The 56677-nt window shown below is 66.3% G+C and carries 52 protein-coding genes (2 of these 52 only partly in view); 33 read left to right on the forward strand and 19 right to left on the reverse strand.

Features of this window, described 5'->3' with window-relative positions; all coding sequences use genetic code 11:
• On the reverse strand, window positions 1-147 hold the beginning of the coding sequence (locus IB255_RS18750; protein ID WP_081519833.1) for an undecaprenyl-diphosphate phosphatase. It extends 684 nt beyond the left edge of the window; only the first 147 of its 831 coding nucleotides appear in the window; its start codon is at window positions 145-147; the stop codon falls past the left edge of the window.
• 628 nt (window positions 148-775) lie between these two features.
• On the opposite strand from IB255_RS18750, the gene IB255_RS18755 reads away from it, so the two are divergent.
• From IB255_RS18755 to IB255_RS18780, 6 genes are all read left to right on the forward strand, one after another.
• A complete protein-coding gene (locus IB255_RS18755) occupies window positions 776-1228 on the forward strand; it encodes a hypothetical protein (protein WP_081519832.1) in 453 nt (150 codons plus the stop codon).
• Between the two features lies 1 nt (window position 1229).
• Entirely contained in the window at window positions 1230-1808 is a 579-nt protein-coding gene (locus IB255_RS18760) for an adhesin (RefSeq protein WP_081519831.1), read from the forward strand.
• A gap of 55 nt (window positions 1809-1863) precedes the next feature.
• Window positions 1864-2868 (forward strand): heme utilization protein, encoded by a 1005-nt coding sequence (locus IB255_RS18765; RefSeq protein ID WP_151187039.1) that lies wholly within the window; start codon window positions 1864-1866, stop codon window positions 2866-2868.
• Between the two features lie 75 nt (window positions 2869-2943).
• Complete coding sequence (locus IB255_RS18770) at window positions 2944-3624, forward strand: C39 family peptidase (protein WP_045217496.1); 681 nt, start codon at window positions 2944-2946, stop codon at window positions 3622-3624.
• Between the two features lie 46 nt (window positions 3625-3670).
• The gene (locus tag IB255_RS18775; protein ID WP_081519829.1) at window positions 3671-4411 is read left to right on the forward strand and encodes a hypothetical protein; all 741 of its coding nucleotides are present in this window, start codon (window positions 3671-3673) and stop codon (window positions 4409-4411) included.
• A 52-nt stretch (window positions 4412-4463) separates the two neighbouring features.
• On the forward strand, window positions 4464-5738 hold the full coding sequence (locus IB255_RS18780; RefSeq protein ID WP_192210669.1) for a hypothetical protein: 1275 nt from the start codon (window positions 4464-4466) through the stop codon (window positions 5736-5738).
• A gap of 303 nt (window positions 5739-6041) precedes the next feature.
• Here the strand turns inward: IB255_RS18780 and IB255_RS18785 are convergent, their stop codons facing one another.
• Entirely contained in the window at window positions 6042-7376 is a 1335-nt protein-coding gene (locus IB255_RS18785; protein WP_081519827.1) for a sigma-54 dependent transcriptional regulator, read from the reverse strand.
• A 131-nt stretch (window positions 7377-7507) separates the two neighbouring features.
• Window positions 7508-8998, reverse strand: coding sequence for a RimK family protein (locus IB255_RS18790; protein WP_138215605.1), 1491 nt, complete (start codon window positions 8996-8998; stop codon window positions 7508-7510).
• 142 nt (window positions 8999-9140) lie between these two features.
• On the opposite strand from IB255_RS18790, the gene IB255_RS18795 reads away from it, so the two are divergent.
• Window positions 9141-10235, forward strand: coding sequence for a GNAT family N-acetyltransferase/peptidase C39 family protein (locus tag IB255_RS18795; protein ID WP_192210670.1), 1095 nt, complete (start codon window positions 9141-9143; stop codon window positions 10233-10235).
• A 10-nt stretch (window positions 10236-10245) separates the two neighbouring features.
• Here IB255_RS18795 and IB255_RS18800 read toward each other — a convergent pair whose 3' ends face one another.
• Window positions 10246-10404, reverse strand: a complete 159-nt coding sequence (locus IB255_RS18800; RefSeq protein WP_192210671.1) for a hypothetical protein — start codon at window positions 10402-10404, stop codon at window positions 10246-10248.
• Between the two features lie 160 nt (window positions 10405-10564).
• Between IB255_RS18800 and IB255_RS18805 the strand changes: the two genes are divergently transcribed.
• The 7 genes from IB255_RS18805 (at window position 10565) to IB255_RS18835 (ending at window position 16641) form a co-directional block, all read left to right on the forward strand.
• Complete coding sequence (locus IB255_RS18805; RefSeq protein ID WP_192210672.1) at window positions 10565-11767, forward strand: ABC transporter substrate-binding protein; 1203 nt, start codon at window positions 10565-10567, stop codon at window positions 11765-11767.
• A gap of 11 nt (window positions 11768-11778) precedes the next feature.
• Window positions 11779-12762 (forward strand): YVTN family beta-propeller repeat protein, encoded by a 984-nt coding sequence (locus IB255_RS18810; RefSeq protein ID WP_192210673.1) that lies wholly within the window; start codon window positions 11779-11781, stop codon window positions 12760-12762.
• A gap of 26 nt (window positions 12763-12788) precedes the next feature.
• Complete coding sequence (locus IB255_RS18815) at window positions 12789-13520, forward strand: ABC transporter ATP-binding protein (protein WP_192210801.1); 732 nt, start codon at window positions 12789-12791, stop codon at window positions 13518-13520.
• On the forward strand, window positions 13517-14335 hold the full coding sequence (locus IB255_RS18820; protein WP_081519821.1) for an ABC transporter permease: 819 nt from the start codon (window positions 13517-13519) through the stop codon (window positions 14333-14335). The genes IB255_RS18815 and IB255_RS18820 overlap by 4 nt, the downstream gene beginning before the upstream one ends.
• 105 nt (window positions 14336-14440) lie before the next feature.
• Entirely contained in the window at window positions 14441-15016 is a 576-nt protein-coding gene (locus IB255_RS18825; RefSeq protein ID WP_192382399.1) for a PQQ-dependent catabolism-associated CXXCW motif protein, read from the forward strand.
• A gap of 42 nt (window positions 15017-15058) precedes the next feature.
• On the forward strand, window positions 15059-15724 hold the full coding sequence (gene agmR / locus IB255_RS18830; RefSeq protein ID WP_024764454.1) for a response regulator AgmR: 666 nt from the start codon (window positions 15059-15061) through the stop codon (window positions 15722-15724).
• 56 nt (window positions 15725-15780) lie between these two features.
• Window positions 15781-16641, forward strand: a complete 861-nt coding sequence (locus tag IB255_RS18835; protein WP_081519819.1) for a DMT family transporter — start codon at window positions 15781-15783, stop codon at window positions 16639-16641.
• Window positions 16642-16934: 293 nt separating this feature from the next.
• Here IB255_RS18835 and nahK read toward each other — a convergent pair whose 3' ends face one another.
• The 5 genes from nahK to pqqF all read right to left on the reverse strand — a co-directional run bounded on the left by nahK (window position 16935) and on the right by pqqF (window position 25089).
• Window positions 16935-19562, reverse strand: a complete 2628-nt coding sequence (gene nahK, locus IB255_RS18840) for a hybrid sensor histidine kinase/response regulator NahK/ErcS' (protein WP_192210674.1) — start codon at window positions 19560-19562, stop codon at window positions 16935-16937.
• The gene (gene nosP / locus IB255_RS18845; protein WP_081519817.1) at window positions 19492-20649 is read right to left on the reverse strand and encodes a nitric oxide-sensing protein NosP; all 1158 of its coding nucleotides are present in this window, start codon (window positions 20647-20649) and stop codon (window positions 19492-19494) included. The genes nahK and nosP overlap by 71 nt, the downstream gene beginning before the upstream one ends.
• 180 nt (window positions 20650-20829) lie before the next feature.
• On the reverse strand, window positions 20830-21222 hold the full coding sequence (locus IB255_RS18850; protein WP_192210675.1) for a hypothetical protein: 393 nt from the start codon (window positions 21220-21222) through the stop codon (window positions 20830-20832).
• Window positions 21223-21305: 83 nt separating this feature from the next.
• Window positions 21306-22508: a porin gene (locus IB255_RS18855; protein WP_081519815.1), complete on the reverse strand. Its 1203-nt coding sequence runs from the start codon at window positions 22506-22508 to the stop codon at window positions 21306-21308.
• Window positions 22509-22797: 289 nt separating this feature from the next.
• Window positions 22798-25089, reverse strand: a complete 2292-nt coding sequence (gene pqqF, locus IB255_RS18860) for a pyrroloquinoline quinone biosynthesis protein PqqF (RefSeq protein WP_192210676.1) — start codon at window positions 25087-25089, stop codon at window positions 22798-22800.
• A 165-nt stretch (window positions 25090-25254) separates the two neighbouring features.
• On the opposite strand from pqqF, the gene IB255_RS18865 reads away from it, so the two are divergent.
• Window positions 25255-25782, forward strand: a complete 528-nt coding sequence (locus IB255_RS18865) for a cysteine hydrolase family protein (RefSeq protein ID WP_192210677.1) — start codon at window positions 25255-25257, stop codon at window positions 25780-25782.
• A gap of 19 nt (window positions 25783-25801) precedes the next feature.
• Entirely contained in the window at window positions 25802-26722 is a 921-nt protein-coding gene (locus IB255_RS18870) for a LysR family transcriptional regulator (RefSeq protein ID WP_151187027.1), read from the forward strand.
• Between the two features lie 72 nt (window positions 26723-26794).
• On the opposite strand, the gene IB255_RS18875 is transcribed toward IB255_RS18870, so the two are convergent.
• The 4 genes from IB255_RS18875 to IB255_RS18890 all read right to left on the reverse strand — a co-directional run bounded on the left by IB255_RS18875 (window position 26795) and on the right by IB255_RS18890 (window position 31131).
• Complete coding sequence (locus IB255_RS18875; RefSeq protein WP_192210678.1) at window positions 26795-28234, reverse strand: short-chain fatty acid transporter; 1440 nt, start codon at window positions 28232-28234, stop codon at window positions 26795-26797.
• Window positions 28235-28485: 251 nt separating this feature from the next.
• Complete coding sequence (locus IB255_RS18880) at window positions 28486-29667, reverse strand: acetyl-CoA C-acetyltransferase (RefSeq protein ID WP_081519811.1); 1182 nt, start codon at window positions 29665-29667, stop codon at window positions 28486-28488.
• Window positions 29668-29749: 82 nt separating this feature from the next.
• A complete protein-coding gene (locus tag IB255_RS18885; RefSeq protein WP_081519810.1) occupies window positions 29750-30406 on the reverse strand; it encodes a CoA transferase subunit B in 657 nt (218 codons plus the stop codon).
• A 26-nt stretch (window positions 30407-30432) separates the two neighbouring features.
• Window positions 30433-31131 carry a CoA transferase subunit A gene (locus tag IB255_RS18890; RefSeq protein ID WP_081519809.1) on the reverse strand — a complete coding sequence of 233 codons (699 nt, stop codon included), beginning with the start codon at window positions 31129-31131 and terminating at the stop codon, window positions 30433-30435.
• Between the two features lie 125 nt (window positions 31132-31256).
• Between IB255_RS18890 and IB255_RS18895 the strand changes: the two genes are divergently transcribed.
• Window positions 31257-32150, forward strand: coding sequence for a LysR family transcriptional regulator (locus IB255_RS18895; RefSeq protein WP_192210679.1), 894 nt, complete (start codon window positions 31257-31259; stop codon window positions 32148-32150).
• Between the two features lie 201 nt (window positions 32151-32351).
• Here the strand turns inward: IB255_RS18895 and IB255_RS18900 are convergent, their stop codons facing one another.
• Window positions 32352-33083, reverse strand: a complete 732-nt coding sequence (locus IB255_RS18900; protein ID WP_192210680.1) for an IclR family transcriptional regulator — start codon at window positions 33081-33083, stop codon at window positions 32352-32354.
• Between the two features lie 99 nt (window positions 33084-33182).
• Between IB255_RS18900 and hmgA the strand changes: the two genes are divergently transcribed.
• Window positions 33183-34475: a homogentisate 1,2-dioxygenase gene (gene hmgA, locus IB255_RS18905; RefSeq protein WP_192210681.1), complete on the forward strand. Its 1293-nt coding sequence runs from the start codon at window positions 33183-33185 to the stop codon at window positions 34473-34475.
• Between the two features lies 1 nt (window position 34476).
• Window positions 34477-35781: a fumarylacetoacetase gene (gene fahA / locus IB255_RS18910; protein WP_192210682.1), complete on the forward strand. Its 1305-nt coding sequence runs from the start codon at window positions 34477-34479 to the stop codon at window positions 35779-35781.
• Window positions 35782-36107: 326 nt separating this feature from the next.
• Here the strand turns inward: fahA and IB255_RS18915 are convergent, their stop codons facing one another.
• The 5 genes from IB255_RS18915 to paaY all read right to left on the reverse strand — a co-directional run bounded on the left by IB255_RS18915 (window position 36108) and on the right by paaY (window position 41049).
• Window positions 36108-37598: an aldehyde dehydrogenase family protein gene (locus IB255_RS18915; protein WP_081519804.1), complete on the reverse strand. Its 1491-nt coding sequence runs from the start codon at window positions 37596-37598 to the stop codon at window positions 36108-36110.
• Window positions 37599-37614: 16 nt separating this feature from the next.
• Entirely contained in the window at window positions 37615-38019 is a 405-nt protein-coding gene (locus IB255_RS18920; protein WP_081519803.1) for a c-type cytochrome, read from the reverse strand.
• A 334-nt stretch (window positions 38020-38353) separates the two neighbouring features.
• Window positions 38354-39271, reverse strand: coding sequence for a transcriptional regulator FeaR (gene feaR / locus IB255_RS18925; RefSeq protein WP_081519802.1), 918 nt, complete (start codon window positions 39269-39271; stop codon window positions 38354-38356).
• Between the two features lie 165 nt (window positions 39272-39436).
• Window positions 39437-40360 (reverse strand): phenylacetic acid degradation operon negative regulatory protein PaaX, encoded by a 924-nt coding sequence (gene paaX / locus IB255_RS18930; RefSeq protein ID WP_192210683.1) that lies wholly within the window; start codon window positions 40358-40360, stop codon window positions 39437-39439.
• Between the two features lie 77 nt (window positions 40361-40437).
• Entirely contained in the window at window positions 40438-41049 is a 612-nt protein-coding gene (gene paaY, locus IB255_RS18935; RefSeq protein WP_192210684.1) for a phenylacetic acid degradation protein PaaY, read from the reverse strand.
• A 376-nt stretch (window positions 41050-41425) separates the two neighbouring features.
• Here paaY and paaF point away from each other — a divergent pair, with 376 nt between their 5' ends.
• The 14 genes from paaF to IB255_RS19005 form a co-directional block, all read left to right on the forward strand.
• Window positions 41426-42199, forward strand: a complete 774-nt coding sequence (gene paaF / locus IB255_RS18940) for a 2,3-dehydroadipyl-CoA hydratase PaaF (protein ID WP_192210685.1) — start codon at window positions 41426-41428, stop codon at window positions 42197-42199.
• A gap of 55 nt (window positions 42200-42254) precedes the next feature.
• A complete protein-coding gene (gene paaG / locus IB255_RS18945) occupies window positions 42255-43046 on the forward strand; it encodes a 2-(1,2-epoxy-1,2-dihydrophenyl)acetyl-CoA isomerase PaaG (RefSeq protein ID WP_192210686.1) in 792 nt (263 codons plus the stop codon).
• Window positions 43047-43049: 3 nt separating this feature from the next.
• Window positions 43050-44567, forward strand: coding sequence for a 3-hydroxyacyl-CoA dehydrogenase PaaH (gene paaH / locus IB255_RS18950; protein WP_192210687.1), 1518 nt, complete (start codon window positions 43050-43052; stop codon window positions 44565-44567).
• Entirely contained in the window at window positions 44560-45000 is a 441-nt protein-coding gene (paaI, locus tag IB255_RS18955) for a hydroxyphenylacetyl-CoA thioesterase PaaI (RefSeq protein WP_225594927.1), read from the forward strand. The genes paaH and paaI overlap by 8 nt, the downstream gene beginning before the upstream one ends.
• Window positions 45001-45005: 5 nt before the next feature.
• Window positions 45006-46211 carry a 3-oxoadipyl-CoA thiolase gene (pcaF, locus tag IB255_RS18960; RefSeq protein ID WP_192210803.1) on the forward strand — a complete coding sequence of 402 codons (1206 nt, stop codon included), beginning with the start codon at window positions 45006-45008 and terminating at the stop codon, window positions 46209-46211.
• A 173-nt stretch (window positions 46212-46384) separates the two neighbouring features.
• Entirely contained in the window at window positions 46385-47704 is a 1320-nt protein-coding gene (paaK, locus tag IB255_RS18965; protein WP_081519795.1) for a phenylacetate--CoA ligase PaaK, read from the forward strand.
• A 361-nt stretch (window positions 47705-48065) separates the two neighbouring features.
• Window positions 48066-48419: a DUF1428 domain-containing protein gene (locus IB255_RS18970; protein WP_081519794.1), complete on the forward strand. Its 354-nt coding sequence runs from the start codon at window positions 48066-48068 to the stop codon at window positions 48417-48419.
• 425 nt (window positions 48420-48844) lie between these two features.
• Entirely contained in the window at window positions 48845-49837 is a 993-nt protein-coding gene (gene paaA / locus IB255_RS18975; protein WP_081519793.1) for a 1,2-phenylacetyl-CoA epoxidase subunit PaaA, read from the forward strand.
• A gap of 150 nt (window positions 49838-49987) precedes the next feature.
• A complete protein-coding gene (paaB, locus tag IB255_RS18980; protein WP_017520939.1) occupies window positions 49988-50269 on the forward strand; it encodes a 1,2-phenylacetyl-CoA epoxidase subunit PaaB in 282 nt (93 codons plus the stop codon).
• Between the two features lie 10 nt (window positions 50270-50279).
• Window positions 50280-51041 carry a 1,2-phenylacetyl-CoA epoxidase subunit PaaC gene (gene paaC, locus IB255_RS18985; protein ID WP_081519792.1) on the forward strand — a complete coding sequence of 254 codons (762 nt, stop codon included), beginning with the start codon at window positions 50280-50282 and terminating at the stop codon, window positions 51039-51041.
• Window positions 51028-51561 (forward strand): 1,2-phenylacetyl-CoA epoxidase subunit PaaD, encoded by a 534-nt coding sequence (gene paaD / locus IB255_RS18990; RefSeq protein ID WP_081519791.1) that lies wholly within the window; start codon window positions 51028-51030, stop codon window positions 51559-51561. Before paaC ends, paaD begins: the two co-directional genes overlap by 14 nt.
• 25 nt (window positions 51562-51586) lie before the next feature.
• The gene (paaE, locus tag IB255_RS18995) at window positions 51587-52663 is read left to right on the forward strand and encodes a 1,2-phenylacetyl-CoA epoxidase subunit PaaE (protein ID WP_192210688.1); all 1077 of its coding nucleotides are present in this window, start codon (window positions 51587-51589) and stop codon (window positions 52661-52663) included.
• 221 nt (window positions 52664-52884) lie between these two features.
• The gene (paaZ, locus tag IB255_RS19000; protein WP_081519789.1) at window positions 52885-54936 is read left to right on the forward strand and encodes a phenylacetic acid degradation bifunctional protein PaaZ; all 2052 of its coding nucleotides are present in this window, start codon (window positions 52885-52887) and stop codon (window positions 54934-54936) included.
• A 410-nt stretch (window positions 54937-55346) separates the two neighbouring features.
• Window positions 55347-56677: the 5' portion of an amino acid permease gene (locus IB255_RS19005; RefSeq protein ID WP_192210689.1), read on the forward strand. It continues 10 nt past the right edge of the window; the window shows 1331 of its 1341 coding nt (coding positions 1-1331); it begins with the start codon at window positions 55347-55349; its stop codon lies off the right edge, out of view.

Below are 56677 nucleotides of genomic sequence, written 5' to 3' on the forward strand. Positions count from 1 at the left end.
GATGTTGAAGGCTTCGGCACGCTCACCGCCAAATCCGATGAGGTCCGCCACGATGATCTGGTGGCCGGTACTGGAGATCGGCAGGAACTCGGTAAGCCCCTCGACCACGCCAAGAATGAAGGCCTGAAAGGCGCTCCACAGATCCATACTACTGTCCCCCGCGAGGCACGCTGGCTCGCACGTTTCTAATGGTTTTATCCCGCTGCCTGCTCCTGGCGCGTGAGCGCCGCAGCGGCGTCGGCATGCTAATGCATTGCCCGCAGATCGCTACGAAATTCACAAAAATTTCTCTTGCGCAGCGCGGGCAGAGGAAGCGTTGGCACTTCAGCAAGAATGAGCCGCCTTTCGTCGCCAGGAAGATGCAGACAACCGCAATCCGGACGGGTTCGCGCCATCATGCAAAATGCCTAATTCATTGAAAAGCCTGCTGTACTCAAGTACCAGAAAGTCTACAAGCGACCCGATTCTGTTAACGACGCGAAACACTCGACACGCCGCAAACGCTGACGGGCCCTGCTTCGGGCCTTCCCACCCAAAGTTGTGTATCAGCCGCGCAACAGAATCCGCCTCTCCCGTGATACGGGCCGCGTGCTAGGGCCCGCGCGCGGCTTTCGTACGAACGTCCTGTATCAGCGCCGAGACATCCGCTCCGTGATGGCTCACATGGCCTTACGCCATGTCATTGATTCTCAATAGCTGATTAAAAGCGGCACGGCCCCTGCTCCACCTTGGTACCGCTGGTTAGGGCTCAGCGCACCAAGAAGGAACCGCCATCATGGGGACCATCGACTCACGGATAGTCGGCATTCTCGTCACGCTCGCTTGCGGCGCGGCCAGCGTCCCGTTGTGTCCGCTCGCACAAGCCGGCGACGGCACCATCGTCCTGCAGCGCCAGGTGCAACCGCGCGTTGCCACCCGGCCGACCGACATTCCCGACCCGAACCCGATCACCGTCAACCCGAACATCTCCGACCAGATCGTGCGCCAGACCGGCAATGCCGAACTGAGCGACAGCGATTTCGCCGGCGTCACCAGCGGCTCCAGCCTGCAGCGGCACATCCTGCCCGGCGGCCAACTGGTGGGCATGGACAACGGCGCCAACCAGACCCTCAACGGCAACGGCCTGGGGGCTGGCGCGGCTGGCGGCGGCGCCGGCATCTCCAACTCGGTGAACCGCACCGTCCAGCAGGGGCTCTCGCCCCTGCGCATGCTGACGGGGGACCGCTGAGATGAACGCCCGCCTGCTCGCTCTTCCACTCCTGCTCTGCAGCTTCACGGCCCTGGCCGCTGATCCTTCGACGGTCAACAACGCCAGCATCGACAGCGCCGTGCGCAACTACCGCGGCGTCGCCAGCGTGAACCAGGCCGCCGGTGACTCCCAGCAACAGGCCAACGGCCGCGCCATCGCCATCGGCAGCAATGCCCAGGCCACCACCCAGTTCCGCCAGGCGGTCAACGCCAGCGTCGACCTCAACCAGGCCGCGTCCGCCAGCATCACCGGCAACGCCTTCACCAACGGCAACGGCGCACTGGGCGTGAACCAGGCCGCCGGGGCTGCCAACCAGCAAGTGAACGCCATGCGGATCAGCGTCAGCGCCATTCCGCAGAGCGTCGATGACAGCGTGCTTTCCCAGCAGAACGTCGCGCTGCCAGTGAACTCAGGCTCGAAGGACTCCACCACGGGTAGCCGGCAGGTCGTCACCAGCGACCAGGCCTTTGCCGGCAGCCGAGGTGTCGTCCAGATGAGCCAGAGCGCCGGGGTCGGCAATCGCATTGCCAACACCCTGAGCATCCGGGTCGCGGATTGACCCAAGCCAACTCCAATAACACTAAACACGCCAAACAAAGCAAAGGAGATACACCATGAAACCAAGAATGGCTCTGAAGCCTCTGGTTTTCGCTGTTGCAGCGGTCATGGCTGTAGCAGTGCAAGCAGATAATCGCGACAACGACCGGGGTCGTGGCCATCACGACAACCATGGCCATCATCACCAGCAACCCAAGCCTCCGTACGATCCCTACAAGGACCCGCGGATCGATGCAGGCGCCAGCGCCACGGTGGAAGACACCCAGGAGAGCAGCGACAACACCGTGGTGAACATGGGCACCAAGAACAACGCGACAGTCGACGGATCGTTGGGGAACGCATCCGGCAACGTGGGCGTCAACGTCGCCGCTGGCGACATGAACCAACAGGCCAACGCTGCCGCCCTGGCGACTGCCGATGAGAAGTTCATCTTCGGTACCGCCTATGCGTCGACTGAAGTGACCCAGAACAACACGGACAACCAGGCCTGGAACTTCTCCACCACCAACAAGGCGTCGCTGAACAACTCCGGCAGCAACTCCTCAGGGAACATCGGCATCAACATCGCCTCGGGCAACTACAACCAGCAGAAAAACGACATGGCAGCCGCCGTGTCCGGTGGTCGTAGTGCTGACTCCTACAGTGGCGCCACCCAGACCTCCAGTGGCAACACCGTGGGCAACGTGGCCTTCCTGACTTACGAGAAGGAAACCTTGCGCTCCACCTTCAGCGCCCATGGCACCTACAAGGGCGCAGGCGCAGGCTACGTGGTCGACGAGTCGGGCCGTGGCGGTCATGACGACAGCCGTCACAGCGGTGGCAGCAAAACCGACAAGGATCCGCTGTTCTTCGTCGAAGCTGGCACTGTTGACCTGAGAGGCCAGGCGACCTATCAGGTGCTGATCCCCACCGGCTGGAAAGACCCGGTGCGCAACGATGCCTCCATCAACAACTCGCTCAACAACGTCTCGGGCAACCTGGGCGCGAACGTTGCGGCTGGCGTAGGCAACCAGCAGAGCAACTCGCTGTCCATCGCCGCAGGCTGCAAATCCTGCCTGTAAGCGAACTGGCGTAGCACCTGGAGGCTCCGGCGACGGAGCCTCCTTCTCCTAAGGCCACCCCAAGGCGTCACGATCATGCGTACGTCCGCCCTGCTTTTGCTCGCCCTCTTCAGCCTCACGACGCAGGCCGCGCAACTCCCCTTCGCCATCCTTCCCGGCGGGTCGATGGCCTACAAGCACGTCGAGAGCATCCGCGAGCGCAAGTTCAGCAACCTGGTCCAGCAGAAGACCGACTTCAGCTGCGGCGCCGCCGCGCTGGCGACGATCCTCCGCCAGGCCTATGCGCTGGACGTGGACGAGGAATTCGTGATCAAGGGGATGCTCGTCCGGGCCGACCCGGACCTGGTGCGCACGCAGGGCTTTTCGATGCTCGACATGAAGACGTATCTCGAAGGCATCGGCATGCGCGCACGCGGGTACCGAATCCCGCCGGCGTCTCTGGAGAAGCTGACGATCCCGGTGATAGTGCTGATGGATATCCGTGGCTACAAACACTTCGTCGTGATGCAGCGTGCCTATAAAGGCTACGTCTACATCGGCGACCCGGTGCTGGGCCACAAGCGCTTCACCCAGGAAGATTTTCTCAAAGGCTGGAACGGCATCATCTTCGCCGTCATCGGTCCGGGCTACGAACAGGCCAACGCCCTGATGAACCCGCCCGACCCACTGACGGCCAGGGACCGAATCAATGCGTTCAGCCCGGTCAAGGATGCAGAGCTCATGGAATTCGGTTTCATCCAGAGCGACTTCCTCTGAGACCGCACAAGAATGGAAGGCAGGAATCCTTCCGGGGAGAACCCTAATGAAAGTGATCCCGCTGCTTGCCGCCACCTGCATAGTGGCCTGCCTGCCGGTCCAGGCGGAAAGTGTCTTCAAGCCGATCGAACTGAAGGATCATGAGCTGGCCCAGCTGCGCGGCAAATACGTGATGCCGGGCCGGGTCATCAGCTTCGGCATCGTCATGAGCAGTACCTGGAAGAACGCCGTGGGCGACAACATCGGCGCCAAGGTCAGCATGCAGATCCAGGAGTCCACCATCAAGCCGCAGTTCTACGTCACCACCATCGACGAGAAAGGCAGCGGCGCGGCACCGGCCGCAGGCACCGGTACCGTCACCGGTGGCGCCGGACTCAACCAGACCCAGGGCGTCACCCAGAGCGTTCGCGCCGCGGGTGATTACAACACCGCTTCCAACAACGTCAGCATCGACGTGAAGGAAGCCAACCAGGCCCCGCCGGTAGCAGCCCCACAGGGCACGCCACTGGACGCCACCCCTGTCACCGCCAGCAATGCGGCCGGCACCGTCAGCGTGTCACCGAGCAACGGCGGCGTGCAGATGGCGATCAACGCCAACGGCCAGGGCGCCGCCATGCAGCAACTCGCCGCCGGCGGCCTGCTCCAGGCCGCGCAGATGGTGGGTGGAAATAATGCCGTCAACAACCTGGCACAGCTCAGTGTGGTACTCAAAAACAACCTTCCGTCGTCTGGAGCGCTGGACTGCAATCTCGACCAACTCAAAGGGCTTCGCACCATGGGTATGTGATCTACGCTCCAGTGCGACTGTGAGGTCCAACCTATAAGAAGGACAGCGCGCCATGCACCGATCGCTAACGCTAGGAACTGCAATCTGTGTATCCGCATTACTCCCCTCGACCTTCGCCGCCGCCGCGACGGAAGCCGAGGTGGAGACGTTGAAGCAGGAGCTGCTCGAACTCAAGCAGCGCTACGAGACCCAGCAGAAGGCCCTGATGGTGCTCGAGCAACGGGTCAGGCAGGTCGAGGAGGCTCCGGCCACGCCCGCCCAGCCCAAGCGCCTGGTCACCTCCACCGGCAAGCCGACACCGCCCGGAACCGGCAACACCGTTGCCTCCAGCGGTAGCTCCTACGGCGAGTCGCTCAAGGACGACGCCAGCCCACCCAAGAGCGTGGAGAACCTCTACGACGAAGCCAGCGGCTTCTTCGGCAACGGCGCGTTCAGCTTCGAGACGGGCATCACCTATACCCACTACGACGCCAAGCAGCTGATCCTCAACGGCTTCCTGGCGCTGGATACGATCTTCCTGGGCAACATCGGCGTGGACAACATCAACGCCGACAACTGGACCCTGGACCTCACCGGCCGCTACAACTGGAACAACCGCTGGCAGTTCGACATAAACGCCCCCGTGGTTTACCGCGAGAGCACCTTCGAATCGTCCGGCGCCGGCAACTCCACGGCGCAGTCCACTGACGAGAAGGTCACCCGCGACCCGACCCTGGGTGACGTCAACGTCGGCATCGCCTACAAGTTCATGGACGAAACCGAATCGCGCCCCGACGCGGTGGTCAGCCTGAGGATCAAGGCCCCCACCGGCAAGGAACCCTACGGCATCAAGCTCAAGCGCGCCTCGGACAACGACAACCTCAACGTGCCCGAGTCCCTGCCTACCGGCAACGGTGTCTGGTCGGTCACCCCCGGCATTTCGCTGGTCAAGACCGTCGACCCGGCCGTGCTGTTCGGCAGCTTCTCCTACACCTACAACTTCGAAGAGTCCTTCGATGACATCAGCCCCACCCAGGGCGTGAAGCAGAAGGGCAAGGTCGACCTCGGCGACTGGTTCCAGATCGGTGCGGGCGTTGCCTTCGCCCTCAACGAGAAGACCAGCATGTCGTTCTCCTTCTCCGACCTGATCGCCCAGAAGAGCAAGATCAAGGCCGACGGCGGCGACTGGACCACCGTCACCGGCAGCGACGCCAACGCGGCGTACTTCAACTGGGGCCTGACCTACGCGTGGAGCCCCAACCTGACCATCGTGCCGAACCTGTCCATCGGCATCTCGCCGGATGCGCCGGATTTCAGCTTCAGCGTGAAATTCCCGTATTACTTCTGACGGCTCGGCTGTCCAACCGCAAAGGCCCCTGTTCGGGGCCTTTGTCATTCCTGCCACCGCAGGCGTTGACCGCGCCTGCCTTCTGATGCCCGCGATCCGCCGGCGGGGCCGGCGCTTCTTTTGCTCCGCCGTTGCAGACCCCGTGGCTTGGGCTTGATCGATGGGTATCGCTGCGCTCCACGCCATCCTACATTGGCGCGCCATTGTGATATCGGTGTGAGCGGAAATGCCTACAGATGCCGGCACGGAGCCAACCTGAAGGAGCGCCCCTCGGAGCTCCTTCAGTACTACGGCCACCCCGCCCTAGCGCAACTGATGCTTGTGCAACAAGCGATAGAAAGTCGGCCGCGAGATGCCCAGCATCCGCGCCGCCACGCTGAGGTTGTCACCGTGCCGGGCCAGCGCATCGCACATGGCCTGACGCTCGGCGCCAAGCTTGTACTCCTCCAGGGTCACCAGCGGCAGATGCGCCGAGCGCCCCTTCTCCCGCTCCAGGCCCAGGTCGCGGGCCTCGATCTGTCGCCCTTCGGCCAGTACCAGGCCGCGCCGCACCCGGTTGGCCAGCTCGCGCACGTTACCCGGCCAGCTGTGCTCGGCCATCGCCGCCAGCGCATCGTCCGAGAAGCGCCGCGGACGGCGGCCGGTCTCGACGCTGTAAAGGTGGGCGAAATGATTGGCCAGTAGCGCCAGGTCGCCATTGCGCTCGCGCAGCGGCGAAGTGGACACCTGCAGGACATTGAGCCGGTAGTAGAGATCCTCGCGGAACAACCCGGCGCGGATCGCCTGTTCCAGGTCGACGTGGGTCGCCGCCAGTACCCGCACATCGACATCGATCGGCTGGCTACCGCCGACACGCTCGATCTGCTTCTCCTGCAGCACCCGCAGCAGGTTGGCCTGCAACTCCAGCGGCAGGTCGCCCACCTCGTCGAGGAACAGCGTGCCGCCGTTGGCCTGTTCGAAGCGCCCGATCTTGCGCTGGTGCGCCCCGGTGAACGCGCCCTTCTCGTGGCCGAACAGCTCGGACTGGATCAGCGCCTCGGGCATCGCCCCGCAGTTGATCGCCACGAACGGCCGGACTGCCCGCCGCGACTGGCGGTGCAACGTGCGCGCCACCAGCTCCTTGCCGGTGCCGCTCTCGCCGCGGATCAGCACGGGAGACTCGGTCGGCGCGAACTTCGCCAGCAGCTTGCGCAACTCGCGCACATCGCGACTCTCACCCAGCAGCTCGTGCTCGTGCTCGTCGCTGTGTACGCTGCCGCGCCCGCGCAGACGGGCCATGCCGAAGGCGCGACCGAGGGTGACCTGCACCCGCGCCACATCGAAGGGCAAGGTATGGAAATCGAAGAACCACTCACTGACGAAATCGCCGACTTCATTGAGCGGCAAAGTGTCCGGGCTGAGCACGGCTATCCACTCCGTGCCGCTGCGGCTGATGAGTTCCTTGACGGACTCCCGGCGTTCGAGATGCCGGGGTTGAAGGCGCAGCAGGCCGACGTCACAACCGCGATTGCCAGCGTTATCCAGCTCGCAGCTGTCTACTTCCCACCCTGCTGCCCGGAGTCCGGGTAAAAGCCTGCGGCAGTCGTCGCACGGATCGACCACCAGCAGGCGACGAAGATTCGTGGCTGCCTCGAGCATGCTCCCTTCCTTGGCGCCATTATTTTGAAAAACTTTAAAAAACAGTCGGTTGGCGCTCCAATTTGTAACGCTAGCAATATCTTGACGCAGCCCATTGACCGTTTTCCTATAAGGTCAATGCCGAATCGATCTCACCACCCGCGACCGCGCCGCTTGACTTCCAGCCGCCGCACGAACTCTTCGAGCACCAGCTTGTAGAGATCGTCCCCCAGGTAGACGTCCTCTACCCCACAGTCGATGTTCGGGTTGTCGTTCACCTCGATGACCACCACCCGGTCCCCCGCCTGCTTCAAATCCACGCCGTAGAGCCCGTCGCCGATCAGGTTGGCGGTTTTCACCGCCAGTTCCACGACCTTGCGCGGCGCCTCATGGACCGCCATCGTGCGGAAATCACCGCTCACTTCCTGGGCGTCCGGGCTGTGGTCGTAGATCTGCCAGTGACCCTTGGACATGAAGTACTGGCAGGCGAATATGGGTTTCTGGTTCAAGACGCCGATCCGCCAGTCATATTCGGTATAGAAAAACTCCTGGGCGAGCAGCAGCACCGAGCGCTCGAACAGTTCCGCACTGGCCTTGAGCAGCTCCTCCTGGTTGGCCACCTTGATCACGCCGCGGGAGAAACTGCCGTCGGGGATCTTCAGCACCAGCGGGAAGCCCAGGCGCTCGCCGACCTTCTCCAGCTCCTGCGGGTTGTCCTTGTAGAGGATTTCGGTGGCCGGCATGCCCAGCTTGTGGCTGCGCAACAGGTCGGCGAGGTAGACCTTGTTGGTGCAGCGCAGGATCGACACCGGATCGTCCATCACCACCATGCCCTCGCTCTCGGCCTTCTTGGCGAAGCGATAGGTGTGGTCGCTGACACTGGTGGTCTCGCGGATCAGCAGGGCGTCGTACTCCGCCAGGCGCGAGTAGTCCTTCTTTTCGATCAGTTCGACGTCGATGCCCAGGCTGCGGCCGATGCGGATGAAGTTCTTCAGCGCCTTGCGGTCAGACGGCGGGAAGGCTTCTTCCGGGTCGTGCAGGATCGCCAGGTCGTAGCGGTACTGCTTGCGCGAACGCGGCTTGCGCCAGATCTGCCGGCTGAAGCCGTCCAGCGCGTTGGCGAACTGTTCCTCCTGGTCCTCGCGCAGCTTGTGGATGTTCCCCGGCTTCACGCCCTCGATATGCCAGCCCCGGTTCTTGCGGAACTCCACCAGCAGCATCGGGCACGGCAGCGCCTCGAACAGCTGGCGCGCCAGGTCCTGCAGCGGCTCGATGTCGGTGCGACCGAAGTACAGCGTCAGGGTGAAGCCATCGGTGCTGCCGTAGGGGTGGTCGGCCAGCGCCTTGTCGAGGGTCTTCTCCAGGTCTTCCAGCGCCAGGCTGTAGAGCGATTTCTTCGCCAGCTCGCTGATGCTGCGCACCGACGGGATCACCTTGTGCCCGCGCGCTTCGGCCAGCAGCGAGCAGTAATATCCGTGGCCCAGGTACTTGTAGTTGCGACACAGGTTGATTACCTGCACGCGCTTGCCGTTGTCGTCGTCGATGGGCATCTCCAGGTACTCCTGGGCGCTGACCACGTCTTCGCTGGGATAGTAGGAGGCCCAGTCTTCCTTGCGTTCCACGATGATGAACAGCTTGCTCACGACACCTCCGAAGCTGGCTGGCGCGCTTGCCGCGCCCTGCCCCTGGGACAATACTGGTTGAGCTTCGACCGCACGACGCAACGCCCGTTCGCAGCCAGCACCTAACAAGGTGCGCCCTCACCGATTAACGAATGCTTACCCTATGAAACTCCAGTTCCGCGCCGCTTCAGCCGACGACCTGCAAGCCCTGGTCGAGATGGAAAACCGCTGTTTCGAACACGACCGCCTGTCCCGCCGCAACTTCCAGTGGATGATCACCCGCGCCCACGCCAGCCTGACCGTCGCCGAATCCGACGGCCAGTTGCTGGGCTACGCGCTGGTGCTGTTCCACCAGGGCACCTCGCTGGCGCGCCTGTATTCCATTGCCGTGGACGAACGCGCCCGCGGCATCGGCCTGGGCCAGAAGCTGCTGGACCGCGCCGAGGCCGAGGCGCTGGAGAACGACTGCGCCTACCTGCGCCTGGAAGTGCGCCCCGACAACCGTGGCGCCATCGCCCTCTACGAGCGCAACGGCTACCGCCCGTTCGCCACGGTGCGCGACTACTACGAAGACCATAGCGAAGCCCTGCGCTTCGAAAAGCGCATCCGCCACATCAACGAGCGCACCCACCGCCACGTGCCTTACTACCGGCAGACCACCGAGTTCACCTGCGGCCCCTCGGCGCTGCTGATGGCCATGGGCGCACTGGAGCCCAAGCGCCGCCTGGAGCGCCGCGAGGAGCTGCGCCTGTGGCGCGAGGCGACCACCATCTACATGACCGCCGGCCACGGCGGCTGCAGCCCGCAAGGGCTGGCGCTGGCGGCGCTGCGCCGGGGCTTCCGCGTGCGCCTGTTGCTGTCGGAAGACGGCCCGCTGTTCCTCGATGGCGTGCGCAGCGAAGAAAAACGCGAGGTAATGCGCCTGGTCCATGAGGACTTCAGCGCCGAGCTGGCGCAATGCGATGTCGAGCAATTGCTGGTCAACCAGCTGGATATCGAGGGCGCGCTGGAAGCCGGCGGCCAGCCGCTGGTGCTGATCAGCAGCTACCGGCTGACCCGCTCCAAGGCGCCGCACTGGGTGGTGGTCACCGATTGTGACGAGGACTTCATCTACCTGCACGACCCCGACGTCGACCACAGCCAGCACCGCGAACCGCTGGACTGCCAGCACATCCCGGTGAGCCACGCGGAGTTCGAGCAGATGAGCCGCTTCGGCCGCAGCAAGCTGCGCGCGGCGGTGATCCTCTACAAGCGCTGAAGGCGGAGACCTAGGGCGCGCCGCGACAGGTCGTGACGCAACCCACCGGGGCCATGGGCGCACGCAGTTCCGCCGCCGGCAGGTAGCCGTTGCGGGTGTAGAGGAAGTCGAAGCCGAACAGGCTGAGCATCAGCAGGATCGGCAGGACGAGAGTGACGGCGATACGCATGGCGACGCTCCTCTTCTGGTTCTTGTAGCGCCATCCTAGGACGCGGGCGCGGCGCGCAACCTACTACCTTGGTACTGCCCCAACCGGTACTTTCTGCATATTTTCTGCACCCCTGACGCTTCCTATGCTGGCCGCACAAGAACCAGAAAGGAGTCGTCCCATGCGCCAGTTCGTCCTGCACGGCTTGGCCTATCTGCTGGCTGTTGCGTGCGCCGCTGCCTTCGGTCTCGACGCCCGCGCCGAAGAAGCTCCCGCGCTGGAAGTCCGCATCGGCTACCTGGGCTACACACCCGACCCCGGCCCGCTGCTGTCCAACGTCATCCCGGAACCTACCGACGCAGGCCTGCGCGGCGCGGAGCTGGCAATCACCGACAGCAACAGCACCGGGCGCTTCCTCAAGCACCGCTACAGCCTGCAAGCCGCCAGCACCGACACCCCGGAAAAACTGCTCACCGAGGCCCAGCGTCTGCACGACGCCGGCTTGCGCCTGTTCGTGGTCAACGCTCCCGCCGACACCCTGCGCCAACTGGCCGCCGCGCTGCCGGACAGCCTGCTGTTCAACGCCGGCGCCGCCGATGACGAGCTGCGCGCCAGCCAGTGCGCGGTGAACGTGCTGCACACCCTGCCCAGCCGGTTGATGCTGACCGATGCCCTCACCCAGTTCCTGGTGCTGCGCAAGTGGACGCGCTGGCTGCTGATCGTCGGCCAACGTCCGGAAGACGCCTTGTACGCCACCGCCCTGCGCCGTTCGGCCAAGCGCTTCGGCGCGAAGATCGTCGAGGAAAAGCCCTTCACCTTCGACAACGACCAGCGTCGCAGCGCCCAGGCCGACATGGCCCTGTTCACTCAGTCCAGCGAGGACTACGACGCCGTGCTGGTGGCCGACGAGCACGGCGACTTCGGCGAATACGTGCCCTACAACACCTGGCTGCCGCGCCCGGTGGCAGGTACCCAGGGGCTGGTCGCCACCGGCTGGCACAAGACCGTGGAAACCTACGGCGCCGCGCAGTTGCAGAAGCGGTTCGAGGAACATGCCGGACGCTGGATGAACGATCGCGACTTCGCCGCCTGGATCGCCGTGCGCAGCATCGCCAGCGCCGTGACGCGGCTGCGGGACGCCGACCCGATGGCGATCCGCAAGCTGTCGCTGTCCCCCGACCTGCCGCTGGACGGCTTCAAGGGCTACAAGCTCGGCTTCCGCCCCTGGGACGGCCAGCTGCGCCAGTCCATCCCGCTGGTGCAGCCGCGCGCGCTGGTCAGCACCTCGCCGCAGGAAGGCTTCCTGCACCCCGCCAGCGAACTCGACAGCCTCGGCCTCGATGCACCGGAAAGCCAGTGCCGCCTCGCCGAAGTCAATCCATAAGAAGAACTCCCATGAGGACCCCGCCCATGCCCCGCCTGCTTGCCCTCTCCTGCCTGAGCTTCGCCCTCGGACTGGTGCCGCCGGCCTTCGCCGCCACCGCCTACGTGTCCAACGAGAAGGACAACAACCTGAGCGTCATTGACCTGGACAGCATGAGCGTCACCGGCACCATCGACACCGGCAAGCGCCCACGCGGGTTGGCGCTGTCCCACGACAACAAGCTGCTGTACATCTGCGCGAGTGACTCGGACACCGTGCAGGTGCTCGATCTCGCCACCCGCAAGATCATCAGGCAGCTGCCCTCGGGCGCCGACCCCGAGCAGTTCGCCCTGCACCCCAATGACCGCTGGCTGTACGTCTCCAACGAGGACGATGCACTGGTCACGGTGGTCGACACCCAGACCGCCCAGGTGCTCGGGCAGATCGACGTCGGCGTCGAGCCCGAGGGCATGGCGGTGAGCCCGGACGGCCAGTGGGCGGTCAACACCAGCGAAACCACCAACATGCTGCATTGGATCGACACTTCGACCCAGAAGCTGGTGGACAGCACCCTGGTGGACCAGCGCCCGCGCCACGCCGAGTTCACCCACGACGGCTCGCAGGTCTGGGTCTCGGCGGAAATCGGTGGCACCGTCAGCGTGGTCGACACCGCCAGCCGCAAGATTCTCAAGACCCTGCGCTTCGCCATCCAGGGAGTACACCCCGACAAGGTGCAGCCGGTAGGCGTGCAACTGACCAGCGACGGCAAGCTGGCCTTCGTCGCCCTCGGCCCGGCCAACCATGTGGCGGTAGTGGATGCGAAGACTTTCGAGGTACTCGACTACCTGCTGGTGGGCCGCCGTGTCTGGCACCTCGCGTTCACCCCGGACGAGAAGACCCTGCTCGCCACCAATGGCGTCAGCGGCGACGTGTCGGTGATCGATGTCGCCTCGCGCAAGGTCACCAAATCGATCAAGGTCGGCCGCTACCCGTGGGGCGTGGTGGTGACGCCATGAACGCAGCCAGTATGAGTGCACCTGCCATGAATGCGCTGGCGGTCCGGGACCTCGGCTTCTCCTACGGTCCGCGCCTTGCCCTCGACGGCCTGGAGTTCGAGCTGCCCGCCGGGCGCTTCACCGCCCTGCTCGGCCCCAACGGCGCCGGCAAGTCCACCCTAGTCGCCCTGCTCACCCGCCTCTACGACCTGCAGCAGGGCGAGATCGACGTGCTCGGCTGCAGCCTGCGCCGCCAGCCGCGCCTGGCCCTGCGGGAGCTGGGCGTGGTGTTCCAGCAGAGCACCCTGGACCTGGACCTGAGCGTGGAGCAGAACCTGCGCTACCACGCCGCCCTGCACGGCCTGCCTCGCAGCGTGGCGAACGAGCGGATCGACGCCGAACTGGCCCGCCAGCAGTTGCAGGAGCGCCGCCGCGACAAGGTCCGTGCGCTCAATGGCGGGCACCGCCGCCGGGTGGAGATCGCCCGCGCCCTGCTGCATCGCCCGCGCCTGCTGCTGCTCGACGAAGCCAGCGTCGGCCTCGACCCGGCAGCACGCCAGGCGCTCAACAACCATGTGCGCCGGCTGTGCCGCGAGGACGGTCTGGCGGTGCTCTGGACCACCCACCTGCTGGATGAAGTGCGCGACGAGGATGCGCTGTTGGTGCTCGACCGCGGCCGCCTGGTCGCCCGGGGCGAGGCGCGGGATATCTGCGCCCCCGACGCCGGCAACCTGGAGCGCACCTTCGACCGCCTGACCCGCCTGGAGGCCTGCGCATGAGCGCCCTGGAAAACCCGCGCTTCGGCCCCGCCGCCTACTGGCAGTGCCTGTGCGGCATCGTCATGCGCGAATGGCTGCGTTTCGTCCTGCAGCGCTCGCGCTTCCTCAGCGCGCTGGTGCGGCCGCTGCTCTGGCTGCTGGTGTTCGCCGCCGGTTTCCGCGCCGCGCTGGGCATCTCGATCATCGAGCCGTACGACACCTACGTCACCTACGAGACCTACATCGTTCCGGGGCTGTGCTGCATGATCCTGCTGTTCAACGGCATGCAAGGCTCGCTGTCGATGGTCTACGACCGCGAGATGGGCAGCATGCGCGTGCTGCTGACCAGCCCGCTGCCGCGCGCGTTCCTGCTCGCAAGCAAGCTGCTGGCCACCGCGCTGGTGTCATTGCTGCAGGTCTATGCCTTCCTGCTGATCGCCTGGCTGTATGGCGTACAGCCGCCGCCCATGGGGCTGGTGGCGGCGCTACCGGCGTTGCTGCTGGCAGCCCTGCTGCTGGGCGCGCTGGGCTTGCTGCTGTCCAACGGCATCCGCCAGCTGGAGAACTTCGCCGGGGTGATGAATTTCGTCATCTTCCCGCTGTTCTTCCTCTCCTCCGCGCTATACCCGCTGTGGAAGATGCGCGAGGCCAGCCAGTGGCTGTACTGGCTGTGCGCGCTGAACCCGTTCAGCCACGCGGTGGAGCTGGTGCGCTTTGCCCTCTACGAGCGCTTCAACCTGCTGGCGGCGGGCGTCTGCCTGGGGCTGACGCTGCTCTTCGCCGGGCTTGCTGTGCTGACCTTCAACCCGCAGCACGCTGCCCTGCGCAAGGGGTGAAACCTACTACTTTGGTACCGGTTCGCCCCTCCGGACGTCGAATTTCCAAAGCTGCAGCGCCGGCATCTAATGGCCAGTACAAGAAGAACGGACAGAGATACCGCCATGCCTCGCCTTGCTCCTGCCCTGCCCGGCCACATGAGCGGCGGCCTCGCCGCGTGCCTGCTCAGCCTGACCCTCGCGCTGCCGACCGCGCAGGCTGAGGACGCGCCGCTGTTTTCCGCCGACGGCTACCGACAGGCCCAGTACCGCAGCCCGACTCCGCCCTCCGCCGACCACGCCACCACCCTCGACACCCCTGCCCTGCAGACGCTGCTCAAGCGCGAGCCGCAGACCCGGCTGGTGGACGTCTACCGCCGTACCTTCCTCAACGGCCAGTTCGTCGATGACGAAAAGCACCGCAACCTGCCCGGCAGCCTGTGGCTGGCCAACGTCGGCACCGGCACCCTGGAACCGCAGTGGCAAGCCTACCTGGAGCAGAATCTCGCCCGCCTCACCGACGGCGATGCCAGGCGCCCGCTGGTGTTCTACTGCCGTTCCGACTGCTGGATGAGCTGGAATGCCATCCGCCGCGCACATGCGCTGGGCTATGCCAGCCTCTACTGGTACCGTGATGGAATCGATGCCTGGGAACAGGCAGGACTGCCCCTGCAGGATGCGCAACCGCAACCCCTGAAGTAACTTGCGATCACCGCCCATAACGACAACAACGAGGTGCAGGCCATGTACAAGATCCTGATCGCCGACGATCACCCGCTGTTCCGCGAAGCCATCCACAACGTCATCGCCGACGGCTTCCCCGGCAGCGAAGTAATGGAAACCGCCGACCTCGACAGCGCCCTGGGCCTGACCCAGGAACACGACGATCTCGACCTGATCCTGCTCGACCTGAACATGCCCGGCATGCATGGCCTCAACGGCCTCATGAGCCTGCGCAACGAGGCGCCGACCATCCCGGTGGTGATCGTCTCCGCCGAGCAGGACAAGCAGGTCGTGCTGCAGGCCATCACCTACGGCGCCGTGGGCTTCATCACCAAGTCGTCGCCGCGCGTACAGATGACCGAGGCCATCGAGCAGATTCTCAACGGCAACGTCTACCTGCCGTCGGACATCATCCGCACGCAGAAATCCTCGCCGCGCCGCAGCGGCCAGGAAGACCACAGCATTCCGCCGGAACTGCTGCAGGCGCTGACCCGCAAGCAGCTGCTGGTGCTGGAGCGGATGACCAAGGGCGAATCCAACAAGCAGATCGCCTACAACCTGGAGATCGCCGAAACCACGGTGAAGGCCCACGTCTCCGCCATCCTGCGCAAGCTGAAGGTACACAACCGCGTGCAGGCCATCCTCTGCGCGGGCGATATCGACTTCGCCGCCTACCTGCGTCGCTGAAACGAGGCGCCGCTGATTCATAACGTGCCGTTGCGACCGCTACCGGGAACGACTCGATGCCCTCCACCCGCACCCTGAGCCTCACCGGCCTGGCGATGATCGCCTTCGCCGGCAACTCCATCCTCTGCCGCCTGGCCCTCAAGGCCACCAGCATCGACGCGGTGAGCTTCACCGGCATCCGCATCTTCTCGGGCGCGCTGATGCTTGCTCTGCTGCTGAAACTGCGCCATCGCGCCGCCAGCGACGGCGGCAACTGGCGCGCGGCGGCGGCGCTGTTCGTCTACGCCGCGGCTTTCTCCTACGCCTATGTGCAACTGGATGCCGGCACCGGCGCGCTGCTGCTGTTCGGGGCGGTTCAGGTGACCATGATCCTGGTCGGCCTGCTGCGCGGCGAAAGCCTGCGCGGACAGGCGCTGGCGGGTTTCCTGCTGGCCCTGGGCGGCCTGCTGGCCCAGTTGCTGCCCAGCGCCAGCGCGCCGCCGCTGGCGGGTGCGCTGCTGATGTTGCTGTCCGGCGTGGCCTGGGGGCTGTACTCGCTGCTCGGGCGCAAGGGCAGCGATCCGCTGGCGATCACGACGGGCAACTTCGTGCGCGCCATTAGCTTTGCGGCGGTGCTGGCGGTGTTCTTCCACGCCGATCTGCGGGTGGACACGCTGGGCGTCGTTTACGCCGTGCTGTCCGGCGCGGTGGCCTCGGGGATCGGCTATGCCATCTGGTACAGCGCGCTGCCGGGGCTGTCGGCCATCCAGGGCGCTTCGGTGCAACTGAGCGTGCCGATTCTCGCGGCACTCTCCGGCGCCGCGCTGCTGGGCGAGGCGATCAGCCTGCGGCTGGCGCTGGTGTCGCTGGCGGTGCTGGGCGGGATCGCCCTGATCCTGCTGGCCAAGGTACGCGCCCCCGTCGCCCAGCGCGCCTGATCCGCAGGGCGTACAACCGTTCGCGGTTGTACGCTGCTTCATCTCTGCTCGCCGCGCGCCCAGCTTGATACCGGAACACGATGAAACCACGGCCAAACGGCGGATAACGTCGAACGTTTTCCACCCTACTGAGGCATCCGGGAGCGCACCAGTAGGATGGTGTGGAGCGCAGCGATACCCATCGATCCGGCGCGGTTGCAGCATGGGTATCGCCTGGGCTCCACCCATCCTGCGCAGAGTTCATCCTGAACGCGGGGTGATGGGCTCGATGCGAAACAACCCGCGAGGCCTGTTCAGTGGGAGCTATCGATCAAATGGCACAGCGCCGTCTTCAGCTTCATCGGCCGCACCGGCTTGTGCATCAGCGTGTGCCCCAGCTCGCGGACCTGCTGTTTCAGCTCGTTGCTGTAGTTGGCGGTGATCATCAGCGCCGGCAGCGGCGTGCCGCGGCGTGCGTTGATCGAGGCCACCGCGTCGACCCCGTTCACCCCATCGTCGAGGTGGTAATCGACGATCAGCAGGTCCGACTCGGCGTGGAAGTTGTCCACCTGCCGCGCCAGGTCCTCCTCCGACAGCGCCGTCACCACCCGGCAGCCCCAGGTTTCCAGCAGCGTGCGCATGCCGGCGCAGATCGAGGCATCGTTATCCAGCACCCACACGCGGGAGCCGCGCAGGCGCTCCACCAGGTCGTCGGTGGTGCGCTCGGGTTCCGGCGCGCTACGGGCCACACGGCGCGCCAGCGGGATTTCGATGGCGAAGCGCGAGCCCTTGCCCGGCACCGACTCCACCTGGATACGATGGCCAAGCATGCGCGCGATCTTCTCGACGATGGCCAGGCCCAGACCCAGCCCGCGGTCCTGGTGGAAACGCTGTACATCGCCGCGCTTGAACTCCTGGAATATCTCGCCGAGCTTGTCGGCAGCGATGCCCACGCCGGTGTCCCAGACCTCGATCCACAGGCTGTGCCGGCGCCGCCGGCAGCCCAGCAGCACGCGACCCGCAGGCGTGTAGCGGATGGCATTGGTCAGCAGGTTGCGCAGGATTCGCGCCAGCAGCTGGATATCGCTGCGCACCTGCGCGCCACAGGGTACGAAGTCCAGCGCCAGGCCTTCGCTGGCGGCCACCTGGCGGTACTCGGCGGCGAGGTTGCCGAGCAGCTCGCTGACATCGAATGAGGCGATATCCGGCTTGATCACCCCGGCATCCAGCTTGGAGATGTCCACCAGGGTGCCGAGCAGCGTCTCCACGTCCTCCAGCGACTGGCTGATGTTGCGCACCAGCACTTCGCTGCTGCGCTCCTGCAGCGCACTGGTGAACAGCCGCGCGGCGTTCAGCGGTTGCAGCAGGTCGTGGCTGACGGCGGCGAGGAACTTGGTCTTCGACAGGTTCGCTTGCTCCGCCTCACGCTTGGCTTCTCGCAGGCGTCCTTCGACCTGGCTGCGCTCGTCGATCTCGCGCTTGAGCTGGTCATTCAGGCTGGTCAGCTCAGCCGTGCGTTCGCGTACCCGCTGCTCCAGGTTCTGGTAGGCCTGGTGCAGCGCCTCGGCGGTGCGGCGGCGCTCGGTGATGTCGCGGATCAGCACGAACAGGCCAGTCACGGTGCCGTCGGCCTGGCGGTTGGGCACGTAGGAGCGCTGCATGTAGCGCTCCTGCCCGGCGAGGTTGGTCTCGGCGATCTCGAAGGTGACGCTCTCGCCCGACAGTGCGCGCTCGAAGTACGGTTCCAGGCGCTGGCAATGCTCGGCGCTGTGCACCTCGCGCAGGTTGCGCCCGAGCATCGAGCCGCTGGGCCAGCGGTACCATTCCTCGTAGACCTTGTTGGTGAAGTCGTAATCCAGATCGGCGGTGAGGTAGGCGATCAGCGCCGGGACCTGGTCGGTGATCAGGCGAATCCAGCGTTCGCTTTCACGCAGCGCCTCGGCGTGGCGGTAACGCTCGGTGATGTCGGTGAAGGTGTTGACGAACCCCCCGGTGGGCAGCGCGTGGGTGCGGATTTCCAGCATGCGTCCGTCGAACAGGCGCTGCTCGATCACCCCTTCCACCTCGCCCTTGCGCGGCCGGCTGCGCGGCGTCAGCAGCGGCAGCTCGCTGTCGGCCATGACCTCGGCGAAGGGCCGGTGCGCCTCGATCGGCGCCAGCCCGCAAAGCTCCAGGAAGCGCCGGTTCCACAACTCCAGTGCGCCATCGGCGCCGACCATGGCCACGCCCTGGGACAGGTTGTCGACGGCGCGTTGCAGCAAATGCGACTTCTGCGCCACCGCCTGTTCGCGGCGGGCCATCTCGTTCTGCTTGATCTCGGTGATATCGCTGTAGAGCACCACCAGCCCGCCGTCGCGGGTCGGTCGCTCGGTGACCCGCACCCAGCGGTCGTTGCGCAGGCGATAAAGGGTGTGCTCGTCATCGCTGCTGCGTTGCTCCTCGACGATCAGCCCGCTGCTCTGCGCCAGCCGGCGCACCTCGGCGAGCCGCGTTCCCGCGCCAACGCGGGCGCGGGTCTGCGCCCAGAAGGCCCGGAACCTTTCGTTGTAGAGGACGATGCGCTGCTGCGGATCGAACAGCACGAAAGCATCGGAGATGCTCTCGATGGCATCGAGCAGGTACTGGTGCGCAGTCTCGGCGCGCAGGCGGGCGTCGCTGAGCAGCTGGTTGCTGGACTTCAGCTCGACCATCGCCTCGCTCAGCGCATCGGTGCGCTCTCGCACCTGCTCGGCCAGCACGACCGAGTGCTGGAAGGCGCCATAGGCATTGTCGCCGCGCGAGGTGGCCGATTCGACGCGCTCGATCAGTGCCCCATTGATCCGCTGCAGCTTGTGGTTGTCGCGCTCCAGCTCGGCGATGCGCGCGCGCAGCTCAGCGTCCGGCGTTGCCCCGAGGACGGCCAATGGCGACACCGGTGAAGGTCTGGTTGATATGCATGCCATTGAATTGTTCCCCGTAGGTGTTGAAGCCGATCACCTGCTGGCTGCGCAGAAACTCGGCGGTGGGCTCGGTATCGCCGGCCACCTCCAGCTCCAGCCGGCGCAGGAAACAGTCGCAGCCGATGGTCAGCAGCGGCGGGCCGAGGCGCTCATGCAGACGCTGGAACTGCGCCTGCAGCCCCGGCAGCAGCGGGCCGGTGCTCATGGCGGTGAGGACGATGCCGTTCTCCACCGCGCAGTAGAAGGTCAGGCTGAGGTCGTCGTTGACCTGCTGGATCGATCGCACGTAGTACTGCTCGCGTACCCGCACCGCCAGCGGATGCGCCGGGAACAGCGAGAAATCCAGCTGCTCCAGCGGCACCCCGACCAGCCGGGCGAATTCCAGTGCGGCCGGCTCGGCGTTGAGCTCCAGCACGCGGCGGCTGTCGCTGTCGGCGCGGGTGACCACCAGCTTCTCTTCGCTGGGCAGCACGTGGTGGGTGGTGAACACCTCGAAGTCCAGCCAGGTGTTGAACAGCACCACCACCGCCGCGCCGGTGTGGAACTGGCCCTGGTAATAGACGTGGGTGTGGGTCAGGTGGTTGTCGTCGCCGGCCGAGCCGCCGAAATGCGGAATGGCGCCCAGCGCAGCACTGAGCGCAGCCAGCACCACTTCCTCACGGCTGGACAGGCCGTCAAGCAGGGTCAGGGCGAAGCTGTGGTCCTTGATCGGCGCCAACCCGGCGCTGCGGCAGTCCGCCACCAGCGACTCGACCATCTGCTGCGCGTCGATCAGGCTGAAGCGCTCCATCTCGTCCACCAGCGCGCAGGAGATGGCGAAGCTGCGCAAATCGAAGCCCACGGCGGTGACGCAGCCACGGCCATAGCCCTGCGGGGTGATCTCCCCGGCGGTGGTGCAGCCGGCCAGGTCGATGCCGCCGAAGTACTGCTCCAGCGCGGCGGCCAGCGCCGGCAGGTCGTATTCGGCAGAACAGAAGAACAGCACGAAGCCGAGGTTGGGGTGGATCAGCTGGCGCGCCAGGTCCTGGGCAACCGCCTCGACGTCGCGGGCGCTGGACATGCCGCGAACGACTCCTTGTGTTTCGTGCATGGCGTACGCCCAGTCAGGATATCGACGTTGGCATTCTACGAAGCAGCCGGAGCGCGCCCCATGCTACTTGGGTCGTGGCGGGGCTATCCGAAAGTAGCGGGATATTTGTAGGAGCGGGCCATGCCCGCGACCGCGCCCGTGGGGCGCCCCTACAGGTTGATGCCGTCAGTTCGTAGGGCGTCAGGCAGTCGGCCAGAACAGCAGCGTCAACAGCAGCATTCCGGCATAGAAGCCCGTCTCCAGCGTCTCCGTCCACGGCTGAATCCTGCGCACCGCGCCATAGACGTGCACCACCAGCATTAACCCCGCCACCGCCGCCAGAACCTCGAAGGTAGTCACCAGCGCCTCCCCGGTCAGCGCGGCACGCAGCATCAGCCCTTCGACGATAAGAATGAACGCCCCCAGGCAACGCCCGAAATACACCGCCAGATCGGTGTGCTCCGGTAACTGCCACTGCATCACCCGCGCCCACAACAGCGGCACCAGGAAGATGGGCAAGGCGAACACCAGGGTCGTGGCAACGGACAGAACCAGCAAGTAACTCTGCGCGTGCGCGCTCCACATTCCGATCATCACGAACCTTCCTTGAGAGCAAGAAAAAAGGCGGGCGACACGCAGTGCCGACCCGCCGAAATGGAGCCAAAGGAGTTGGGGGATTACCAGTTGAGGACGGCGCCCACCGCGAAGGTGTCGGTGTCTTCGCTGACGGTGGAGCCCTTGCGGCCGTCGATCTCGTAGACGTTGTACTCGGCCACCAGCTTCAGGTTGTCGTTGATGGTGCGGAAGTAGGCGATGCCCTGGGTGGAGTAATCCGCCGCGCTGCCCAGGCCGTTGCCGTCGTCGCGGGTCTCGCCGGTGGACAGCGCCACACGGTTCTTGCCCCAGCTGTAGGAGCCCTGCAACAGCACGCCGCGGCTGTCCACTTCACGCAGCGCGGCTTCACCCGCGTTGTTGGTGAAGAACGGGTTGATGCCCTTGGCGGTAAAGCCCGACCCCGTGAGCGAGAAGCCGCCCATCTTCGCCTGGATGCCATAGCCCAGGCCCTTCGAGGTCACGCTGTCGACTTCGTCATTGGTGTTCTTCGAGGTCTGGTAGGCGCCGTTGACCCAGCTGTAGATCTTCGCCCCGCCGACGTCGAACTGATAGCTGATCTCGCTCTCGTAGCGCGGATTGTCCTGGTAGGCCTTGTCGTCGAGGCCGTCGCTGGCGTCCTTGTCGATCTGGTTGGTGTCGATCGGGTCCATGATGCCCACCGCGATGTGCAAGCCTTCCACCAGGTTGTTGTTGCGGTAGGTGATCTGCGAGGTCGGGAACGGGTACGGGTAGCCGGTGCCGATGTTGCCGAAGGACACGCCCTTGCCATCCACCAGACCGAGGGTATCGCTGGCGTTGCCGAAGCCGGCGAGCAGTTCGTCGAGGAAGATGTTGGAACGCGAGAACAGGCCGAAGTCCTTGCCGATCAGCACCTCGCCCCAGTCGCCGGCGACATTGCCGTAGAACTGGCGGACATCGATGGCAGTGTCGGTGCCGTCCTGCTCGCTGTCGTTGATAGTCACCCAGAACGAAGAACGCCCGGTGAGGGTCAGGCCGTCGATCTTCTTGCCGAAGTTGAAGCCGATGTAGTTGGGCAGGAAGCCCATCTTCACCCGCGACTGGCGGCGGTCGTAGGTTTCGCCGTTGCGGTCGACGTCGCTGTTCACATAGAAGGCGTTGAAGTAGCCGTCGGTGGAAAAGGTCGTGTCGTCCTTGTCGTACAGCATGATGTCGGCGCTGGCCCCGCTCGACACTGAAGACAGGGCCAGGGTGGACAATGCCAGCGGCAGCAGCTGGCGGCGGACGGCGATCTTGTTCTTGTTCATGGCGCTCTCCGGGTGGGGGATCGACTGCGGCTCAGTCGTGTCGGAGGCGATTATCGAAACGCGCGCGGCCTTGCCATACGCTGCTTTGGCGCCGGTTCCACGGGCCTTGCAGGCGTCTTGCGGGAGCACTGCGCAAGGCTCTGCGACCACCGCTACCTCGGGCGCGCGGCGATGGTCGCGGGTAGTCGCGACCGCCGGCCAGCTACCTTGGACCAGCCCACCGGACGTAAGGCAAAAGTCGGGCGCGGCACCGCCTTGCGGACGGCACCCCGGATCGAAAGCAGGAGGATCAGGCGTGGCTGAGCAGCAGCCAGTGACCGCCCTGGGCGGAGCTGAGCGCTGAATGCGCGGCGCGCAGCTCGGTGGCGCAGAGGTTGCCGAGCGCCTGGACCATGGCCTCGCGGTGCGACGGCCCGACACCGGCCAACTGGTCGCTCCAGTCCTGCTGCAGGCGCTCGCTGAAGTCGCCCGGCGCGCGCGCCAGTTCGGCGGCCAGCGGAGCACGCAGGCTGTCGACACGCTGCGGATCGATCCGCAGCAGGGCTTCGCCCTGGCGGTAGAGGAAGCTGTCGACCTCGGCCTGCAGCTCCACCGCCGACAGCAGCGGCGACTGCACGGCAAAGAGGATGCCGCGGCGCATGCCCACCTGGCGGAAACCGCAGTACAGCGCATAGGCCAGTTGCCGCTCGCCGCGCAGCCAGTGGAAGAAGGCTGGCTCCAGCACCCGGGCCAGCAAGCGCCACGCGGCTTCGTCCGCCGCCGAGCGCGACGCCAGCGGGCAGAACAGCAACAGCGCCGCCTCGCCCGGCAGCTCCAGCACCTGGCGATGCCGACCGGCCGGGCCGCTGCGCGGCGGCAGTGCGCTGGTGGTCGAGTAGCCGGCCAGGGTGTCCGGCAGCTCGATGCCGCGGGTCAGGTCATCCCAATGGGCGGCGGACCAGTCCGGCGAAGCTTCGCTGTCTCCGGCCAGGGTCTGTGGCAGCAGATCGAGCAACTGGCGGATCGGCATTTCCCCTTCGCGGCGACGGCGTTCGGCAGCGTGCAGGCGCGCCCCCTGCCCCAGCACAGCCGCAGCGGGATGCTGAAGCGCGTGGATCGCGCACTCTGCCAGCTCGGCAAGGTGGTTCTTCGCCCCCGACAGCATCAGTGTCCAGTCACTTTCCATGGCCTCCAGCCGCAGGCTGGCGCCCTCGTGCCGCGCTGCGCCAGCCAGCGGACGCAGCGCCTGGCGGGCGCAAAGGAATGCCGGCCGGCTTGGCGGCTGCGGGAAGCGCCAGCGCAGGTATAGGGCGGCAGGCTCCGCTTGCGCGGCCGCTTGCGGCGGCGAGAAGGACCACGGCTCGCCCCGCAGCGGTTCGACACTGCGCTGCGGACTGCGGGCGATATCGAGGGTGAAGCCGGCCGAGGTCAGCGATCCGCCGATCACCGACTCGCAGGTCAGCAGGCGGATCATCCGCGGTGTTACCAGTTGGCCGAGCCATGCCGAGGGATTGGCGCTCCCCGCGCGGCGCTGCAGCTGTTCCAGGGCGCCGGCGGGCTCATCGACAGGAGCGGCGGCGAGGATATCCGCCGGCAATTTGCGCAGCGCCTCCAGCCAGGAGAGGAAGGCCGATTCGACGAGATCGGCGGTGGCGGCGTCGGCGAGTTCGAAATCGAAACGCAGCAACGCCTGGCCGCCGGCGAAACGACTCAGGCGCGCACGGGCGCTGTCGGCCAGTCCGTTCTGTCCCAGGCAGGCCAGCAGCGATCCGGGCGCCTCGTCGGCCAGCCAGCCCTGCAACTGCTCCAGCAACGCACCCCCCTCACCCGCCACGCTCTCCAGGGCAAACGTCAGCACCAGTCGTGGCGCACCGGGCAGGCGCAGCTTCAGCTCCTGACCGGCCAGTGGCAGGAGGGACTCGGCACTGGCGGATTCGACCAGCGCGCCGGACGGGAATACAGCGGCTTCGCGCTCGACCAATGCCGCCAGCTCCTCCAGCGATTGCGGGCCCTGCAGCCAGAGTTCCAGCGCCCCGCCCACCTGACAGGAGCGGATGAAGTCACGCAGCGCCTTCTGGAACTCGGCGTTTTCCACCTTGAGGCTGTCGCGGCGACCGGCCACGAAGCGCCCCAACGGGTGCTGCGGCGCCACCGCCAGCGCCAGGGCGGCGTCGATCAGGGTATCGGGATCGCGGCCGCGGGCGAGGAATTCAGCTTCCAGCACTTCGCGTTCGGCGACCTGCACGGCTTCGTCCAGCAGCGGCCGCGCCAGCATGTCCACCAGCCGCGCCAACCCGTCCCCCAGATCGGCGGCCGGTACCTCGAAGAAGTAGTCCGTCTGCCGGGCGCGGGTGCTGGCATTGAGCCGCCCGCCACGGGCCTGCACCCAGGGCATCAGGCGCTCGCCCTCGACGAAGCGCTCGCCACAGAGAAACAGCAGGTGCTCGATGAAGTGCGCGAGGCCGGGGAAGGCTTCCGGCTCGTCGTGGCTGCCACGGGCGATCCGCAACAGCGCGGCGGCGCGGCTGGCGCCGGGAGCCTGGATGACGGTGGCGCGCAGGCCGTTGGCGAGGGTCAGGGTCTTGACGGGAAGGCTGTTCATCGGCATCCGGTCCGGTTGATGGCCGTCACCATCGCCGAAGGCGCGGCAAAGGGAAATACGGCTTTGGCAGCAATCGCTTGCCGGCATTGGCCCACGCCAACAGGCGGGCTACCATTCCCGACTCCACTCGACCTTCGCCATTCTCTTGAAAGGAATACGCTCGCCATGAGCACCGCCCTGCTGATCATCGACGTCCAGTCCGACCTGTGTACCGGCGACTGCGCCTGTTTCGACATCGACAATGTGCTGCAGCGCATCAATGGTCTGAGTCGAGCGGCGCGTGGGGCCGGCGTGCCGGTGTTGCTGGTGCAGCACGAGGACGATGACCTGCAGTATGGCAGCGCCGGCTGGCAGCTGGAATCGCGACTGCTCACCGCCCCTGCGGACCTCCAGGTGCGCAAGACCACCCCGGACTCCTTCCTGCGCACCGACCTCGCCGAGCTGCTGCAATCGCGCGGCATCGATCACCTGGTGATCTGCGGCCTGCAGAGCGACTACTGCGTCGACACCACCACCCGCCGTGCCCTGGCCCAGGGCTACGCGGTGACGCTGGTGGGCGATGCCCACTCCACCGTCGACAATGCCGTGCTCAGCGCCGCGCAGATCACTGCACACCACAACGCGGTACTGGGCAGCATCAGCAGCTTCGGCAAGCGCGCACGGGTCCTCCCTGCCGCCGACGTGCAGTTCTGAGGCACATGAGGAGATCGCCATGAACTTCGACTGGAACGACATCCCGATCCTCCTCGCCCTCGCCCGCCACGGCAGCATGAGCGCCGCCGGGCGCGCGCTAGGTGTCGACCCCTCGACCATGAGCCGGCGCCTGGTGGCGGCGGAAAGCGCACTGCAGACCCGCCTGTTCATCCGCGACAACGCGGGCTACAAGGCCACTGATGCCGGCACGGCCTTCCTCGGCTATGCCGAACGCATCCTCGGTGACGTGCAGAGCATGCTGCTGGAAACACGCAACGAAGCCAGCGCCATCAGCGGTTCGGTGCGCATCACCGCGGTGGACTTCCTGTTCAGCCACTGGCTGGTGCAGCACATGCCGCAACTGGCGCGCACCTACCCCAACCTGCAACTGCAACTGATCCCGGCGAACCGCGCACTCTCCTTCACCCGCCGCGAGGCCGACTTCGCCCTGCGCCTGGCGCGCCCGGCCGAGGACGCCGCGCTGGTGATGCGCAAGGTCGCCGACATCGGTTTCGCCATCTACGCCGCCACGCCCTTCGCCCAGGTGCCGCCAGAACAATGGCCGCAGCAGCCCTGGCTGGGCTACGGCGAAGACCTCGATGACACCCCGGAGATGTGCTGGCTGCGGCGCTTCGTCCCGGATGCCAACTTCGCCCTGCGCGCGAGCAGCGTGACCACGCTGATCCACGCCTGCGAAAGCGGCCTTGGCATGGCGTTGCTGCCGTGCTTCCTCGGCGAGCGCGAAGGCCTGGTGCGCCTCTCCGGCGCGGTGGTGGTGCGGGAAATCTGGCTGCTCGCTCACCGCGACGCCGGCCGCATCGGTCGCTTCCAGGCGGTCAGCGACTGGCTGCGCGAAGTGTTCGACCAGGACGCCGCGCAGCTCAGCGGCGAGCACCTGGACGTGCGTGCGCTCGGCGCCGTGGAAGTCAGCCGGGGCTGATCGCTTCCCGAAGAAAAAAGCCCGGATGTCGCGAGACATCCGGGCTTTTTGCCCTCGGGGCCGAATGCGTGGTTACGGCTGGACCGGCGGCAGGTACTGCAGGGTGGTGCCCAGTGCCCAGAGCAGGAACAGCACCAGGGGCACGTGGACGAGCAGCTGGACGAAGCTGAAGCCGATCAGGTCGCGGGCTTTCAGGCCCAGCACGCCGAGCAGCGGCAGCATGTAGAACGGGTTGATCAGGTTCGGCAGCGCTTCGGCGGCGTTGTAGATCTGCACCGCCCAGCCCAGGTGGTACTGCAGCTCGTTGGCTACCTGCATCACATAGGGCGCCTCGATGATCCACTTGCCACCGCCGGACGGGATGAAGAAGCCCAGCACCGCCGAGTACACACCCATCAGCAGCGCATAGGTGTCGTGGGAAGCGATCTGCACGAAGAAGGTGGAGATGTGGTGGGCGATGGTGGAGCCGTCGCCGCCCTTCACAGTGGTCAGGATCGCCGCGATGGAACCGTACAGCGGGAACTGGATCAGTACCCCGGTAGTGGTCGGCACCGCGCGGGCCACGGCATCGAGGAAGTTGCGCGGACGCCAGTGCAGCAGCGCGCCAACCATGAGGAACAGCAGGTTGTAGGTGTTCAGCCCGGAGATCGCGGTGATCGCCGGCTTCGTGCTGAATTCATGGACCAGCCAGCCGGCGGCCAGGGCTACCAGCATCAGGATCAGCAGCGGGCTGTGCTCCAGCCATTCGCCCGGCCGGGTCGCCTTCGGCGCACTCGGCGGAGTGAAGCTGACGTCCACGCCGCAGGCCTTGGCGTCACGGGCGCTGGCCGCGCCGGGTGCGGTCATGTAGGCGATGACCAGCGACACCAGCACCAGGGCCAGCAGCATCACGCCGGACTGCCAGAGGAAGATGGTCTCGGTGAACGGAATGACGCCGGTGATCGCCAGGATCGACGGCGGCAGGCTCGCCGGGTTGGCCTGCAGCTGCGCGGCGGAGGACGACAGACCCAGCGCCCACACGGCGCCCAGGCCCAGGTAGGCGGCAGCGCCGGCGGCGCGGTAGTCCATCTTCAGGTCTTCGCGACGCGCCAGGGCGCGCACCAGCAGGCCGCCGAACACCAGGGACAGGCCCCAGTTGAGCAGCGAAGCGACCATGGAAATGACCGCGACCCAGGCGACTGCCGAGCGGCCGTTCTTCGGCACGCGGGCGAACAGGTCGATGAGTTTGGACGCCGGGCCGGAGCTGGCGACCACGTAGCCGCCGATCACCACGAAGGCCATCTGCATGGTGAAGGGGATCAGGCTCCAGAAGCCGTCACCGAAGGCCTTGGCGGTTTCGGTGGCCGGTGCGCCGATGGCCAGTGCGGCCACGCTGACGATCAGCACCGCGAGCGCGGCGAAGACCCAGGAGTCGGGGAACCAGCGCTCGGCCCAGTTGGAACAGGCCATGGCGAAGCGCGCCGAGCGGCTGTCCTGAACGGCTGTGCCGGAGGTTTGGGCGTGGGAATTCATAATGGTCTACCTCGTTGTTCTTGTAATGGCTCATCGTCGAACGGGGCTTGTGGCAATACCCGTCCTGGAATGAAAAACCGCCCGGCCTGCGTGGGGCCGAGCGGTGACGCAAGGGTTTGCCGGCGCCGGGGGACGCCGAAAACCGCGGCAGGATGTTCGTCTGTCGGTGTGCCCACCCACCATCCTGCCTACCGGTACGACATGGATACATGCCGCCCGGCGCTCGCCAATCAATCGTTGGTCGGATGACCTCAGTCGCGCACGAGTGCCATGGCGACGCCCTGACCACCGCCGATGCACAGGGTCGCCAGACCCTTCTTCGCGTCGCGGCGGAGCATTTCGTGGAGCAGCGTCACCAGCACACGGGCGCCCGAGGCGCCGATCGGGTGGCCAAGGGCGACTGCGCCGCCATTGACGTTGACCTTCTCGGCGTTCCAGCCCAGCTCCTTGCCGACCGACAGAGCCTGCGCGGCGAAGGCTTCGTTGGCCTCGATCAGCTCGACGTCGTCGAGGCTCCAGCCGGCCTTTTCCAGGCAACTGCGGGTCGCGGTTACCGGGGCGATGCCCATGATCGAAGGGTCGACGCCGCTGCTCGCATAGGCTTGGATGCGCGCCAGAACCGGGAGGTTCAGACTGCGTGCGCGCTCGGCGCTCATCAGCAGAACGGCGGCGGCGCCATCGTTGAGGGTGGAGGCGTTGCCGGCGGTGACGGTACCGTCCTTCTTGAAGGCAGGCTTGAGCTTGCCCAGGGATTCGGCGGTAGTGCCGGCGCGCGGTTGCTCATCGGTGTCGAAGGACAGCGGCTCGCCCTTGCGCTGGGGAATCAGCACCGGGGTGATCTCGTCCTTGAAGCGGCCGGCCTCGATGGCCGAGGCGGCTTTGAGCTGGGACTGCGCGGCAAAGGCGTCCTGCGCCTCGCGGCTGATACCGAACTTTTCGGCCAGGTTCTCGGCGGTGATGCCCATGTGGTAGTCGTTGAAGGCGTCGATCAGGCCGTCGCGCAGCAGGGTGTCCTGCAGCTCGGCGTGGCCCATGCGCAGGCCGGTACGGGCCTTGGGCAGCACGTAGGGCGCGAGGCTCATGCTCTCCTGGCCGCCGGCAATGATGGCGTCGGCGTCGCCGCAACGGATCGCCTGGACGCCGAGGAACAGCGCCTTCAGGCCCGAGCCACAAAGTTTGTTGATGGTCATCGAGGGCACTTCAACCGGCAGGCCGGCGCCTATGGCGGCCTGCCGCGCGGGGTTCTGCCCGGCGCCGGCGGTGAGCACCTGGCCGAGGATGACTTCGTCGATCTGATCAGGCTTCACGCCGCTGCGTTCGAGCAGCGAGCGGATGACCAGGCTGCCCAGTTCATGGGCGGGAATGTTCGCCAGGCTGCCCTGGAAGGCGCCGATGGCGGTGCGGGTGGCGGCGACAATAACTACGTCTTGCATCTGGGAACTCCGAAGCTGGCTTTACCTGTAGGAGCGCGCCATGCGCGCGAATCGCGGGCATGGCCCGCTCCTACACAGGGGATCAGAAGGTCATTTCCTTCACATCGTCCGGCACGATGAGGCGGCCGGCGGTCTTCTCGGCGATCTCTTCGACAGTCACTCCCGGCGCGGTCTCGCGCAGGATGAAGGCACCGTTCTCGATTTCCAGGTAGGCCAGGTCGGTCAGTACCTTGCGGATGCAGCCGGCGCCGGTCAGCGGCAGCGAGCAGCGCTCCAGCAGCTTGGACTCGCCGTCCTTGGAGGCGTGGGTCATGGTCACGATGATGTTGTCCGCGCCGGCCACCAGGTCCATGGCGCCGCCCATACCCTTCACCAGCTTGCCGGGGATCATCCAGGAGGCGATGTTGCCCTGCACGTCCACCTCGAAGGCACCGAGCACGGTGAGGTCGACGTGACCGCCACGGATCATCGCGAAAGATTCGGCAGAGGAGAAAATCGACGCGCCCTTCACGGCGGTCACGGTCTGCTTGCCGGCGTTGATCATGTCGGCGTCGACCGTGTCTTCGGTGGGGAACGCGCCCATGCCGAGCAGGCCGTTCTCCGATTGCAGCATCACTTCCATGCCCTCGGGCACATAGTTGGCGACCAGGGTGGGGATGCCGATGCCCAGGTTCACGTAGAAGCCGTCCTGCAGCTCGCGCGCCACGCGCTGAGCCATCTGTTCGCGGGTCAATGCCATCTTCTTGTCTCTCTTGTCCGGTGGGCTCAGGAACGAACGGTGCGCTTCTCGATGCGCTTCTCGAAGGTGCCTTGGATGATGCGGTCGACGTAGATGCCGGGGGTGTGGATCTGGGTCGGGTCCAGTTCACCCGGCTCGACGATCTCCTCCACCTCGACGACCGTGATGCGGCCTGCGGTGGCGACTACCGGATTGAAGTTCTGCGCGGTGTGGCGGTAGATGACGTTGCCATAGTGGTCGGCCTTCCAGCCCTTGACGATGGCGAAGTCGCCGGTGATGGCGCGCTCCATCACGTAGTGGCGGCCGTCGAACTCGCGCACTTCCTTACCGTCGGCGACCGGGGTGCCGTAGCCGGTGGCGGTGAAGAAGGCCGGGATGCCGGCGCCGCCAGCACGGAGTTTTTCCGCCAGGGTGCCCTGCGGGGTCAGTTCGACCTCCAGTTCACCGGACAGCAGCTGCTGCTCGAACAGCGCGTTCTCGCCAACGTAGGACGCGATCATCTTGCGGATCTGGCGGTCTTCCAGCAGCACGCCGAGGCCGAAGCCGTCGATGCCGCAGTTGTTGGAGACCACGGTCAGACCCTTCACGCCCAGCTTGCGGATGTGCGCGATGAGGTTTTCCGGGATGCCGCAGATGCCGAATCCGCCCGCCAGTACCGTCATGTCGTCGGTGAGCCCGGCGAGGGCTTCCTCGTAACTGCCTACACGCTTGTCGAGTCCTGCCATGTTGCTGCTGCCTCTTGTATTTGGAATGTCCGACTCAGTGGTCAGAGAGCGTCTGCAGCTTCACCGACGGCGACTGATTTGTTAAGTTTGTTTTTCCAATCAATTAATCCGATTTGCTTATCAATATGACCGTCAAGCAACTGCGCGCCTTCCTCGCCGTCGCCCAGAGCCTGAGCTTCGCCCAGGCCTGTGAGCGCCTGCACCTGTCGCAGCCAGCACTGAGCCTGGCGATCAAGAGCCTGGAAGAGTCCCTGGGCGGCCAGTTGCTGGTGCGCACCACCCGCAGCGTGGCGCTGACGCCGGAGGGCGAAACACTGCTGCCCCTGGCACGCCGCCTGCTGGCGGACTGGGACAACGCCGAGGAAGTGATGCACCAGCACTTCACCCTGCAGCTGGGCAGGGTCTCCATCGCCGCCATGCCCTCCTTTGCCGGCAACCTGCTGCCCGCCGTGCTGCGCACCTTCCGCGACCGCCACCCGAAGGTGAACGTGGCGGTACACGACGTGATCAACGAGCAGGTGCTGGAGATGGTGCGCAACCATCGGGTGGAGCTGGGCATCGCCCTGGAGCCGGACAGCCTCGACGGGCTGACTTTCACGCCTTTCTACACCGACCGATTCGTCGCCGTGCTGCCCGCAGACTCAGCGCTGGCGAACGAATCCCGGATCACCTGGGAGCAGTTGCTGGCAGACCATTTCATTACCCTGCAACGCCCGTCGGCCGTACGCCTGCTGCTCGAAGAGCAGTTGCAGGGGCGACTGCCGGTGGCGTTCGAAAGCCACCAGTTGGTCACGGTGGGCCGGATGGTGGCCGAAGGGCTGGGCGTCAGCGCCGTGCCGCGCCTGTGCCGGCAGCAGATGGAAGAGCTGGGCGCGCGTTGCGTGGCGCTCGACGAACCGCGTATCGAGCGCCGGGTGGGGCTGTTCTGCCTGACGGAGCACAAGCTCTCCAGTGCCGCGCAGGCACTGGGCGATGTGCTGGTGAACGGGACGGATTGGGCGGGGATGGAGCGGGAGTGAGATGGGCCTCCTCATTCGGAAATAGCCCCTCACCCCAGCCCTCTCCCAGAGGGAGAGGGAGCTGTCCTCTGCGGCGATCGGCTCTGCTGCTTCTCCTGCAACGATGCCTGCCGGCTGACACCGCTACGTCCGCAAGCACCTGACGGTCCCCTCTCCCTTTGGGAGAGGGTTAGGGTGAGGGCAAGCCGGAACTTCGGGGCCTCAGACTTCTCCTCCCATCCGCAAACTCACCTCCCGCGCCAACTCCAGCAGGGTCCGCGCCGCGTCGCCGTGAGCTTCGGCGGCAAAGCTCGCCTGCGAACCGACCACGGTAATCACCCCGGCCAGTTCCCGGCCGGTCTTGAACAGCGGCACCGACAGCGCATTCACCCCCGGCATCAGCAGGCCGTGGATGGCATGCAGGCCTTCGCTGCGAATGCCTTCCAGCACCGCCAAATCAGCGCCCTCCTCCAGCCCATCCTTGTAGGCCGCGAACACCAGCCCGGTGGACGAGCCGTGCAACGGCAGCACCGAGCCGACCTGGGTCACCAGCGTGACCATGCCCTGGGCCGGCTCCACCTGCACCACGGTCGGCCCGTGGCTGCCCCAGATGGCGAGGAAGCAGGTCTGCCCCAGCGCATCGCGCAACTCGGCCAGCGCCGGGCTGGCAACCTTCACCACGTCCAGCCGACGGATCGCCGCCAGCCCGACATACAGCGCCTCGCGCCCCAGGCCGTAATGGTTGGTCAGCGGGTCCTGCTCGGCGAAGCCGCTGGCGATCAGCGCCTGCAGGTAGCGGTGGACCTTGGCCGCCGGCATGTCCAGGTACTCGCCCAGGCGCTTGAGCGAAGTGCTCGGCGCGAGGTCCGCCAGGGCCTTGAGTATCTGCGTGCCCACCTCGGCGGACTGCACCTTCGCGCCCTTCGTCGGGACGGAGTCTTCTGCGTCGTTCATGGTCTTCAACTTAAAGGAACTCCCAGACGGACTTGACGGCCCGTCGCCACGAAATTACGTTAATCGTAATTCAATTACGATAAAAAGAGTGAAACCACCATGACCGCCTCTCCCGCCTACCAATCCGGGTTCGGCAACGAATTCGCCAGCGAGGCCCTGCCGGGCGCCCTGCCCGTGGGCATGAACTCGCCGCAGCAGGTGCCGCTGGGCCTGTATGCCGAGCAGTTCTCCGGCACCGCCTTCACCGTCCCGCGCAGCGAGGCCCGGCGCACCTGGATGTACCGCATCCGCCCGTCCGCCGCGCACCCGCGCTTCGAGCGCCTGGAACGGCAGATCACCGGCAGCGGCCTGGGCCCGGTCACGCCCAACCGCCTGCGCTGGAACAGTTTCGCGACGCCCAAGGAGCCTACCGACTTCGTCGACGGCCTGCTATGCATGGCCGCCAACGCCGAAGCCGAGGCCTGCTGCGGCGTCAGCCTGTACGCCTACCGCGCCAACATCTCCATGCGCCGGGTGTTCTTCAATGCCGACGGCGAGCTGCTGATCGTGCCCCAGGCCGGCCGCCTGCGCCTGGTCACCGAGCTGGGCGTGCTGGAGCTGGAGCCGCTGGAGATCGCCGTGATCCCGCGCGGCATGCGCCTGCGCGTCGAACTGCTGGAAGCCGAGGCCGCCGGCTACGTGGCGGAAAACCATGGCGCAGCCCTGCGCCTGCCCGACCTCGGCCCCATCGGCAGCAACGGCCTGGCCAACGCCCGCGACTTCCTCGCTCCGGTGGCGCACTACGAGGACGTGGAAGGCCCGGTGCAACTGGTACAGAAATTCCTCGGCGAACTCTGGGCCACCCAGCTCGACCACTCACCGCTGGACGTCGTCGCCTGGCACGGCAACAACGTGCCGTACAAATACGACCTGCGCCGTTTCAACACCATCGGCTCGATCAGCTACGACCATCCGGACCCGTCCATCTTCACCGTGCTGACCTCGCCCAGCGACACCCACGGCATGGCCAACATGGACTTCGTGATCTTCCCGCCGCGCTGGATGGTGGCCGAGAGCACCTTCCGCCCGCCGTGGTTCCACCGCAACCTGATGAACGAATTCATGGGCCTGATCCAGGGCGTGTACGACGCCAAGGCCGACGGCTTCGTCCCCGGCGGCGCCTCGCTGCACAACTGCATGAGCGCCCACGGCCCGGACAACGCCACCACCGTTCAGGCGATTGCCGCCGACCTCAAACCCCACAAGATCGACAAGACCATGGCCTTCATGTTCGAGACCGGCCGCGTGCTGCGCCCCAGCCGCTTCGCCCTCGACTGCCCGCAGCTGCAGCGTGACTACGACAGCTGCTGGAGCGGCATGCAGAAGACCTTCGACCCATCCCAGGAGCAGTAACATGAGCGCCGCCCACACCACCCAGAGCTGGATCGAATCGGCCAACGGCCACCCGGACTTTCCCCTGCAGAACCTGCCGCTGGGCGTGTTCAGCCCGCCGGGCGACTCGCCCCGTGGCGGCGTCGCCATTGGCGACTACATCTTCGACCTGAAGACCGCCTGCGAGGCCGGCCTGTTCCATGGCGCCGCGCACCAGGCCGCGCTGGTGGCCAGCGGCGACAGCCTGAACGCCTTCTTCGCCGCAGGCCCCACGGCGCGCCGCACCCTGCGCGACGCGCTGATCCACCTGCTCAGCGAAGGCAGCGGCGAACAGAAGCGCATGGAGCACCTGGGCGCCGCGCTGCTCAAGCCGCAGGCTGCGTGCCGCATGCACCTGCCGGCCAAGGTGGGCGACTACACCGACTTCTACGTCGGCATCCATCACGCGCAGAACGTCGGCAAGCTGTTCCGCCCGGACAACCCGCTGCTGCCCAACTACAAGTACGTGCCCATCGGCTACCACGGCCGTGCCTCGACCATCGTGCCGTCCGGCACCGAGGTGCGTCGCCCCAACGGCCAGACCCTGCCCGCCGGCCTCGACGTGCCGGTGTTCGGCCCCTGCGCGCGGATGGACCTGGAACTGGAGCTGGGCATCTGGATCGGCCAGGGCAATGACCAGGGCAAGGCCATCCCGATCAACGCCGCGTCCGGCCACATCGCCGGCTTCTGCCTGCTCAACGACTGGTCCGCGCGTGACGTGCAGGCCTGGGAATACCAGCCGCTGGGGCCGTTCCTGTCGAAAAGCTTCGCCACCACGGTGTCGCCCTGGGTGGTCACCGCCGAGGCGCTGGAACCTTTCCGCGTCGCCCAGCCGGCCCGCCCGGAAGGCGACCCGCAGCCGCTGCCGTACCTTTACGACGAAGGCGACCAGCAGCGCGGCGCACTGGATATAGAGCTGGAAGTCCTGCTGCACACTGCGCGCATGCGCCGCGAACACCAGGCCCCGGAGCGCATCGCCCTGAGCAACACGCTGAACATGTACTGGACCGTCGCGCAGATGGTGGCGCACCACAGCGTCAACGGCTGCCGTCTGCAGGCCGGCGACCTGTTCGGCTCCGGCACCCTCTCCGGGGAAACCCCGGACAGCTTCGGCAGCCTGCTGGAAATGACCTTTGGTGGAAAGCAGCCGGTAATGCTGGCCAACGGTGAGGAACGGCGCTTCCTCGAGGACGGCGACGAGATCATCCTGCGCGCCCGCTGCCGCCGCGAGGGCCATGCCTCCATCGGCTTCGGCGAATGCCGTGGGCGGATCCTGCCGGCCCACTAAGGCCGTCGCTCACTCCGTAGGGCGCATAACGCCCCAGCGTTATCCGCCGTGCAGTTGGCGGATAACCTGTTCCAGGTTATGCGCCCTACCCTCCATGCCACTCCGAGTAGGATGGCGTGGAGCGCAGCGATACCCATCAATGCCCTGCGCCATCAGCATGGGTATCGCTGCGTTCCACCCATCCTACCGATCAACACGCCGCTCTCCGCTGCGGCTGGGCGGTTCGAGAGCAAGCTCGCTCCTACAGGTGTTCTCCTACCACGTTCTGCGCAAAAAAACGGGCCCGAAGGCCCGCTGCTAAACGAGGGTGTTGCTCTCACTATCAATCAGTGCGCGATGCACACCGACTTGATCTCGGTATAGGCCTCGACCACGGCGCGGCCGAACTCGCGGCCCATGCCCGACTGCTTGACGCCGCCGAAGGGCATGCTCGGGTCGAGCAGCACATGGGCGTTGACCCACACGGTGCCGGACTCGATGCGCGGGACCATGTTCATCGCCTTCGAAAGGTCGTTGGTCCACAGGCTCGCGCCCAGGCCGTATTCGCTGTCGTTGGCCATCGCGATGGCCTGCTCGTCCTCTTCGAACGGCAGGACCGCCAGCACCGGGCCGAACACTTCGTCGCGGGCCACGGCCATCTGCATGGTCACGTCGGCCAGCACGGTGGGCTGCACGTAGAAACCACTTCCACCAACCTGCTCGCCACCACAGACGATGCGCGCGCCCTGCTCGCCGGCACGGGCGATGTGGTCGAGTACGCTGCGCTGCTGCTTGGCAGAAACCAGCGGGTTGATCTGCGCAGTAGGGTCCATGCCCTCGCCCAGGCTCATGCCGGCGACCGCGGCGGCCAGCTTCTCGACGAACTCGTCGTAACGCGAGCGGTGCACGTAGAAACGCGACGCCGCGGCGCAGACCTGGCCGTTGTTCAGCAGGCCGCCCAGCAGCGCGCCTTGCACGGCGTTGTCGATGTTGGCGTCGGCGAGGACGATCATCGGGTTCTTGCCGCCCAGCTCCAGGGCGAAGCGGGTCATATTCTGCACGGCGGCCAGGCCGACGCTGCGACCCACTGCGGTGGAACCGGTGAAGGAGACCTTGTTGACCAGCTTGTGGCTGGCCAGGCCGCCACCGATGCGCGGGCCGTCGCCGGTCACCAGGTTGAACACGCCAGCCGGCACACCGGCCTCGAAGGCCAGTTCGGCCAGGCGCAGAGCGGTCAGCGGGGTTTCCGAGGCGGGCTTGATCACCACGCTGTTGCCGGTGGCCAGCGCCGGGATCAGCTTCCACACGGCGATCATCAGCGGGAAGTTCCACGGCACGATGCCGGCGACCACGCCCAGCGGCTCGCGGCGGGTGTAGGCGGTGAACTTGGCGCCGGGCGGCAGCGGGATGGAGACGTTCAGCGACTGCCCTTCGATCTTGGTCGCCCAGCCGGCCATGTAGCGCATGAATTCGACGGTGGCGCCGACATCCAGCATGCGCGAGATGTTGATCGACTTGCCCTGGCTGAGGGTTTCCAGCTGGGCCAGTTCCTCGCCATTGGCTTCCACCAGGTCGGCGAAGCGCAGCAGGATGCGCTCGCGGTCGGCCGGGCGCAGGTCGGCCCAGACGCGGGATTTGTAGGCCGCCTGGGCAGATTTCACGGCGCGGTCAAGCAGGTCGGTATCGATGTCGGCAACGCTGGAGATCGCCTCGCCGGTGGCCGGGTTCAGCACGTCGGTGCGGGCGCCCTCGGGCACCACCCAGGCGCCGTCGATGAAGCAGCCATGCTTGCGTGCGAGGAAGGCAGTGACCTGAGGCAGGGTCTGTGTGACGTTCATGGTCTCTCCTGAAAGATCAGTGCTGCTGGCTCAGCCAGCAGGTGAGCGCCCGCCGCTCGGCCGCGTCGGCCAGGCCAGCGAAGGGCATGTAGGTTCCGGGCACGGCGGCCTGGGGCTGGCTGACGAAGGCATCGAGGTTGTCGCGCGACCAGGCCGCACCCTTGCCTTTCATCGCCTGGGAATAGCTGAAGCCGGCGAGCGAACCGGCCATGCGGCCGACCACGCCATGCAGGTTGGGACCCATCATGCCGGGGCCGTCGGCCTTGGCGGTGTGGCAGATCGAGCAGTCGCGGGCGAAGACGGTTTCGCCCTGCTGGGCGTCGCTGGCCGGGCAGTCACCGGCGAACGCCAGGACCGGTTGCAGCAGCGCGCCGGCCAGCAGCAGGCCGAGGGCGCGGAATCGGAGCTTGTTGCGGGACATCGGGAAATCACCTTCGAGTACAGCTTGCGGCCGGATGGCGCGCGTCATCGAAGGTGATTGTTGCCAGCGGCGTCGGGGAGGGTCTTTTCCTCTGTGCCAGACGTGTTGGCGGGAGTGCCAAGGTGGCGCTCAGGTGACGAGGGTCATGGGGCGAAACCGGCTAGCGTATGAGCCGGCGGCAGGCAGCATGGGTATCGCTGCGCTCCACCCATCCTACAAGGGGCAGTCGGGGGACGGTGGTGCAAGCGGGCGTTTAGGTAGCATGGCGTGGAGCGCAGCGATACCCTTCAATAGGCGGCACAAGGCCGCCGGGTATCGCCGTCCACCACCCGAGTCAATTCGCGTAACGCTTGCGGTACTCGCCCGGCGACACCCCGAAGCGGCCCTTGAAGGCCGTGGAGAAGTAGCTCGAATCGGAGAAGCCCCAGGCGTAACCGAGCGCCGACAGCTTCTGCTCGAACTGGGCGTTGCGCAGAGTCTCGGCGCAGAAGTCCAGGCGGCGGTTCTTGATGTACTGCGCCACCACCAGGCCCTTCTTGGCGAACATGCGGTACAGGCCGCGCACCGAGATGCCCACTTCACGGGCGATCAGCTCGGGGCAGAGCTCTTCGGCGCCGATGTGCTGGTCGATGAAGGCCGTAGCCTTGCGGAACATGCGTTCGTGGTTGTCCTGCTCGGCGTCCTGGCTGGCCAGCGCAGGGCGCAGCAGCGTCACCAGGGCGTCCAGGGTCGCCTCGCTTTCCAGCATGCCGAGGCTTTCCTGCTGGCTGGTCTCGACGATCAGGCGGTTGGCGAGCACGGCGATCGGCGAGCTGGCCGGGATCTTCGACGCGCAGGTCACTTCAGACATGCGCAGCCCGCGCTCGATCACCTGGCGCGGCAGAATCAGCGAGAGCTGCCGGGATTCCTCCAGGTAGGTCATGTCGCTGGGCCGGCTGGCGTCGATCAGGCTGATGTCGCCGCGCGACAGCTCCACGCGGTTGTCGCCCTGCTCCAGGCGCGAACGCCCTTCGAGCTGGAACACCGCGTAATAGTGCCCGCCGGCGCTGGTGCCGACTTCCTTGCTGGTCCGGTACAGGTGCACCTGGGCCATGTCGACCACGGAAAGCTTGATCGCACCGCCCTGGTATTCGCGCAACCGTCCATGGAACTGGGGGCCGAGGGTGCGCGCATCGAAACGACCGCACGCCCGGTTGACCTGTCCCAGCCACGCCTCGAAAGCGTCATCCCTCAATGTCGATGAAGAATTCATGACCTGCAAAGCCTCACACGCATTGTTTGTTGTTATTCAGCGACGGCCTCCAGGGCCTGTCGTCATCGTTCGCGGCCGCCTTCTATAAGGAAGGTCGCACCGCGCTGTCCCCGCCCGGCAACCGCAGCGTTGCAAAGCGAGAGGCATTTTTCACGCCAACTCCTGTCAGTTCAATCCGCCGAAGCGCTTGTAGAAGCTCTCGCCGACGTCCGGTAGCGGACCGTCGGCGGTCTCCAGGTTGCGGTTCAGCCAGTCCTCGGCCTTGGCGTGGATCAGTCGGTAGATATTGCGGCACAGCTGCCGCGCCGCGCGCCCTTCCCAATCCCCCGGCAGCAGTTCGTCGGGCAGTTGTGGGTCACGCAGGAGCAGCCGGCGGTATTCGTGGATCAACAGGGTGCGTGCCAGGAAGCAGTCTTCCGGGCGCAGCTGGTCCTGCTCGCGCAGCGCTTGCCAGAGCGGGCGGAACAGCTGGATGAATTCGCTGTAGTGCTCACCGAGTTCGTCGATCTTCCAGCTCTCGCGCACCTGCATGCGCATGGCGCGGGACGCCAGCACGTCCTGGGCACGGGTCTCGAAGACGATGCAGTCATCGGCCACGTCGAGGTCCTGCAGGGTCGCCATGACATCGCTGCGGTCGGCCCGCGGACAGGCCATGACGGTCGGCGAGAGCGCGCCGAAGCCTTGCCATTCCAGCTCCTCGCGGACCTGCTTGCGCTTGTCGGCGGCGATCTGCGAGAGCATCACCAGGGTCCAGGAACCGTCCCAGGCCGGCAGGCTGGAGCTGTAGACGCGCTTGAAGGCCTTCTCGAAGCGCCGCCGGCCGGTGCCGGTCAGGCTGTAGTAGCTGCGCCGGCCGACCTTCTCGGCGGTCAGCCAGTCTTCCTTGGTCAGGCGGAAGATCGAGGTGCGGATCAGCCGCTCGTTGATGCCGAACGGCTCCAGCAGATTGATCAGGCTGCCCAGCCAGACGGTGCCGCCATGGGGTTCGATGGCATCGCCATAGAGGGTGATGATCAGCGAGCTGGCGCGGATCGGCGTCTGCTCCTGGAAACGATTGATCAGCTGATTCAGCGGTGCTAGAGCGGTCATGGCACGTTGCGCAGTCGAAGGAGCGGCGACTATACCTGCCCGCCGCACCGCCTGGCCATTGGAGCGAACCCCAGTACTCATGCGCCCTTCCCTGCCCCTGCCTCGGCCTTGGGCCGGAAACCGGAATCACCCAGGCGCGGACGCGCTTCTTCTATTTCCGCCAGCGGCTGGCATTCCACCAGGCTTTCGATGCAGCGCCTGGCCAGCGCCTGGTATTCCTCGGTGCCGCGGCGCTTCCAGGCGATCTCTTCGTCGCTCAGGCTGCGCTTGACGCTGGCCGGCGCGCCCATCACCAGGCTTTGCGGCGGGCAATCGAACTTGGCCTTGACGAAGGCGGCGGCTGAAACGATGGAGCGTGCACCGATCTGCGCGTAATCCATCACCACGGCATTCATCCCCACCAGGGCATCCTCGCCGATACGGCAGCCGTGCAACACCGCGCCATGACCGATGTGGCCGTTGCGCTCAACGACGGTGTCGCTGTCCGGGAACCCGTGCATGACGCAGGTGTCCTGAAGGTTCGCGCCTTCTTCGAGGACGATCCGTCCGAAGTCGCCGCGCAGCGCCGCCAATGGCCCGACATAACAGCCGGGACCGACGATGACGTCGCCGATCAGCACGGCGGTGGGATGGACATAAGCGGTCGGATGAACGACCGGGCGCACGCCTTCGAGGCTGTAGCAGGGCATCGGGTTCTCCTGCGGCGCTGCCAGCGTTCGGCATCACCGCACAAAGCGATCTGTTCTTTTGAAAATCTTGTATCACATCAACACAAGTACCTCCAATCTAAATCTGACGTATCACTTCCCATCGATATCGCAAGGACGGCAAGAAGGCCCACAAAACCAGCAATTCCGCTGCACTGAAGAGCGTTTTCAGCCTCTTCAACTACCTATCCGGTGGCATCGACAGAAATACTTTAGACACGCGATTCAACTTTTGTAGTTGTTTTTCCGTATCGCTTTAGGCCTATACTGCGGAAAGGCCGGAGACGGGCAACGCCTGCCTCCCATAATTCCAATACAGCCGGCCACGAAGCCGTGCGTGCAGCCTGAGGACGATGTCATGCCTCGCACCCTTGACGTTCAGATGCCTGAAGCGGGCGTTCGCCTGATCACCCTGCAGCGCCCCGAAGCGCTCAATGCCCTGAACACCGAACTGCTCGGCGAACTGGCCGCCGAACTCGACGCCGCCGAGCAGGACAGCGAAACCCGCGCCGTAGTCCTGACCGGCAGCCGCAAGGCCTTCGCCGCCGGCGCCGATATCAAGGAAATGGCCGAGCGCGACCTGGTCGGCATCCTCAATGACCCGCGCGTCGGCTACTGGCAGCGCATCGCCGCCTTCTCCAAACCGCTGATCGCCGCCGTCAACGGCTTCGCCCTGGGCGGCGGCTGCGAGCTGGCGATGCACGCCGACATCCTCGTGGCCGGCGAAGACGCGCGCTTCGGCCAGCCGGAAATCAACCTCGGCATCATGCCCGGCGCCGGCGGCACCCAACGTCTGCTGCGCGCCGTGGGCAAGCCTCTGGCGATGCAGATGGTGCTCACCGGTGAAGCCATCGACGCCCGCCACGCCCAGCGTGCCGGCCTGGTCAGCGAAGTCACCCAACCCGAATTCACCGTCGAGCGCGCCCTGCAGATCGCCCGCAGCATCGCCGCCAAGGCTCCGCTGGCCGTGCGCCTGGCCAAGGAAGCGCTGCTCAAGGCGCAGGACACCGATCTCGCCAGCGGCCTGCGCTTCGAACGCCACGCCTTCACCCTGCTGGCCGGCACTGCCGACCGCGACGAAGGCATCCGTGCCTTCCAGGAAAAGCGCAAACCCGTCTACCAGGGCTGCTGAGCCCATCCCCTTTCGTTCTGGCAACAGCCAGCCAATTGATGGAGCGAACCCGCCCATGAACTTCGAGCACATCCTGTTTTCCATCGAGGACGGCGTCGCCCTCCTCAGCCTGAACCGCCCGGAGCAACTCAACAGCTTCAACGCCGCCATGCATGGCGAAGTTCGCGAGGCGCTCAAGCAGGTCCGGCAGAACCCGGAAGCCCGCGTCCTGCTGCTGACCGGCGAAGGCCGCGGCTTCTGCGCAGGGCAGGACCTGTCCGACCGCAACGTCGCTCCCGGCGCGGAAGCGCCTGACCTCGGCCAGTCCATCGAACAGTTCTACAACCCGCTGATCCGCACCCTGCGCGACCTGCCGCTGCCAGTCATCTGCGCGGTCAACGGCGTGGCCGCCGGTGCCGGCGCGAACATCCCGCTGGCCTGCGACCTGGTGCTGGCGGCGCGCTCGGCCAGCTTCATCCAGGCCTTCTGCAAGATCGGCCTGATTCCCGATTCCGGCGGCACCTGGACGTTGCCGCGCCTGGTCGGCATGGCCCGCGCCAAGGCGCTCGCGCTGCTGGGCAATCGCCTCTCCGCCGAGCAGGCCGAGCAATGGGGCCTGATCTACCAGGTGGTGGATGACGCCAGCCTGCGCGAGGAAGCCCTCAAGCTCGCCCGCCACCTGGCGACCCAGCCGACCTACGGCCTGGCGCTGATCAAGCGCAGCCTCAACGCCAGCCTGAACAACAGTTTCGACGAGCAACTGGAACTGGAGCGCGACCTGCAGCGCCTGGCCGGCCGCAGCGAAGACTACCGCGAGGGCGTTTCCGCCTTCATGGAAAAACGCACCCCCAGCTTCAAGGGTCGCTGATCGATGAGCGCACTTTCGAAAGACGCAAAAGTCGCAGTGATCGGTGCCGGCGCCATGGGCGCGGGCATCGCCCAGGTCGCCGCGCAGGCCGGCCACCCGGTGAAGCTCTACGACAACCGCCCAGGCGCCGCCGCCCAGGCCATCGACGGCATCGACCGCCAGCTCGGCCGCCTGCTGGAGAAAGGCAAAGTGACCGCCGAGGAACGCGCCGCCATCGTCGCCCGCCTGCAACCGGCGGAAGCCATCGAGGCGCTGGCCGACTCGAAGCTGGTGATCGAGGCCATCGTCGAGAACCTGGAGGTCAAGCGCGGCCTGTTCCAGCAGCTCGAAGCGCTGTGCGCCGAAGACTGCATCCTCGCCAGCAACACCTCGTCGCTGTCCATCACCAGCCTTGCCGCCGGCCTCAAGCGCCCGCAGCAGGTCGTCGGCATGCATTTCTTCAACCCGGCGCCGCTGATGGCGCTGGTGGAAGTCGTCTCCGGCCTCGCCACCGACCCGACGCTGGCCGACAGCCTGCATGCCACCTCGCTGGCCTGGGGCAAGAAGCCGGTCCACACCAAATCCACACCGGGCTTCATCGTCAATCGCGTGGCGCGCCCCTTCTATGCCGAAAGCCTGCGCCTGCTGCAGGAGGGCGCCGCCGACTGCGCCACGCTGGATGCGCTGATGCGTGACGCCGGCGGCTTCCGCATGGGCGCCTTCGAGCTGACCGACCTGATCGGCCATGACGTCAACTACGCCGTCACCTGTTCGGTGTTCGCCGCCTACTACGGTGATTTCCGCTTCCAGCCCTCGCTGATCCAGAAGGAACTGGTGGACGCCGGCCGCCTCGGCCGCAAGAGCGGCCGGGGCTTCTACGACTACGCCGAAGGCGCCGAGCGCCCGCAGCCGACGAGCCTGAGCAGCTGCGCCAGCGTCACCGCTTGTGCACTGGAAGGTGATCTGGGCGTCGCCCAACCGCTGGTGCAGCGCCTGAAAGACGCCGGTATCGAGATCACCCAACGCGCCGGTAGCGGCCTGCTTCGGGTCGGTGACGCGGTAATAGCCCTGTCCGACGGCCGCCTCGCCAGCCAGCGCGCCAGGGAAGACGGCCTGCGCAACCTGGTACTGATCGACCTCGCCCTGGACTACAGCAAGGCTTCGCGCCTGGGCCTTTCCGCCTCGACGGACACCACGCCCGCAGCGCTGGATCAGGTCGTCGCCCTGCTCGCCAAGGCCGGCATCGCCGCCAGCCGCCTGAGCGACACGCCCGGCCTCGCCGTGCTGCGCACCGTCGCCATGCTCGCCAACGAAGGCGCCGACGCGGTGCTGCAAGGCGTGGGCAGCGCTGGCGACATCGATCTCGCCATGCGTGCCGGGGTGAACTACCCGCAGGGCCCGCTGGCCTGGGCCGGGCAGATCGGCATTGGCAACGTGCTGCGCGTGCTGAACAACCTGCAGGCCGCCTACGGCGAGGACCGCTATCGCCCGTCCCTGCTGCTACGCCGCCTGCATGCCGAAGGAAGGAATTTCCATGACTGACGCCACCCAACTGGCCCGCGACTGCGCCGAGGCCATGTACGAGCGCGACCAGGCCACACGCCGCATGGGCATCCAGCTGCTGGATGCCGGCCCGGGCAGCGCGAAGCTGTCGATGCGGGTGCGCGAGGACATGATCCAGGGCCACGGCACCTGCCACGGCGGCTACCTGTTCGCCCTCGCCGACTCGGCCTTCGCCTTCGCCTGCAACAGCTACAACGACGCCACCGTCGCCATCGGCTGCAGCATCGATTACGTGGCGCCGGCCCGCGAAGGCGACGAGCTGATCGCCCGCGCCTTCGAGCAGAGCCGTAGCGGCCGCACCGGCAACTACGACGTGCGCATCGAGAATTCCCAGGGCCAGCTGATCGCCCTGTTCCACGGCAAATCCTACAAAGTGCGCGGCACCGTGCTGGCGCAGGAGACCTCCGAATGAGCGATATGACCGACGCCCTGATCATCGACGCCGTGCGCACGCCCATCGGCCGCTACGCCGGCGCCCTGTCCGGCGTGCGCGCCGACGACCTCGCGGCGATCCCGATGAAGGCCCTGATGCAGCGCCACCCGGAGCTGGACTGGAGCGCCATCGACGACGTGATCTTCGGCTGCGCCAACCAGGCCGGCGAAGACAACCGCAACGTCGCCCACATGGCCTCTCTACTGGCCGGCCTGCCGGTGAGCGTGCCCGGCACCACCCTGAACCGCCTGTGCGGCTCGGGGCTGGATGCGGTGGGCAGCGCCGCGCGCGCCCTGCGCTGCAATGAAGCCGGCCTGATGCTGGCCGGCGGCGTGGAATCCATGTCCCGCGCCCCCTTCGTGATGGGCAAGTCCGAGCAGGCCTTCGGCCGCAGCGCGGAAATCTTCGACACCACCATCGGCTGGCGCTTCGTCAACAAATTGATGAAGCAGCAATTCGGCATCGACTCCATGCCGGAAACGGCAGAGAACGTCGCCGAGCAGTTCAACATCAGCCGCGCCGACCAGGATGCCTTCGCCCTGCGCAGCCAACACAAGGCCGCCGCCGCCCAGTCCAATGGCCGCCTGGCGAAGGAAATCGTCCCGGTGGAAATCCCGCAGCGCAAAGGCCCGGCCAAGCTCGTCGAGCAGGATGAACATCCGCGCGGCGACACCACCCTGGAGCAGTTGGCCAAGCTCGGCACGCCGTTCCGCGAAAACGGCAGCGTCACCGCCGGCAACGCCTCGGGCGTCAACGACGGCGCCTGCGCCCTGCTGATGGCAACCCCGGCCGCCGCCGCACGCCACGGCCTGAAGGCCCGCGCCCGCGTGGTGGCCATGGCCACCGCCGGCGTCGAGCCGCGGATCATGGGTATCGGCCCCGTACCGGCGACCCGCAAGGTGCTGGAGCTGGCCGGGCTGTCGCTGAACGACATGGACGTGATCGAGCTAAACGAAGCCTTCGCCGCCCAGGGCCTCGCCGTGCTGCGCGAGCTGGGCCTGGCGGACGACGACGCACGGGTGAACCCCAACGGCGGCGCCATCGCCCTCGGCCATCCGCTGGGCATGAGCGGCGCGCGCCTGGTCACCACCGCCCTGCATGAGCTGGAGGAACGTGGTGGCCGCTACGCGCTGTGCACCATGTGCATCGGCGTCGGCCAGGGCATCGCCCTGATCATCGAACGAATCTGATCCATCGGCAGGATCGAACCCCGCACCGTCAGTCGCCTCCGTGCAGCGACTGGCAGGCAGAGCAAAGCCTCTGGCAGGGGTTCGAATCCTTCCACGAACGGGGGCGCTATGCTGCTCCCATGACACTCGCAGCCCCACCGGGGCTGGCGTACAAGAACAAATCGAGTGAACCCATGAACATGTACCATGATGCCGAACGTGCCCTGCTTGACCCGATGGAAACCGCCAGTGTCGACGAGCTGCGCCAGCACCAGCTGGAGCGCCTGCGCTGGAGCCTCAAGCATGCCCACGACAACGTCCCGCTGTACCAGAAGCGCTTCGCCGAAGCCGGTGTACACCCGGACGACCTGACCTCCCTCGACGATCTCGCCAGGTTCCCCTTCACCGGCAAGAACGACCTGCGCGACAACTACCCCTACGGCATGTTCGCCGTGCCGCAGAACGAGATCGTGCGCCTGCACGCCTCCAGCGGCACCACCGGCAAACCCACCGTGGTCGGCTACACGCAGAACGACATCGACACCTGGGCCAACGTCGTCGCCCGCTCCATCCGCGCTGCCGGCGGCCGCAAGGGGGACAAGGTGCATGTGTCCTACGGCTACGGCCTGTTCACCGGCGGCCTGGGTGCGCACTACGGCGCCGAGCGCCTGGGCTGTACCGTGATCCCGATGTCCGGCGGCCAGACCGAGAAGCAGGTCCAGCTGATCCGCGACTTCCAGCCGGACATCATCATGGTCACCCCGTCCTACATGCTCAATATCGCCGACGAGATCGAGCGCCAGGGCGTCGACCCGCACAGCCTCAAGCTGCGCCTGGGCATCTTCGGTGCCGAACCCTGGACCGCCGAACTGCGCCGCGCCGTCGAGGAACGCATGGGCATCACCGCCCTGGACATCTACGGCCTCTCGGAAATCATGGGCCCGGGCGTGGCCATGGAGTGCGCCGAGACCAAGGACGGCCCGACCGTCTGGGAAGACCACTTCTACCCCGAGATCATCGACCCGGCGACCGGCGCCGTGCTGCCCGACGGCGAATACGGCGAGCTGGTGTTCACCTCGCTGTCCAAGGAAGCGCTGCCGATGATCCGCTACCGCACCCGCGACCTGACCCGCCTGCTGCCGGGCACCGCGCGGCCGATGCGACGCATCGACAAGATCACCGGGCGCAGCGACGACATGCTGATCATCCGTGGCGTCAACGTCTTCCCGACCCAGGTCGAGGAACAGGTGCTGAAGATCAAGCAGCTCGCCGAGTGCTACGAGATCCACCTGCACCGCAACGGCAACCTCGACTGCATCGATATCCACGTCGAGTTGCGCCACGACCTGCAGGGCCTGTCGGCAGACGAGCAGAAAGCCATCGGCAGCGAGCTGGGCAAGCAGATCAAGACCCACATCGGCGTCAGCGCCCGCGTACTGGTGCAGCCTTCGCATAGCCTCAAGCGCTCGGAAGGCAAGGCCTGCCACGTGTATGACAATCGGCCCAAGGGCTGAGTCTTCGCGTGAACGAAAGCCCCGCCTCGGCGGGGCTTTTTCTTTTGCGCTCCTCGCAGGAGCGAAGGGACGCTCACTAGCGCGCCTGGCGCCGGCCTTGCCGGCGGATCGCGGGCATGGCCCGCTCCTACAGGTAAAGCGCGGGGCCGGTCTGTAGGAGCTGGCCATGCCTGCGACAGCCTGAGCGCTGGAGTATTCGGGTTGACGCCCGCTCGCGGGCAAGCTCGCCCCTTGCCCCTTCACGCCCAGCCGACCGCCCGTCGCCCCATCCCCCATCCCTGTCGATCCTCCACGCCGCCCTTCGACTATTCCTCAAAAGCAGGCGGCATCCGGCCGTCTGCACACCCGCAGGAGATGAACGATGAACTATGTCGATGGCTTCCTCGTACCGGTGCCCACCGCCAAGCGCGAGCGCTATATAGAGGTGGCGCGCAAGGCGGCGGCGATGTTCCGGGAGTACGGCGCGCTTGGCGTCGTGGAGTGCTGGGGCAACGACGTGCCCGAGGGCAAGGTGACCTCCTTCCCCATGGCGGTGAAGCTCAAGGAGGACGAAACCGTGGTGTTCTCCTGGATCACCTGGCCGAGCAAGGAGGTGCGCGATGCAGGCATGAAGCAGTTCATGGAAGACCCGCGCATGAAGACCGAATTCAGCGACATGCCCTTCGACGGGCAACGCATGATCTTCGGCGGCTTCGACGTCATCGTCCAGGCCTGACCCGCCGCGCCCCGCTCCTGCAGACACCCCTGTAGGAGCGGGCCACGCCCGCGATCCGCCGGCAAGGCCGGCGCCAGACCGTAACGCAGCCCCTAATTCCCACCCTAACACCGCACTTATTCACGCATTAAACACAATTTACGTATCATTTCGTCGCCTTAAAACCCCATCACCGGCGTATCCTCGCACCGCGATGGAACACCGCAATCTCCCGAATCTTACCCGCACAATCATCACATTTATCAGATTTAACCCTGGTAGATGCGTCTTTTCACGCCTGCAGAAATCCCTCGGAACCGGCCAAAGCGATACTCAAACCAATTACGACACATCATTTAGTGTTAGACATTCATTTCTGTATCATTTAAAAATACAGCCATGGCCAAGGCCACCCTACGAACAAGACAAAAGGCTGGAGACACAGCATGTACGCACAACTGGTTGAGACCGGCGTGAAGCGCATCAAGGCGCTGGAGGAGATGTCCCCCGAGGAACGCGCCTTCCAGGAAAAGATCGATGCCGAGGTGAAGATCGAGGCAAAGAACTGGATGCCCGACGCCTACCGCCAGACGCTGATCCGGCAGATTTCCCAGCACGCCCACTCCGAGATCGTCGGCATGCTGCCCGAGGGCAACTGGGTGACCCGCGCGCCAACCTTGAAGCGCAAGCTGCAGCTGATGGCGAAGATCCAGGACGAAGCCGGCCACGGCCTCTACCTCTACAGCGCCATGGAAACCCTGGGCGCCGACCGTGATACCGAGATCGCCAAGCTGCACAGCGGCAAGGCGAAGTACTCCAGCATTTTCAACTACCCGACGCTGAACTGGGCCGACATGGGCGCAGTGGGCTGGCTGGTGGACGGCGCCGCCATCGTCAACCAGGTGGTGCTGCAGCGCACCTCCTACGGCCCCTACTCCCGCGCCATGATCCGCATCTGCAAGGAAGAGAGCTTCCACCAGCGCCAGGGCTACGAAATCCTCCTGACCATGATGCGCCACGGCAACCAGGCGCAGAAGGACATGGTCCAGGACGCCATCAACCGCCTCTGGTGGCCCGCCCTGATGATGTTCGGCCCGAGCGACGCCGACTCCCCCAACAGCGCCCAGTCCATGGCCTGGAAGATCAAGCGGCAGAGCAACGACGAGCTGCGCCAGCGCTTCGTCGACCAGACCGTGCCGCAGCTGGAACTGCTCGGCTGCACCGCCCCGGACCCGGACCTGAAATGGAACGAGGAGCGCGGCCACTACGACTTCGGCGACATCCAGTGGGAAGAATTCTACGAAGTGCTCAAGGGCAACGGCCCGTGCAACACCGAGCGCGTCGCCACCCGCCGCAAGGCCATCGAAGACGGCGCCTGGGTCCGCGAAGCCGCGGTCGCCTACGCCCGCAAACAACAACAGAAGAAAGACGCAGCCTAATTCCGCCTCTGAGCTAGCGAGCTAGAGCAGAACTAGGCGGAAACAGGCGCGGGCGCGGAGTTTAGGTTTGTAAATGAGCAAGCCCGGGACTGTTTCCAACGACGTTATGCCGACGCGCAGCAGCTCATGCCTGATGAGCAGGAGAACGCCATGAGTGAGTGGACCCTTTTTGAAGTTTTTGTACGCAGCAAGCACGGCCTGAACCACAAGCACGTTGGCAGCGTCCACGCCGCCGACGCCGCCATGGCCATCGAGAACGCCCGCGAGCTCTACACCCGCCGCAACGAAGGCGTCAGCCTGTGGGTCGTGCCCTCCGCGCTGATCACTGCCTCCTCCCCCGACGAGAAGGACCCGCTGTTCGATCCGTCGCAGGACAAGGTGTACCGCCACGCCAGCTTCTACGAGCTGCCGCCCGAAGTCGGCCACATGTGAGATCGCGTGCATGAATCCGCATAACGACAAGATCGAATACCTGCTGCGCCTCGCCGACAGCGCCCTGATCCAGGGCCAGCGCCTGTGCGAATGGTGCGGCCACGCCCCGGCGCTGGAAGAAGAACTGGCACTGATGAACGTCGGCCTCGACCTCGTGGGCCAGGCGCGCAACTGGTACGAGTACGCCGTGGAACTGCTGGACGACGGCCGCGACGCCGACGCCCTGGCCTTCCGCCGCGACGAGCGCGCCTTCCGCAACCTGCTGCTGGTGGAGCAGCCCAACGGCGACTTCGCCGTGACCATCACCAAGCAGTTCCTCTATGACGCCTGGCACTTCCACGTGCTGCACGCCCTGAGCGCCTCCAGCGACGAGCGCATCGCCGCCATCGCCGCCAAGGGCCTGAAGGAAGTCACCTACCACCTGCGCCGCTCCGGCGAGTGGATGCAGCGCCTGGGCGACGGCACCGAGCAGAGCCATGCGCGCATGCTCGCGGCGATCCCGCAGGTGTGGCGCTTTACCGTCGAGCTGTGCAATGCCGACGAGATCGAGCAGCGCCTGTTCGCCGACGGCGTCGCGCCGAACCCGGAAGAACTCGCCGCCGCCTGGAAAGCCAAGGTCGCCGACATCTTCGCCGCCGCGACCCTGCCGCTACCCCAGCCGGCGGTGAACTTCTACCTCAGCGGTCGTCGCGGTGTGCATACCGAGCACCTGGGCATCCTCCTGGCCGAGATGCAGTTCCTCCAGCGGGCCTACCCCGATGCGACCTGGTGAGCTGATTACCAGCGACCGCGGCGCGCGCGCAGGCTCCGCTGACGACCTCAGCCATGCCTGGAACGTGCTCGGCGCGGTGATGGACCCGGAAGTGCCGGTGGTCAGCGTCGTCGAGCTGGGCATTGTGCGCGGGCTCGACTGGCAGGACGGGCATCTGCACGTAGTGGTCACCCCGACCTACTCCGGCTGCCCGGCCACCGAGGTCATCGAGCAGGACATCCAGCACGCCCTGGAACACGCCGGCTTCGCCGCGCCTCAACTGGAGCGCAGGCTGAACCCGGCCTGGACCACCGACTGGATCAGCGACAGCGGCCGCGAAGCGCTGCGCGCCTACGGCATCGCTCCGCCGGCCGGCAGCACCAGCAAGCGCAGCCTGCTCGGCGAAAGCCCGGAAGTCTGCTGCCCGCAGTGCGGCAGCGCGCACACCGAGCTGCTCAGCGAGTTCGGCTCGACCGCCTGCAAGGCGCTGTACCGCTGCGTCGACTGCCGAGAGCCATTCGATTACTTCAAGTGCATCTGAGCGGCGGCGCCGCCGGAGAAGAACAATGAGCAAGTTCCACAGCCTGAAAATCAAGGAAGTGCGCGCGGAAACCCGCGACGCCGTGTCCATCGCCTTCGACGTCCCGGCGGACCTGGCCGACAGCTTCCGCTTCGAGCACGGCCAGCACCTGGTCATGCGCACCCAGCTCGATGGCGAGGAAGTGCGCCGCTCCTATTCCATCTGCAGCGGCGTCAATGACGGCGAACTGCGCGTGGCGATCAAGCGCGTGCCGGGCGGGCGTTTCTCCGCCTACGCCAACGAAGCATTGAAGGTCGGCGCCAGCCTGGAAGTCATGCCGCCTGCCGGCCATTTCAACATCGAACTGGACCCGGCGCGCCATGGCAACTACCTGGCGGTCGCCGCCGGTAGCGGCATCACGCCGATCCTGTCGATCGTCAAGACCACCCTGGAAACCGAGCCGAACAGCCGCGTCACCCTGCTCTACGGCAACCGCTCCAGCAACGCCGCGATGTTCCGCGAGCAGCTCGAAGACCTGAAGAACCGCCACCTGCAGCGCCTCAACCTGATCTTCGTGTTCAGCCGCGAACAACAGGACGTGGACCTCTACAACGGCCGCATCGACGCCGACAAGTGCGGCCAGTTGTTCAGCCGCTGGCTCGACGTGAAGAGCCTGGACGCCGCCTTCATCTGCGGCCCGCAGGCGATGACCGAGACCGTGCGCGACCAGCTCAAGGGCAACGGCATGCCGGCCGAGCGCATTCACTTCGAGCTGTTCGCCGCCGCCGGCAGCGAGAGCAAGCGCGAGGCCCGCCAGGCTGCCGCCGCGATCGACAGCGCGAAGAGCCAGATCACCGTGATCAGCGATGGCCGTGAGCTGTCCTTCGAGCTGGCCCGCAACAGCGTCAGCGTGCTCGATGCCGGCAACGAACACGGCGCCGAGCTGCCCTACTCCTGCAAGGCCGGCGTGTGCTCGACCTGCAAGTGCAAGGTGGTATCCGGCGAGGTGGAGATGGACAGCAACTTTGCCCTGGAGGACTACGAAGTGGCGGCCGGCTACGTGCTGAGCTGCCAGGCGTACCCGATCAGCGACAGCGTGGTGCTGGATTTCGACCAGCTCTGAGTCGTAGCTGCGGACTCAACCAGTAGGAGCGCCCCATGGGCGCGCTCCTACAGGGAGCGCCGTGCTCCAAATGCTCCAGCGCCATCGGCCCACAAGGCTCCTGGCGAACCTTATCCGGCGGCCCAGTCCCGCCACTTCACAAGCACCGCCGTCGCCCACCCGGCGCGGCGGTCACCGGCAGCAGCCGGCACCCTTGCGTAGCGATCCGGAGGAAGACAACCATGGCCCAAGAGCCAATCCTGCAAAGTTTCATCGGCGGCCGCTGGGTCGGCCAGCATGGCGCCCAGGCGCTGCGTAGCGCGCTCAACGGCCAGACCGTCGCGCGCACCCACGAAGAGACGCTGGACTTCGGGCGAGCCGTCGCCCACGCCCGCGAGCAGGGCCTGAAAGAACTGATGTCCATGGACTTCCAGCAGCGCGCCCAGCGCCTGAAGGCCCTGGCGCTGTACCTGACCGAGCGCAAGGAACAGCTCTACGAGATTTCCCGCCACAGCGGCGCCACCCGCGCCGACAGCTGGATCGACATCGAAGGCGGCGCCGGCACCCTGTTCGCCTACGCGGGCGTCGGCGGTCGCGAGCTACCCTCGGGCAACGTCGTCCATGAAGGCCCGGCGATCCCGCTGGGCAAGACCGGCAAGTTCGCCGGCAGCCACATCCTGGTGCCGCGCGGCGGCATCGCCGTGCACATCAACGCCTTCAACTTCCCCATCTGGGGGATGCTGGAAAAGTTCGCGCCGAGCTTCCTCGCCGGCATGCCGTGCATCGTCAAGCCGGCCACCGCCACCAGCTACATCACCGAGGCCGCCGTGCGCGTGATGCATGAGTCCGGCCTGCTGCCGGCCGGCAGCCTGCAGCTGATCATCGGCGGCACCGGCGACCTACTGGACCGCTTGCAGGGCCAGGACGTGGTGACTTTCACCGGCTCCGCCGACACCGCCGCCAAGCTGCGCGTGAACCCCAACCTGATCCGCAATTCGGTGCCGTTCAATGCAGAGGCCGACTCGCTGAACTGCGCCATCCTCGCCCCGGACGTCACCCCGGACGACGAAGAGTTCGACCTCTTCGTCAAGGAAGTGGCCCGCGAGATGACCGCCAAGGCCGGGCAGAAATGCACCGCCATCCGCCGCGCCATCGTTCCCGCCAGGCACATCGACGCCGTTGCCGAGCGCCTGCGTGAGCGCCTGGCCAAGGTCGTGGTCGGTGACCCGTCGGTGGAAGGCGTGAAGATGGGCGCCCTGGCCTCCCACGCCCAGCAGTCCGACGTTGCCGAGCGCGTCGAAGCACTGCTGAAGTCCAGCGAGCTGGTCTTCGGCGCAAAAGATGGCTTCGCCCCGCGCGGCGACGGCGTCAGCGAAGGCGCATTCTTCGCCCCGACCCTGCTGCGCAGCCGTGACCCGCACGCCGAAGGCGGCGCCCACGACATCGAGGCCTTCGGCCCGGTGAGCACCCTGATGGCCTACGACGACATCGACGAAGCCATCGCCCTTGCCGCCCGCGGCAAGGGCAGCCTGGTGGCGAGCCTGATCACCCGTGATCCGCAGGTAGCGGCGAAAGTCGTTCCGGCCATGGGCGCACTGCACGGCCGCCTGCACATCCTCGACCGCGAGTCCGCCGCCGAATCCACCGGGCACGGCTCGCCGCTGCCGGTGCTCAAGCACGGCGGCCCGGGTCGTGCCGGTGGCGGTGAAGAACTGGGCGGCCTGCGCGCGGTGAAGCACTACTTGCAGCGCACTGCCGTTCAGGGCTCGCCGACCATGCTGATGGCCGTCACCGGCGAATACGTGCGTGGCGCCAAGGTCTACGAGACCGAAGTGCACCCGTTCCGCCGCTACTTCGACGATCTGAAGATCGGCGAGTCGCTGCTGACCCACCGCCGCACCGTCACCGAGGCCGACCTGGTCAACTTCGGCTGCCTGTCCGGCGACCACTTCTACATGCACTTCGACGAACTGGCAGCGAAGGATTCGCAGTTCGGCAAGCGCATCGCCCACGGCTACTTCGTGCTCTCGGCGGCGGCCGGCCTGTTCGTCTCCCCCGGCGTCGGTCCGGTGCTGGCCAACTACGGCCTGGACACCCTGCGCTTCATCAACCCGGTGGGCATCGGCGACACCATCCAGGCCCGCCTGACCTGCAAGCGCAAGATCGACCAGGGCAAGAAGAGCCCCAAGGGCGAGCCGCAGGGCGTGGTGGCCTGGGACGTGGAAGTCACCAACCAGCTCGGCGAACTGGTGGCCAGCTACGACATCCTCACCCTGGTGCTCAAGCGCGCGTGATGCGCTGAGCGTAGAGACTCCGGTGTCATCTTCGACCGGCCTTCGGGCCGGTTTTTTCATGCCTGTGAAAAATGAAATCCGGAAGCGGCCTGCGTGCAGTCCGAATCGCGAGCAAGGGCGCAGGGCGGATAACGCTGGCGCGTCATGGGCCCGACAGACCAACGATCCGCGCGGACGTCTTTGCGCATTTCTGATATCGCCCCACCCCGCGCCCTTCGTACCTTCTCCCTGCCCGCCGCAGCTGACGGCGGGCGCGTGCACCAACCCATAAAACAACAAGAAGGGCCGCTCCATGATTCCACGCATCCACCGCTCGGCACCCGCCGAACACCTCCCTTGCCCGCAACGCTCCGGCGCCCGCGGCTGACTGCCGTTCACTCCTCATCACTTACAGGCAAGGGACAACCACCATGCTCAAACAAGGCGTACTCCGCTGGCCCCAGATCGCCGGGCTCGGCATTTCACTGGTCATCGCCGGGCAGTTCTCCGGCTGGAACTACGGCCTGGCCAGCAGCGGCTGGGCCAACATGCTCGTCGCCACCCTGCTGATGGCCGTGCTCTGCGGCGGCCTGGCGCTGTGCGTGTGCGAACTGTCCACCGCGCGGCCCCATGCCGGCGGCGTGTTCGCCTACGCGCAGCTGGCCTTCGGGCCTTTCGTCGGCTACCTGGTTGGCGCGACCTGTGCGCTGGCGCTGACCATCGGCACCGGCGCGGCCGCCAACTTCCTCGCCGCCTACATGGAGTCGGTGTTCGGCTTCGGCGGCTGGTCGGTGCGCATCGGCCTGTTCGCGGTAATCATCGGCATTCACATCGTCGGCGTCGGCGAGGCCCTCGGGCTGACCCTGCTGGCCGGCGCCGTGGCGGCCATCGCGCTGCTGGCCTTCGGCGGCGCCATGCTGCCCCACGTGCACTGGGAAAACCTGCTGGCCACTAGCGGCAGCCCGCTGCCCAACGCCAGCAGCGCACTGCCGGGCGTGAGCGTCGCTGGCGTTTTCGCCTGCGTGCCCTTCGCCATCTGGATGTTCATCTGCCTGGAGCAGGTCGCCTCCGCCGCCGAGGAAGCCGCCGAGCCGGGCCGCAGCATGCCGCGCGGGATCATCGCCGCCGTCGCTACCCTGCTGCTGACCGCCCTGACCGTGGTGATCAGCGCGCCGGGCGCAGCCGGTGTGGAAGTGGTCGGCAATGCGGGCGACCCGCTGTACGCCGCCATGACCCACGGCGGGCTCTACGGCGAGCGTGACTGGCTGCCGCTGCTGGTCGGTTCCGGTGCCGTGTGCGGCCTGCTGGCGACCTTCTTCTCGGTGGTGTTCTCCGCCTCCCGCCAGCTGTTCGCCCTGGCCCGTGACGGTTTCTTCCCCGCCGCCCTGGCCCGCACCAACCGCCGTGGCTCGCCTTACGGCGCCCTGCTGGTGCTGACCGTGATCGGCCTGCCGCTGACCCTGGTGCCGCCGGAAAAACTCCTGCTGTGCATCGTCCTGCTGCTGGGCAGCTGCCACCTGGTGCTGTTCGCCGCCTACCTGCGCCTGCACCGCACCCAGCCCGGCCTGGTGCGCCCGTTCCGCCTGCGCGGCGGCCCGCTCGTGGCCAGCGTCGGCATGCTGCTGACGCTGGTGGTGATCGCCGCCTGCTTCCAGCTCGAAGTGGCGATGCTCAGCGCCCTGGCCCTGGTGGTCGCCGCCCTCATCCTCAACTACCTGCTGCGCGCCGCATCCCGCGCCGGCAAGCCCCTGGAGAATGCCGA

The organism is Pseudomonas sp. PDM22 (genome assembly GCF_014851965.1).
Taxonomy (GTDB): domain Bacteria; phylum Pseudomonadota; class Gammaproteobacteria; order Pseudomonadales; family Pseudomonadaceae; genus Pseudomonas.

Bases quoted from the DNA above. Each gene is read 5' to 3' on its own strand.
- IB255_RS18755 (WP_081519832.1), top strand. From the start codon at position 776: ATGGGGACCATCGACTCACGGATAGTCGGCATTCTCGTCACGCTCGCT.
- IB255_RS18760 (WP_081519831.1), top strand. From the start codon at position 1,230: ATGAACGCCCGCCTGCTCGCTCTTCCACTCCTGCTCTGCAGCTTCACG.
- IB255_RS18765 (WP_151187039.1), top strand. From the start codon at position 1,864: ATGAAACCAAGAATGGCTCTGAAGCCTCTGGTTTTCGCTGTTGCAGCG.
- IB255_RS18770 (WP_045217496.1), top strand. From the start codon at position 2,944: ATGCGTACGTCCGCCCTGCTTTTGCTCGCCCTCTTCAGCCTCACGACG.
- IB255_RS18775 (WP_081519829.1), top strand. From the start codon at position 3,671: ATGAAAGTGATCCCGCTGCTTGCCGCCACCTGCATAGTGGCCTGCCTG.
- IB255_RS18780 (WP_192210669.1), top strand. From the start codon at position 4,464: ATGCACCGATCGCTAACGCTAGGAACTGCAATCTGTGTATCCGCATTA.
- IB255_RS18785 (WP_081519827.1), bottom strand. From the start codon at position 7,376: ATGCTCGAGGCAGCCACGAATCTTCGTCGCCTGCTGGTGGTCGATCCG.
- IB255_RS18795 (WP_192210670.1), top strand. From the start codon at position 9,141: ATGAAACTCCAGTTCCGCGCCGCTTCAGCCGACGACCTGCAAGCCCTG.
- IB255_RS18800 (WP_192210671.1), bottom strand. From the start codon at position 10,404: ATGCGTATCGCCGTCACTCTCGTCCTGCCGATCCTGCTGATGCTCAGC.
- IB255_RS18805 (WP_192210672.1), top strand. From the start codon at position 10,565: ATGCGCCAGTTCGTCCTGCACGGCTTGGCCTATCTGCTGGCTGTTGCG.
- IB255_RS18810 (WP_192210673.1), top strand. From the start codon at position 11,779: ATGAGGACCCCGCCCATGCCCCGCCTGCTTGCCCTCTCCTGCCTGAGC.
- IB255_RS18815 (WP_192210801.1), top strand. From the start codon at position 12,789: ATGAATGCGCTGGCGGTCCGGGACCTCGGCTTCTCCTACGGTCCGCGC.
- IB255_RS18820 (WP_081519821.1), top strand. From the start codon at position 13,517: ATGAGCGCCCTGGAAAACCCGCGCTTCGGCCCCGCCGCCTACTGGCAG.
- IB255_RS18825 (WP_192382399.1), top strand. From the start codon at position 14,441: ATGCCTCGCCTTGCTCCTGCCCTGCCCGGCCACATGAGCGGCGGCCTC.
- agmR (WP_024764454.1), top strand. From the start codon at position 15,059: ATGTACAAGATCCTGATCGCCGACGATCACCCGCTGTTCCGCGAAGCC.
- IB255_RS18835 (WP_081519819.1), top strand. From the start codon at position 15,781: ATGCCCTCCACCCGCACCCTGAGCCTCACCGGCCTGGCGATGATCGCC.
- nahK (WP_192210674.1), bottom strand. From the start codon at position 19,562: ATGGCATGCATATCAACCAGACCTTCACCGGTGTCGCCATTGGCCGTC.
- nosP (WP_081519817.1), bottom strand. From the start codon at position 20,649: ATGCACGAAACACAAGGAGTCGTTCGCGGCATGTCCAGCGCCCGCGAC.
- IB255_RS18850 (WP_192210675.1), bottom strand. From the start codon at position 21,222: ATGATCGGAATGTGGAGCGCGCACGCGCAGAGTTACTTGCTGGTTCTG.
- IB255_RS18855 (WP_081519815.1), bottom strand. From the start codon at position 22,508: ATGAACAAGAACAAGATCGCCGTCCGCCGCCAGCTGCTGCCGCTGGCA.
- pqqF (WP_192210676.1), bottom strand. From the start codon at position 25,089: ATGAACAGCCTTCCCGTCAAGACCCTGACCCTCGCCAACGGCCTGCGC.
- IB255_RS18865 (WP_192210677.1), top strand. From the start codon at position 25,255: ATGAGCACCGCCCTGCTGATCATCGACGTCCAGTCCGACCTGTGTACC.
- IB255_RS18870 (WP_151187027.1), top strand. From the start codon at position 25,802: ATGAACTTCGACTGGAACGACATCCCGATCCTCCTCGCCCTCGCCCGC.
- IB255_RS18875 (WP_192210678.1), bottom strand. From the start codon at position 28,234: ATGAATTCCCACGCCCAAACCTCCGGCACAGCCGTTCAGGACAGCCGC.
- IB255_RS18880 (WP_081519811.1), bottom strand. From the start codon at position 29,667: ATGCAAGACGTAGTTATTGTCGCCGCCACCCGCACCGCCATCGGCGCC.
- IB255_RS18885 (WP_081519810.1), bottom strand. From the start codon at position 30,406: ATGGCATTGACCCGCGAACAGATGGCTCAGCGCGTGGCGCGCGAGCTG.
- IB255_RS18890 (WP_081519809.1), bottom strand. From the start codon at position 31,131: ATGGCAGGACTCGACAAGCGTGTAGGCAGTTACGAGGAAGCCCTCGCC.
- IB255_RS18895 (WP_192210679.1), top strand. From the start codon at position 31,257: ATGACCGTCAAGCAACTGCGCGCCTTCCTCGCCGTCGCCCAGAGCCTG.
- IB255_RS18900 (WP_192210680.1), bottom strand. From the start codon at position 33,083: ATGAACGACGCAGAAGACTCCGTCCCGACGAAGGGCGCGAAGGTGCAG.
- hmgA (WP_192210681.1), top strand. From the start codon at position 33,183: ATGACCGCCTCTCCCGCCTACCAATCCGGGTTCGGCAACGAATTCGCC.
- fahA (WP_192210682.1), top strand. From the start codon at position 34,477: ATGAGCGCCGCCCACACCACCCAGAGCTGGATCGAATCGGCCAACGGC.
- IB255_RS18915 (WP_081519804.1), bottom strand. From the start codon at position 37,598: ATGAACGTCACACAGACCCTGCCTCAGGTCACTGCCTTCCTCGCACGC.
- IB255_RS18920 (WP_081519803.1), bottom strand. From the start codon at position 38,019: ATGTCCCGCAACAAGCTCCGATTCCGCGCCCTCGGCCTGCTGCTGGCC.
- feaR (WP_081519802.1), bottom strand. From the start codon at position 39,271: ATGAATTCTTCATCGACATTGAGGGATGACGCTTTCGAGGCGTGGCTG.
- paaX (WP_192210683.1), bottom strand. From the start codon at position 40,360: ATGACCGCTCTAGCACCGCTGAATCAGCTGATCAATCGTTTCCAGGAG.
- paaY (WP_192210684.1), bottom strand. From the start codon at position 41,049: ATGCCCTGCTACAGCCTCGAAGGCGTGCGCCCGGTCGTTCATCCGACC.
- paaF (WP_192210685.1), top strand. From the start codon at position 41,426: ATGCCTCGCACCCTTGACGTTCAGATGCCTGAAGCGGGCGTTCGCCTG.
- paaG (WP_192210686.1), top strand. From the start codon at position 42,255: ATGAACTTCGAGCACATCCTGTTTTCCATCGAGGACGGCGTCGCCCTC.
- paaH (WP_192210687.1), top strand. From the start codon at position 43,050: ATGAGCGCACTTTCGAAAGACGCAAAAGTCGCAGTGATCGGTGCCGGC.
- paaI (WP_225594927.1), top strand. From the start codon at position 44,560: ATGACTGACGCCACCCAACTGGCCCGCGACTGCGCCGAGGCCATGTAC.
- pcaF (WP_192210803.1), top strand. From the start codon at position 45,006: ATGACCGACGCCCTGATCATCGACGCCGTGCGCACGCCCATCGGCCGC.
- paaK (WP_081519795.1), top strand. From the start codon at position 46,385: ATGAACATGTACCATGATGCCGAACGTGCCCTGCTTGACCCGATGGAA.
- IB255_RS18970 (WP_081519794.1), top strand. From the start codon at position 48,066: ATGAACTATGTCGATGGCTTCCTCGTACCGGTGCCCACCGCCAAGCGC.
- paaA (WP_081519793.1), top strand. From the start codon at position 48,845: ATGTACGCACAACTGGTTGAGACCGGCGTGAAGCGCATCAAGGCGCTG.
- paaB (WP_017520939.1), top strand. From the start codon at position 49,988: ATGAGTGAGTGGACCCTTTTTGAAGTTTTTGTACGCAGCAAGCACGGC.
- paaC (WP_081519792.1), top strand. From the start codon at position 50,280: ATGAATCCGCATAACGACAAGATCGAATACCTGCTGCGCCTCGCCGAC.
- paaD (WP_081519791.1), top strand. From the start codon at position 51,028: ATGCGACCTGGTGAGCTGATTACCAGCGACCGCGGCGCGCGCGCAGGC.
- paaE (WP_192210688.1), top strand. From the start codon at position 51,587: ATGAGCAAGTTCCACAGCCTGAAAATCAAGGAAGTGCGCGCGGAAACC.
- paaZ (WP_081519789.1), top strand. From the start codon at position 52,885: ATGGCCCAAGAGCCAATCCTGCAAAGTTTCATCGGCGGCCGCTGGGTC.